60 protein-coding genes and 1 riboswitch (2 of these 61 only partly in view) are annotated in these 57,671 nt (G+C 51.5%); of the genes, 13 read left to right on the top strand and 47 right to left on the bottom strand.

The features are described from left to right. Together lepB and MKX50_RS04150 are read right to left on the bottom strand one after the other, a co-directional pair. A protein-coding gene (gene lepB / locus MKX50_RS04155) for a signal peptidase I (RefSeq protein WP_213595000.1) crosses the window boundary here: on the bottom strand, window positions 1-630 show its 5' portion. Its footprint begins 33 nt before the window's first position; 630 of the gene's 663 nt are visible here — the first part of the coding sequence; its start codon is at window positions 628-630; its stop codon lies beyond the left edge, outside the window. A gap of 199 nt (window positions 631-829) precedes the next feature. Next, window positions 830-1,261 (bottom strand): GNAT family N-acetyltransferase, encoded by a 432-nt coding sequence (locus tag MKX50_RS04150; RefSeq protein WP_155611909.1) that lies wholly within the window; start codon window positions 1,259-1,261, stop codon window positions 830-832. A 527-nt stretch (window positions 1,262-1,788) separates the two neighbouring features. Between MKX50_RS04150 and MKX50_RS04145 the strand changes: the two genes are divergently transcribed. Further along, complete coding sequence (locus MKX50_RS04145) at window positions 1,789-1,980, top strand: hypothetical protein (RefSeq protein ID WP_339158493.1); 192 nt, start codon at window positions 1,789-1,791, stop codon at window positions 1,978-1,980. A 162-nt stretch (window positions 1,981-2,142) separates the two neighbouring features. Here MKX50_RS04145 and mutY read toward each other — a convergent pair whose 3' ends face one another. Together mutY and acpS are read right to left on the bottom strand one after the other, a co-directional pair. After that, window positions 2,143-3,333, bottom strand: a complete 1,191-nt coding sequence (gene mutY / locus MKX50_RS04140; protein ID WP_339158492.1) for an A/G-specific adenine glycosylase — start codon at window positions 3,331-3,333, stop codon at window positions 2,143-2,145. A 19-nt stretch (window positions 3,334-3,352) separates the two neighbouring features. Beyond that, window positions 3,353-3,745, bottom strand: a complete 393-nt coding sequence (gene acpS, locus MKX50_RS04135; RefSeq protein ID WP_213595105.1) for a holo-ACP synthase — start codon at window positions 3,743-3,745, stop codon at window positions 3,353-3,355. A gap of 167 nt (window positions 3,746-3,912) precedes the next feature. Here acpS and MKX50_RS04130 point away from each other — a divergent pair, with 167 nt between their 5' ends. Continuing rightward, window positions 3,913-4,749, top strand: coding sequence for an alpha/beta hydrolase (locus tag MKX50_RS04130; protein WP_339158491.1), 837 nt, complete (start codon window positions 3,913-3,915; stop codon window positions 4,747-4,749). Between the two features lie 82 nt (window positions 4,750-4,831). Here MKX50_RS04130 and MKX50_RS04125 read toward each other — a convergent pair whose 3' ends face one another. The 7 genes from MKX50_RS04125 to MKX50_RS04095 form a co-directional block, all read right to left on the bottom strand. Beyond that, entirely contained in the window at window positions 4,832-6,031 is a 1,200-nt protein-coding gene (locus MKX50_RS04125; RefSeq protein ID WP_213594992.1) for an ABC transporter permease, read from the bottom strand. Then, on the bottom strand, window positions 6,028-6,717 hold the full coding sequence (locus MKX50_RS04120; protein WP_155611904.1) for an ABC transporter ATP-binding protein: 690 nt from the start codon (window positions 6,715-6,717) through the stop codon (window positions 6,028-6,030). Before MKX50_RS04120 ends, MKX50_RS04125 begins: the two co-directional genes overlap by 4 nt. After that, window positions 6,714-7,733: an efflux RND transporter periplasmic adaptor subunit gene (locus MKX50_RS04115; protein WP_244996879.1), complete on the bottom strand. Its 1,020-nt coding sequence runs from the start codon at window positions 7,731-7,733 to the stop codon at window positions 6,714-6,716. The genes MKX50_RS04120 and MKX50_RS04115 overlap by 4 nt, the downstream gene beginning before the upstream one ends. Window positions 7,734-7,798: 65 nt before the next feature. Then, a complete protein-coding gene (locus MKX50_RS04110) occupies window positions 7,799-8,446 on the bottom strand; it encodes a Yip1 family protein (RefSeq protein WP_213594988.1) in 648 nt (215 codons plus the stop codon). A gap of 200 nt (window positions 8,447-8,646) precedes the next feature. Beyond that, window positions 8,647-9,456, bottom strand: a complete 810-nt coding sequence (gene nadE, locus MKX50_RS04105) for an ammonia-dependent NAD(+) synthetase (protein ID WP_339158490.1) — start codon at window positions 9,454-9,456, stop codon at window positions 8,647-8,649. Window positions 9,457-9,565: 109 nt separating this feature from the next. Then, window positions 9,566-10,000, bottom strand: a complete 435-nt coding sequence (locus MKX50_RS04100) for a BrxA/BrxB family bacilliredoxin (RefSeq protein WP_339158489.1) — start codon at window positions 9,998-10,000, stop codon at window positions 9,566-9,568. Window positions 10,001-10,118: 118 nt separating this feature from the next. Further along, window positions 10,119-11,831, bottom strand: a complete 1,713-nt coding sequence (locus MKX50_RS04095; protein WP_213594984.1) for an ATP-binding protein — start codon at window positions 11,829-11,831, stop codon at window positions 10,119-10,121. Window positions 11,832-11,978: 147 nt separating this feature from the next. On the opposite strand from MKX50_RS04095, the gene MKX50_RS04090 reads away from it, so the two are divergent. From MKX50_RS04090 to MKX50_RS04080, 3 genes are all read left to right on the top strand, one after another. Next, window positions 11,979-13,241, top strand: a complete 1,263-nt coding sequence (locus MKX50_RS04090) for an NAD(P)/FAD-dependent oxidoreductase (protein ID WP_213594982.1) — start codon at window positions 11,979-11,981, stop codon at window positions 13,239-13,241. Between the two features lie 89 nt (window positions 13,242-13,330). Beyond that, entirely contained in the window at window positions 13,331-13,573 is a 243-nt protein-coding gene (locus MKX50_RS04085) for a hypothetical protein (RefSeq protein WP_339158487.1), read from the top strand. A 524-nt stretch (window positions 13,574-14,097) separates the two neighbouring features. Further along, window positions 14,098-14,565, top strand: a complete 468-nt coding sequence (locus MKX50_RS04080; protein WP_155611898.1) for a MarR family transcriptional regulator — start codon at window positions 14,098-14,100, stop codon at window positions 14,563-14,565. Window positions 14,566-14,792: 227 nt separating this feature from the next. Here the strand turns inward: MKX50_RS04080 and MKX50_RS04075 are convergent, their stop codons facing one another. The 6 genes from MKX50_RS04075 to MKX50_RS04050 all read right to left on the bottom strand — a co-directional run bounded on the left by MKX50_RS04075 (window position 14,793) and on the right by MKX50_RS04050 (window position 20,309). Further along, entirely contained in the window at window positions 14,793-15,134 is a 342-nt protein-coding gene (locus MKX50_RS04075; protein WP_213594978.1) for a hypothetical protein, read from the bottom strand. Window positions 15,135-15,180: 46 nt separating this feature from the next. Then, a complete protein-coding gene (locus MKX50_RS04070; RefSeq protein WP_213595103.1) occupies window positions 15,181-16,635 on the bottom strand; it encodes an MDR family MFS transporter in 1,455 nt (484 codons plus the stop codon). A gap of 120 nt (window positions 16,636-16,755) precedes the next feature. Further along, entirely contained in the window at window positions 16,756-18,291 is a 1,536-nt protein-coding gene (locus tag MKX50_RS04065) for an energy-coupling factor transporter ATPase (protein ID WP_213594977.1), read from the bottom strand. Between the two features lie 17 nt (window positions 18,292-18,308). Next, window positions 18,309-18,854, bottom strand: coding sequence for an ECF transporter S component (locus MKX50_RS04060; protein ID WP_213595101.1), 546 nt, complete (start codon window positions 18,852-18,854; stop codon window positions 18,309-18,311). A gap of 127 nt (window positions 18,855-18,981) precedes the next feature. After that, entirely contained in the window at window positions 18,982-19,740 is a 759-nt protein-coding gene (locus MKX50_RS04055) for an energy-coupling factor transporter transmembrane component T (protein ID WP_339158485.1), read from the bottom strand. Further along, window positions 19,734-20,309 carry a GNAT family protein gene (locus MKX50_RS04050; RefSeq protein WP_213594972.1) on the bottom strand — a complete coding sequence of 192 codons (576 nt, stop codon included), beginning with the start codon at window positions 20,307-20,309 and terminating at the stop codon, window positions 19,734-19,736. Before MKX50_RS04050 ends, MKX50_RS04055 begins: the two co-directional genes overlap by 7 nt. 184 nt (window positions 20,310-20,493) lie before the next feature. On the opposite strand from MKX50_RS04050, the gene MKX50_RS04045 reads away from it, so the two are divergent. Beyond that, window positions 20,494-21,441, top strand: a complete 948-nt coding sequence (locus MKX50_RS04045) for an alpha/beta hydrolase (protein ID WP_213594970.1) — start codon at window positions 20,494-20,496, stop codon at window positions 21,439-21,441. Here the strand turns inward: MKX50_RS04045 and MKX50_RS04040 are convergent. Both MKX50_RS04040 and MKX50_RS04035 read right to left on the bottom strand, forming a co-directional pair. Further along, window positions 21,342-21,563, bottom strand: coding sequence for an aspartyl-phosphate phosphatase Spo0E family protein (locus MKX50_RS04040; RefSeq protein ID WP_269058986.1), 222 nt, complete (start codon window positions 21,561-21,563; stop codon window positions 21,342-21,344). The two genes, MKX50_RS04045 and MKX50_RS04040, sit on opposite strands and share 100 nt — an antisense overlap. A 236-nt stretch (window positions 21,564-21,799) precedes the next feature. Continuing rightward, the gene (locus tag MKX50_RS04035) at window positions 21,800-23,848 is read right to left on the bottom strand and encodes a DNA mismatch repair protein MutS (protein WP_213594968.1); all 2,049 of its coding nucleotides are present in this window, start codon (window positions 23,846-23,848) and stop codon (window positions 21,800-21,802) included. 526 nt (window positions 23,849-24,374) lie between these two features. Between MKX50_RS04035 and MKX50_RS04030 the strand changes: the two genes are divergently transcribed. Further along, window positions 24,375-26,249, top strand: coding sequence for an LTA synthase family protein (locus MKX50_RS04030; RefSeq protein ID WP_213594966.1), 1,875 nt, complete (start codon window positions 24,375-24,377; stop codon window positions 26,247-26,249). Window positions 26,250-26,369: 120 nt separating this feature from the next. On the opposite strand, the gene MKX50_RS04025 is transcribed toward MKX50_RS04030, so the two are convergent. Further along, entirely contained in the window at window positions 26,370-27,731 is a 1,362-nt protein-coding gene (locus MKX50_RS04025) for an MATE family efflux transporter (protein WP_213594964.1), read from the bottom strand. A 306-nt stretch (window positions 27,732-28,037) separates the two neighbouring features. Between MKX50_RS04025 and MKX50_RS04020 the strand changes: the two genes are divergently transcribed. From MKX50_RS04020 to MKX50_RS04005, 4 genes are all read left to right on the top strand, one after another. Then, entirely contained in the window at window positions 28,038-28,931 is an 894-nt protein-coding gene (locus MKX50_RS04020; protein ID WP_213594962.1) for an AraC family transcriptional regulator, read from the top strand. A 118-nt stretch (window positions 28,932-29,049) separates the two neighbouring features. Continuing rightward, a complete protein-coding gene (locus MKX50_RS04015; protein ID WP_213594960.1) occupies window positions 29,050-29,910 on the top strand; it encodes a DegV family protein in 861 nt (286 codons plus the stop codon). 231 nt (window positions 29,911-30,141) lie between these two features. Continuing rightward, on the top strand, window positions 30,142-30,549 hold the full coding sequence (locus tag MKX50_RS04010; protein WP_213594959.1) for a hypothetical protein: 408 nt from the start codon (window positions 30,142-30,144) through the stop codon (window positions 30,547-30,549). 215 nt (window positions 30,550-30,764) lie between these two features. After that, the gene (locus MKX50_RS04005) at window positions 30,765-31,472 is read left to right on the top strand and encodes an AIM24 family protein (RefSeq protein WP_213594957.1); all 708 of its coding nucleotides are present in this window, start codon (window positions 30,765-30,767) and stop codon (window positions 31,470-31,472) included. A gap of 1,151 nt (window positions 31,473-32,623) precedes the next feature. Here MKX50_RS04005 and MKX50_RS04000 read toward each other — a convergent pair. The 27 genes from MKX50_RS04000 to MKX50_RS03870 form a co-directional block, all read right to left on the bottom strand. Continuing rightward, complete coding sequence (locus tag MKX50_RS04000; RefSeq protein ID WP_213594955.1) at window positions 32,624-33,010, bottom strand: rhodanese-like domain-containing protein; 387 nt, start codon at window positions 33,008-33,010, stop codon at window positions 32,624-32,626. Window positions 33,011-33,037: 27 nt separating this feature from the next. Next, entirely contained in the window at window positions 33,038-33,400 is a 363-nt protein-coding gene (locus MKX50_RS03995; RefSeq protein WP_339158484.1) for a rhodanese-like domain-containing protein, read from the bottom strand. A 103-nt stretch (window positions 33,401-33,503) separates the two neighbouring features. After that, a complete protein-coding gene (locus tag MKX50_RS03990) occupies window positions 33,504-33,815 on the bottom strand; it encodes a rhodanese-like domain-containing protein (RefSeq protein WP_339158483.1) in 312 nt (103 codons plus the stop codon). Window positions 33,816-33,856: 41 nt separating this feature from the next. Then, a complete protein-coding gene (locus MKX50_RS03985; RefSeq protein WP_055106565.1) occupies window positions 33,857-34,123 on the bottom strand; it encodes a metal-sensitive transcriptional regulator in 267 nt (88 codons plus the stop codon). Between the two features lie 148 nt (window positions 34,124-34,271). After that, on the bottom strand, window positions 34,272-35,066 hold the full coding sequence (locus MKX50_RS03980; RefSeq protein ID WP_213594949.1) for a sulfite exporter TauE/SafE family protein: 795 nt from the start codon (window positions 35,064-35,066) through the stop codon (window positions 34,272-34,274). 318 nt (window positions 35,067-35,384) lie between these two features. Next, on the bottom strand, window positions 35,385-35,615 hold the full coding sequence (locus MKX50_RS03975; protein ID WP_213594947.1) for a sulfurtransferase TusA family protein: 231 nt from the start codon (window positions 35,613-35,615) through the stop codon (window positions 35,385-35,387). Between the two features lie 74 nt (window positions 35,616-35,689). Then, window positions 35,690-36,841, bottom strand: coding sequence for an MBL fold metallo-hydrolase (locus MKX50_RS03970; protein WP_213594945.1), 1,152 nt, complete (start codon window positions 36,839-36,841; stop codon window positions 35,690-35,692). Window positions 36,842-36,874: 33 nt separating this feature from the next. Then, entirely contained in the window at window positions 36,875-37,270 is a 396-nt protein-coding gene (locus MKX50_RS03965) for a DsrE/DsrF/DrsH-like family protein (protein WP_339158482.1), read from the bottom strand. Between the two features lie 51 nt (window positions 37,271-37,321). Then, on the bottom strand, window positions 37,322-37,918 hold the full coding sequence (locus MKX50_RS03960) for a sulfurtransferase TusA family protein (RefSeq protein ID WP_339158481.1): 597 nt from the start codon (window positions 37,916-37,918) through the stop codon (window positions 37,322-37,324). Between the two features lie 256 nt (window positions 37,919-38,174). Further along, on the bottom strand, window positions 38,175-39,398 hold the full coding sequence (locus MKX50_RS03955; protein ID WP_339158480.1) for an FAD-dependent oxidoreductase: 1,224 nt from the start codon (window positions 39,396-39,398) through the stop codon (window positions 38,175-38,177). Between the two features lie 32 nt (window positions 39,399-39,430). Then, a complete protein-coding gene (locus MKX50_RS03950) occupies window positions 39,431-40,210 on the bottom strand; it encodes a thiazole synthase (RefSeq protein ID WP_213594939.1) in 780 nt (259 codons plus the stop codon). A 4-nt stretch (window positions 40,211-40,214) separates the two neighbouring features. Further along, window positions 40,215-40,430, bottom strand: a complete 216-nt coding sequence (thiS, locus tag MKX50_RS03945; RefSeq protein ID WP_213594937.1) for a sulfur carrier protein ThiS — start codon at window positions 40,428-40,430, stop codon at window positions 40,215-40,217. Beyond that, a complete protein-coding gene (gene thiE, locus MKX50_RS03940; RefSeq protein ID WP_339158479.1) occupies window positions 40,408-41,055 on the bottom strand; it encodes a thiamine phosphate synthase in 648 nt (215 codons plus the stop codon). The genes thiS and thiE overlap by 23 nt, the downstream gene beginning before the upstream one ends. Before the next feature lie 73 nt (window positions 41,056-41,128). Next, window positions 41,129-41,238: riboswitch (TPP riboswitch) on the bottom strand. A 54-nt stretch (window positions 41,239-41,292) separates the two neighbouring features. Continuing rightward, window positions 41,293-42,498, bottom strand: a complete 1,206-nt coding sequence (locus MKX50_RS03935; RefSeq protein WP_339158478.1) for a TraB/GumN family protein — start codon at window positions 42,496-42,498, stop codon at window positions 41,293-41,295. Window positions 42,499-42,547: 49 nt separating this feature from the next. Then, a complete protein-coding gene (locus tag MKX50_RS03930) occupies window positions 42,548-43,843 on the bottom strand; it encodes an ABC transporter permease (protein ID WP_339158477.1) in 1,296 nt (431 codons plus the stop codon). Then, the gene (locus tag MKX50_RS03925; protein ID WP_339158476.1) at window positions 43,836-44,741 is read right to left on the bottom strand and encodes an ABC transporter ATP-binding protein; all 906 of its coding nucleotides are present in this window, start codon (window positions 44,739-44,741) and stop codon (window positions 43,836-43,838) included. Before MKX50_RS03925 ends, MKX50_RS03930 begins: the two co-directional genes overlap by 8 nt. A gap of 54 nt (window positions 44,742-44,795) precedes the next feature. Next, window positions 44,796-45,695: an ABC transporter ATP-binding protein gene (locus MKX50_RS03920; RefSeq protein WP_339158475.1), complete on the bottom strand. Its 900-nt coding sequence runs from the start codon at window positions 45,693-45,695 to the stop codon at window positions 44,796-44,798. 2 nt (window positions 45,696-45,697) lie between these two features. Continuing rightward, window positions 45,698-46,105 carry a GntR family transcriptional regulator gene (locus tag MKX50_RS03915; RefSeq protein ID WP_213594925.1) on the bottom strand — a complete coding sequence of 136 codons (408 nt, stop codon included), beginning with the start codon at window positions 46,103-46,105 and terminating at the stop codon, window positions 45,698-45,700. 48 nt (window positions 46,106-46,153) lie between these two features. Then, window positions 46,154-46,879, bottom strand: coding sequence for a hypothetical protein (locus tag MKX50_RS03910; RefSeq protein ID WP_339158474.1), 726 nt, complete (start codon window positions 46,877-46,879; stop codon window positions 46,154-46,156). Between the two features lie 209 nt (window positions 46,880-47,088). Beyond that, a complete protein-coding gene (locus tag MKX50_RS03905; RefSeq protein ID WP_155611871.1) occupies window positions 47,089-47,553 on the bottom strand; it encodes a DUF420 domain-containing protein in 465 nt (154 codons plus the stop codon). A gap of 27 nt (window positions 47,554-47,580) precedes the next feature. Further along, window positions 47,581-48,507, bottom strand: coding sequence for a cytochrome c oxidase assembly factor CtaG (gene ctaG / locus MKX50_RS03900; protein WP_213594921.1), 927 nt, complete (start codon window positions 48,505-48,507; stop codon window positions 47,581-47,583). Between the two features lie 101 nt (window positions 48,508-48,608). Next, window positions 48,609-48,929 (bottom strand): cytochrome C oxidase subunit IV family protein, encoded by a 321-nt coding sequence (locus MKX50_RS03895; protein ID WP_155611869.1) that lies wholly within the window; start codon window positions 48,927-48,929, stop codon window positions 48,609-48,611. Window positions 48,930-48,932: 3 nt separating this feature from the next. Next, window positions 48,933-49,562: a cytochrome c oxidase subunit 3 gene (locus MKX50_RS03890; protein WP_213594919.1), complete on the bottom strand. Its 630-nt coding sequence runs from the start codon at window positions 49,560-49,562 to the stop codon at window positions 48,933-48,935. Then, entirely contained in the window at window positions 49,559-51,409 is a 1,851-nt protein-coding gene (ctaD, locus tag MKX50_RS03885; RefSeq protein ID WP_213595097.1) for a cytochrome c oxidase subunit I, read from the bottom strand. The genes MKX50_RS03890 and ctaD overlap by 4 nt, the downstream gene beginning before the upstream one ends. Before the next feature lie 92 nt (window positions 51,410-51,501). Then, complete coding sequence (coxB, locus tag MKX50_RS03880; protein WP_155611866.1) at window positions 51,502-52,560, bottom strand: cytochrome c oxidase subunit II; 1,059 nt, start codon at window positions 52,558-52,560, stop codon at window positions 51,502-51,504. A gap of 1,806 nt (window positions 52,561-54,366) precedes the next feature. After that, window positions 54,367-55,119 (bottom strand): type I methionyl aminopeptidase, encoded by a 753-nt coding sequence (gene map / locus MKX50_RS03875; protein ID WP_339158472.1) that lies wholly within the window; start codon window positions 55,117-55,119, stop codon window positions 54,367-54,369. A gap of 168 nt (window positions 55,120-55,287) precedes the next feature. Then, window positions 55,288-55,485 (bottom strand): hypothetical protein, encoded by a 198-nt coding sequence (locus tag MKX50_RS03870; protein ID WP_155611864.1) that lies wholly within the window; start codon window positions 55,483-55,485, stop codon window positions 55,288-55,290. Between the two features lie 381 nt (window positions 55,486-55,866). Between MKX50_RS03870 and MKX50_RS03865 the strand changes: the two genes are divergently transcribed. Together MKX50_RS03865 and MKX50_RS03860 are read left to right on the top strand one after the other, a co-directional pair. After that, window positions 55,867-56,892, top strand: a complete 1,026-nt coding sequence (locus MKX50_RS03865; RefSeq protein WP_213594915.1) for a serine hydrolase — start codon at window positions 55,867-55,869, stop codon at window positions 56,890-56,892. A 66-nt stretch (window positions 56,893-56,958) separates the two neighbouring features. Beyond that, window positions 56,959-57,671, top strand: the 5' portion of a protein-coding gene (locus tag MKX50_RS03860) for a glycosyltransferase (RefSeq protein ID WP_339158471.1). It continues 445 nt past the right edge of the window; only the first 713 of its 1,158 coding nucleotides appear in the window; its start codon is at window positions 56,959-56,961; the stop codon falls past the right edge of the window.

Below are 57,671 nucleotides of genomic sequence, written 5' to 3'. Positions count from 1 at the left end.
CACGAATTCTGCGCGGCCGACGATGTCCTTCTTCTGCACACTGCCGAAGCTGCGGCTGTCCTTGCTGCGACCGTAGCGGCGATTGTCTCCCATCACGAAATATTCGTTCTCGCCCAGCCTTATTTCCGCGAAATCCCGATCCTCGATCTGCACATCGGTATAAGGCTCGTTCAGAGCTTGTCCGTTCACGTACAGGACATGGTCGCGAATTTCCACCGTTTCGCCAGGGGCAGCAATAACCCGTTTGACAAGGTAATGCTTCTTATCAGGCCCGGTGCTGGGATCTTTGAGCACAACGATATCACCGCTGCGTGGTGATGAGAAGTAATAAACGATTTTGTCGACGAATAACCGCTCCTGCTCTTCCAGTGTCGGCTGCATCGATTCACCCTTCACCATCGACAGGTTAAACACGAACATATTCAGCAGGAGCATTATGATAAATGCAATTGCGGCCGTCTTGCCCAAGTCCCACAGCTCACGAACCCATTTGTTCTGAAGAACGGGCGGAGCAGATTTCTCAGCTGCACGCCCCTTGGCTTCCGTGTAATCCTCGTCAACCTCAGCTCGCTTGCGAACATACTCTGGATGGTCCGTATCCCGGTGCTCCGGTAAATTGACTGGCTTCATACTGCACCTCTTCTATATCGTAATCCATTGAATTCATGTAAATCCATGCCTAAAAACGACCTGCTTATCAAAAATAAGGCATAATAATAGAAAAGCATATCTATCGCCCAATTGCAACGGACGGAAGATATGCTTCATCATCACATGAGATCATTATCCAATTTAACCGCAGGGCGGCATTGGATTTATTTATAGAACCTTACAGCGAACGGACTGCTGCGATACCCAAATTATGGAACGCTTCCAGAAACTTGCTTGCTCCGTATCCCATCGCTTCATACAGCGGCATAACAGCCTTATTGTGTTCATCGCCAGCTACAACGATCCGGCGAACGTTGCGCTGCTGGAACCGCTGCTCCATAGCGCTAACCAGCCTCTTGCCATACCCTTGACGACGGTATTCGGGATGAACCGCAGTCCGATAAATGCAGCCTAGATTTTGATCGATCGTCCCGATTAAGACCCCCACGATTTCCTCTTCGGCTTCCGCAACCATGATTAATTCCGAATCCCAGGACAATTGTCTGGCAAAAGCCCGCTTAGTGTCTTCGTAGCACTGCTCTGACAAGGATACCTGCAGAAGCTCCATCACTTGATTGGCATCACTCAACTGGAAGGAACGAATACGCATGCTATGATCTCCCTTTTCCTTTGCTTTGATAGAATCATGTAAAACACACGGTCCATTTTTAACATCCAACGAATAATTAAATCTAGACAAAAACCGAGGAAAAACTCCTTACTTGTCCATTAAACCATAATAATCAGGGAAATACACCATTTTTCTTCTGAAAGCGCTTTATATTAAGCGTTTACATTATTTATCGATAAAATTAATGCTAATACTGGAAATGTAAGTGCATAAAAAAGGGATCTGCCAGAAATAGGTTTTGTTATAGCGGGGTTAATTCTAAGGGGGATATTGCTATTTTCAGAGAGTTCTTAAACGGAAAATTAACAAAAGAATTATAAACAAGTTCAATTCAGGAAAGACCTGCCACACGCCACACATTATATCATATTGACAGGGATAACGGGGCATTTTGCAGCCTTTTTTCCTTCGCCTGAAATACCGATTGAAAAACGGCGCTTCGGGTAATCTTAAAATATATGACCCTGAAAGGAGGTATAACATTGACCGATGACACGTTACGACCGTTGACCAATGACCCGCAAGAACTGCTTGCGGCCAAGCAGGAGGCTGACAAGCAAAAGTTGCAATTCACCAGCTTCGTACGCAGCGTTAGCGGCGATGCTCCAACAGAAAAAGGACAGGTCGTTGAGCCGCAGCACCGGGAAACCGACCAACAGAACAATATGAAGGACGTCGAGAACCGGATGCTTGAATAGCCGGGTTTGCCAGAACATGCAAGCTCCGACATCATTCGACACTAACTGGCACATATACTGCTGCCCACAGCCAAACCAAGAAATAGCTAACGTTCACCATCAATAACCCGCATACACAAAAGCAGGCCAAGAACGTTCCCGATTCCTGGTCTGCTTTTATAGTTACTTCTGCTGTTTATCATTGAAATATTGATGAAGAATCTTTAAGAATACATTGGGAAAAGCGAGTTCCTCCATATCCTCAAGCGTAATCCAGCGATACTCCTCAGCCCGCTCCCCTTCATCATATGCAGCCTTGGGCTCCGCCACCGCCAGCTCGGCAAAGCCGGCCAACGCGCTCAAGGCGGCGGCTTCCTGGAAGCGGAACACGCGCATATACCAATGGATATGGCTGAAAATATGCTCCGCCGTCATAAACGGCCCTTCTGGCCGGACGTACGCGCCCTCCTCGGCCAGCGTTCCCGCCAGTCGGCTCATCGCCGCGCCATCCGGCAAATCGGCACCCTCGCTAGGCTTCGCGGCCGCCAGCACATGGGGCAGCTCCCACATCCGCGCGAGCAGCCCCGTATCCGGCCGCCGGCGTACGAGCACCCGTCCCTCCCGATCTCCTTCGCCCTCCACGAGGGCGGCGATCCGATGCTCGGGACGCGGCGGCTTCGCCTTGCTCTTCACCGGCAGGCGAAGCTCGGCGCCTTCCAGGCGCGCCGAGCAATGCGCCATGACCGGGCATGTCAGGCATTGCGGAGCCTTCGGGGTGCATACCAGCGCCCCCAGCTCCATTAACGCCTGATTGAAATCAGCAGCCCGGCCTGCCGGAATAAGCGACGCCGCGAGCCCTTCCATCAGCGCCCGCGTTCCCGTCTTCATGATATCCTCTTCGATGAAGAAATACCGGGATAGCACGCGCATTACATTTCCGTCGACGGCGGGCTCCGGCTGATCGAAGGCGATGCTAAGGATCGCCCCGGTCGTATACGGGCCGACTCCCTTAAGCGCCGCGACAGACGCCTTGTCGCGCGGCACCTGGCCGCCGTGGCGCTCCATCACCTGGCGGGCGGCCGCCTGCAAATTCCGGGCCCGGGAATAATAGCCGAGTCCTTCCCAGCATTTCAGCACGTCCTCCTCCGGCGCTTCGGCCAAGCTCGCTATCGTCGGAAAACGCTCAATGAACCGGTGGAAATACGGAATGACCGTATCCACGCGGGTCTGCTGCAGCATAATCTCCGATATCCAAATATAATAGGGATCGCGATGCCTGCGCCACGGCAGATCCCGCTTCGAACGTTCATACCAGGACAGCAGCTCCGTGCTGAAATACGTTCTGCTCTCCTCGCTCCATTTTTCTTCGATCATCCAGTAGCTCTCCCCTTCGTTACACTCTCTCTACAACGACGAATGCCGAAGCCAGCTGGCGCTCATGCGTGATGCTGAGATGCACGGCATAGCCTGCCGGACCTTCAGCCAGACCGAGACGCTGCCATGCTTCCTGCGTCAATACGACATGAGGTTTCCCCTGAACATCCGGCAGAATGGACATGTCCGCGAAGCCAAGCACACTGCCGATGCCGCAGCCAAAAGCTTTGCTGATGGCCTCTTTGGCCGCGAACCGGCCGGCCAGAAATTCCGCCGGACGCGATATGCTGCCAGGCAGCTTCTGCTCGTCCGGAGTCAGCACGCGCTTCAGCAGCCTGTCCCCCGAGGCTCCGTCTAGTATTTTACGAACCCGATCTATTTCAACCACATCATGGCCTATGCCATATATCAACGACATCACTTCCTTCAAAAAAGGCTGTATTCGCAGTCCGCTCAGCGGTCTCACGAAATCCCTTCCCAATTGTAACAGGGAACATCCTGTGAAGCGAGAGCCTTCCGATTCAGTATGGTATAATAGCACAAAATAAGGATTTAGCGTCTCAAACCTGTCACGAAAGGATGCGTTTGATCATGCCGATGGATTTCAACATTCCGCTGGAAGGCGGCCATTTGCTGCGCTGTACCCGATTCCCCGCCCAGGAAGAAGCAGCAAGCCTTATCATTATCGCTCACGGATACAAGGGCTTTAAAGACTGGGGCATGTTCCCTTACGTCGCTGAACAGCTGAGCAAGCAGCACGAGGTAGTCACGTTCAACTTCTCCCATAACGGAATCGGCGATGACCCCTTTGAATTTACGGAGCTCGAACGGTTCGCAACGAATACATATGAGCGGGAGCTAGCCGATCTCGGCGCACTGATCGCCGGCCTGAACCAGGAGGAGAAGCTGCGCTCCCTGCCGTTATTCCTGCTTGGACACAGCCGCGGAGCCGGTGTGTCGCTCGTGTATGCGCTCGATCATCCGGACAGCGTAACCGGCGTTCTGTCCTGGAACGGAGTGACAAACCTCGATGTGTTCACGGAATCCCAGAAGCTGGAAATGCGCGAGAATGGACGAAGCTATGTGATGAACGGCCGAACAGGACAGCAGATGCCGCTTGACGTTGCCATCCTGGAGGATATGGATCGCCATAAGGAGCGCTACGATATCCTTGGCCGCATTCCCACGGCTTCCTTTAAGGTCGCCCTGATCCAGGGCTCGGATGATGGAGCGCATCTGCGCCAAGGCTCCAGCCGTCTCGTATCCATCAGACCGGATATTCCCTGGATTCATATTCCGGGAGGCAATCATACATTTAATACCGTCCATCCCTTCCAGGGACCAACTCAACCGCTGGAAGAAGCCATTAAGGCAAGCCTGTTGTTTATATCCCAAACCTTGTCCACCGTTAAATAAATCGCAAAGAAGCCGGGTTATCCGTTCTATACGGATAACCCGGCTTCTGCGTATATCCTCGAATCCATCGTTCAAACCTCTCTTACTCATAACGCAGAGCTTCAATCGGATGCAGCTTGGATGCTTTATTGGCCGGGTACAAGCCAAAGAAAATACCTACGGCTGCAGAGAATCCGAACGCCAGCAGAATGGCCCATAGCGATACGACGAACGGCCAGCCGGAAATGGTCGAGAAGAGAAAGGCTGCTCCGAGTCCCAGCAGCGCGCCGGCAGTGCCACCAATGAAACACAGCACGACCGCCTCAATCATAAATTGCAGCATGATTGTACCTGGCGTAGCTCCGATCGCCTTGCGGATCCCGATTTCCCGTGTCCGCTCTGTGACGGAAACGAGCATGATGTTCATGACGCCGATTCCGCCGACCAGCAAGGAGATGCCGGCAATCGAACCGATGATCGTCTGAAGGATCGAGAAGGTGCTGGATACCATCTGCTCCGCTTCCTTCCCGGTCTGTGATGCATAAGCACTAGTATTCACATTATTCAGATTAGCGAGCCACTTCTTTACCGTCTGCACCGTTTCATCCGTTTTTTCCGGTGACGCAGCAACCACTTCGAGTGCCTGAAAACGCTCGCCCTCTCCATTTTTCCCCGGAGGCATAGCCGTAATCGGCGCAAAAGCAGAATATTGCTCCCCCTGCATCCCGCTCAGAATGGAATCCTGCGGTTTATAGACGCCGACGATGCGGAACGTTCCATCCGACAGCACCAGCTTCCGCCCGATAGCCGCCTTCTCCGAGCCATACACCTTTTCGGCAAACTTACTGTCCACCACAGCAACCTTCTGCCTGGCCCGCTCCTCTTGAGAAGTAAAGAAACGTCCCGCAACGATATCGATTTTTTGCATCCTGCTCGTTTGATGAGTCGTAGCCGTAATGGTAAAACGGAGCGTGTCCTTCTTATATTTCATGGTCATGGAATAAGGCAGTGACGAAGAAGCGTAACGCACACCATCCAGCTTCCGGATTTCCGTCAAATCCCGCAGGCGAAAATCGGTGTCGCCGTCGCTGCCGCTCTCCATCGGATTCTGGTAAATGACAAAATACCCGTCTTCATAAACAGACACAATGGACAGAATGGAACTTTGTCCGGCCTGGCCAATCGATACGACGGTAACTACCGCCGCGACGCCAAACACAATACCGATCATCGTAAGGAACGAACGCAGCTTGTTCAGCCGCAAATTATCAAGCGCGACCCATATACTCTCCCATATGCTCATGTGACCACACTTCCTTTGCGCGTATCTTTGAGCATTTGGCCATCGCCGAACAGCAGAATTCGGTCCGCGTGTTCTGCGATATCGGGCTCGTGGGTTACCAGCACGATGGTCGTTCCTTCCTGATGAATCTCTTTAAACAACTGCATGATTTCATGGGATGATTTCGTATCCAGATTACCGGTCGGCTCGTCCGCAAGCAGGATTGGTGCATTCATCGTCAGGGCTCGGGCAATGGCTACCCGCTGCCGCTGTCCCCCCGACAGCTCGGTCGGCCGGTGCTTGACGCGCCCCTCCAGCCCAACCTTCTTCAGCAGCTCGAGCGCCCGCTCATTCCGCTGCTCGCGGCCGATCCCCGCGTACATCATCGGCAGGGTTACGTTCTGGAGCACCGTCTGTCTGCCGAGCAGGTTGAAGCTCTGGAAGACGAAGCCGATTTTGCGGTTGCGCACCCGCGCAAGCTGCTCTTCATCCAAAGTATGGACTTCTTCGCCGTCCAGCACGTACTCGCCGGAAGACGGCACATCGAGACAGCCTATAATGTTCATTAGCGTAGATTTGCCGGATCCAGACGAACCCATAATCGCGACGAACTCCCCCTGCTCTACCTTCAGGTTAAGCGGCTGCAGAGCCTGTACTTCCAACTCGCCGTTCTTATAAGTTTTTGAAATGTTCTTTAGAGTAATCATTGCAGTTTCACCTTATCGCCGTCCCGGAGCTGCCTGGCCCCTTCCGATACGACACTTTCCCCCTTGGTGACCCCGGATACGATCTCGACGTACTCCTCGTTCTCTTTACCCGTCGTCACGTCGGTTTTGACTGCGATTCCATCTTGAATTTTGAATACATAGGCTTTGTCCCCATCATATTGAACCGTGTCCAGAGGCAGCAGCAACCGCTCCTTATCCGGGATTTCCAGTTCGATCGTCACGTTGTAGCCTGGACGAAGCTCTGGAGAAATGCGGCTTAGCTCCACCGTCATTTCAACGGAAGCATCTTTAGAAGTAGGATCGGCCAGAACGGCGATCGGCGACAAATAAGTGACTTCGCCCTCATAGCTCTCCTCGATCGACTCCCCGGAAATTACCGCCTTCATGCCTTCGTATACTTTACCGGCATCCAATTCGTTCAGATTTGCTTTGACCTTGTAAGACGATAAATCTACAACGGTGGCAATGTGGCCGCCCTCCGCAATCATTTGGCCAGGATTGACGAGCACCTGCGTAAGAACGCCCTCATCCTTGGCGCTGACAACGCGATTGTTCAAGCGTTTCTCCAGAGAGGCGATCGTCAATTTGCTGCTTTGAATCCGCAGATCATAGGATGATAAATCCAAATCCTCGATTTCCGCTGCTGGATCCTCCGTCACCTGCTGCTTGAACATGTCAAAATGCTGCTTCTTCGCATTCAGGCGCTCCGTTTCGATCATTTCAATATTGAGACGCTCCTTCTCAATCTGGTCCTTAACGTCGTCAATCTGCAGCGTCATAAGAACCTGCCCTTTGGTGACCGTATCGCCCTGCTTCACTTCAACCGACTCGACAACCCCGCTGGTCGGCGAATAAATATCCGTACTGTTACCTGCTTCCAATTTGCCGCTCGTATAGATTTCCTCCGTAATCAGACCTTCAAATGCCTCGGTCGTCTCTACGGCAACAGCGCGATTCATGTTCGACATATTGACGACAACTAAGACAATAATCACTAAACCCAGTATGGCACCCCAAAACCATTTTTTCCTTAACAAAATCATCACCCTATCCTATGTACTTAGACTGCTGGAGCCGAAAGAACCGTAACGAGCGAGTAAATTAACCAGACAGCCACGATCCAGATTGCAACCTTCTTCCGCGGACGTTTCATCATGGTTGCCGCGCCCACAATATACAAATACAAGCCCCATATCGTAAAAGGGTTAATTAGCGATAGTATGCGATACGCCACTCCTGTCTTGTCGGCTACAAGCGCCCCCAGGCTCAGCGAAACATCGGTCAGGGATTGCGCATTCATGGCTACCAGCAATACAGCTGTCAACAATCCGCCAATGACAGTCGGCAAGTTCGCATAAGCAACCACGTTGACGAATTGCATGTACTTTCCTTCGCCCCGTACGATGAGATTCAATAACACGAGCAGAAGCGCCACCAGGAAGAGCATGATGATGATCCCGACAATGCCCCCGACATAACTTGTTATAGCGGTCATGCCTAACATCTGCTCGATTTGCGCTGGATCTACCGTCCCCATCTTCAGCCATGCTTGTCTGGTGTAATCCAGCAAATAAGGCATCTGCAATACAAGCGAAACAAGACTAATGATGATTACAAGAATTGTCGGCAGGATCCAGGCTACCTTACTCCCTCTTACTCTTTCGAAGGTGTCTCTTGGTGAAGAAAATATCGTCACTAAGTTTTTCATACTACTCCTCCCATTTCTATAAATTTATTTTTGTTAAAATATACCACACAGTCTTTGAACACTCTAGCTATATATACGACTTAATCAAAAAGAAAGATTCAACAAATTTTCATACGAGCCAGCCTCACCCCTCCTACAGAAGCAGGAAGAAGCCCTGTTCCTTAGAGGATGCAGGGCTTCTTCTCGCTTGTTCTTTCACGCTATATGCGAGGAATCGGATTGCGCTTATGACTTGTTTTCATATAATAGGACTCCAGCCGCTTCTGTACCCTTGGATCTATAGCTTTACCCTCCAAATAATCGCAGTTATCTTCGTAACTTACGCCCAGCTCCTGCTCGTCATTCTGCCCCGCCCACAGACCGGCAGTTGGAGCTTTGTTGATAATGCTGTCCGGGATGCCAAGGGCCACAGCAATCTGACGGATTTGGCGCTTGGTCAATGACCCTAGCGGCATAAGATCGGCAGCGCCATCGCCCCATTTGGTATAGAACCCGGCGACAGCCTCCGAGGCATGGCCAGTGCCAACGACAAGCAGATTAAGCTCTTGGGACAAGGCATATTGCATAACCATTCGCGCCCGGGCTTTGACATTTCCTTTGCCGGGTATGCTTAAATGCCTGTATTGGCCGATGCTTCTCATCCCATGCTCCACTTCTAGAGCGATCTCGTCCACCGTATCCTCGATATTCGTCTCCACCGTATGCGCAAGCCCAAGCGACCTCGCCGTCTCATAGCTATGTTCGATGTCTTCCTGCTCCCCATAAGGCTGAAAGACGCCCAGCGTCATATAGTCCATTCCCGTCTCCTGCGTCAGTTCATCCGTTGCCTGTTTGCAGAGCCCTGCAGCTGCGGCACTGTCCAATCCGCCGCTGATGGCGATCAGCAGTCCGGTCGCCCGCGAGCTCGTCACGTGATTTTTCAGAAACTCGACACGTGCCGCAATTTCCTCATCTGCATCAATGCTCGGCTTGACCCCTAACGCTTCAATGATTTCCTGCTGCATCCCCATGGTCTGATCCCTCTTCCCTTCTATAATCACGTGGAACAACTGTCTTTATCCTAAAAAAGCCCCGCTAATCGGCAAATATGCCGAAATCAGCGGGGCTAGACGATGCTCCTTAGCGGCAGAAACGGTCGAAAGCGCTGGTCAAATCAGCGGCAATCTCCTCAGCCGAACGGTCCTCAATTTGATGGCGCTCGATAAAGTGAACAAGCTCGCCATCCTTCAGCAGCGCAATGGAAGGAGATGAAGGCGGGTATGGCGCAAAATACTCGCGAGCCTTGGCTGTCGCTTCCTTATCTTGTCCGGCGAATACCGTATAGAGGTGGTCCGGCGTCAAATCATGCTGCAGCGCTCTGGCTACGCCCGGACGGCATTGCCCGGCGGCACAGCCGCATACTGAGTTCACGACAACAAGTGCCGTTCCTTTCGCTGCAGGCAGCTTAGTCTCGACATCCTCCGGCGTTCTCAGCTCCTGGATTCCCAAGACAGTTAATTCATCTCTCATCGGCTGAACCATATCGCGCATATATTGGTCAAATGACATGGACATTACTTTCACTCCTTAAACACTGATTGACACAGATTTGTGACTTTTATCTCATCTGTGTTTGGCTATACTTTATTATACATTCATGAAGGAGGAAAGCAACTTAAAGTCTGCCGGCTCCTCAGTTCCCCCCTTGCGAAGAGCTCACATCTACCGGAAAAACTGAAATAAAAGTCGTGCCGATTCCTTCCTTCGACCGAACGGTAATTTTCCCGCCATGACGCTCCATAATGCTCAGGCATAACGGAAGGCCCAGTCCGGTTCCTTTTTCCTTCGTCGTATAAAAAGGGGCAAACAGCTTCTGCTGCTGTGCGGGAGAAATCCCCGCCCCCATATCTGTAATGTACAGCTTGACGCCGTCTTCGTCCAAACGCGTGCTTACCGTCAGAAGTCCCTTCTCCCCCATCGCTTCCATGCCGTTACGGGCCAAATTAAGGATCAGCTGCTTGATTTCCTTCGGATTTAGGTAGAGCATGGGAACGCGCTCATCCAATTTGACCTCGATGCTCTGCCCGCGCAAATTGGCATCAGCCCATAATAGCGGCTTCAGCTCTTCGATAATGTGATGCAGGCTGCACAACTCCTTCGTGACGATCCGGTTTTGTGCCAAAGCCAGAAAATCATTGATGATGCTATTGGCCCGGTCAAGCTCCTCCATCACAATCCGGTAATAATGATCCAGATCATTTGCGCTCTTCTCGCGCATCAGCTGCAGGAAACCTCTGACCACCGCCATCGGATTGCGGATTTCATGGGTAATTCCGGCCGCCATTTGGCCGACAAGACTCAGCCGCTCTACATGGATCAGCTCCATCCGCAGTGTCTCGAGTTCGGTAATATCCTGCACGATAATCACTACGCCGGTTACATCGTTGGTGCGCCCATCCATAATCGGGGAGGTGCTCGTGAAGAATACTTTCTCCCCCTCTTGCAGCAGTTCCGTCGTCTTGACGCCCGCCATCAACGTCTTCTCAACCCGCGAAGCAACCATGCCTATATCGAATCCGCCGCAATTTCCGCCGAGCCTCCTGCCAATTAAGTCCTCCCTGGTCGCGGAAGGATGTTCATTTCGGTATAATTGAAGAAATGTGTCATTCACTGAGACAAGGCAGCCCTGGCGATCGATCAAAATAATGTTCAGCGGAGCAGCATCCATGATCTGCTGCAGTTTGTCCGTTTCTCCGATATATTTCACCGTTAGCTCCGCCACCTGGCCCCGCAGCTGCTCCATCTCCATTGCGTTCTCCACGTAATAGTTATACAAGCAGCACAAGATGGCTGCGGCAGCCAGATGAAGGATGACAGCAAAAATGAGGTCGGAAACACGAGGCTGTTGAATGCTGCCGGACAACAGGGGGGAGACCACAGCCGCCATTTGACCCGCAGCGAACCATAGAAACAGGACGACCGCCTTGTCGTGACGCTGCATGCTTTTAAACCGCCTGGACAGCATCAAGATGAAGGGATACAGCGCCAGTCCCGATTCCAGCAGCAAGCCCGTCAAATTGTGATTAACGGCATACATCGGGAATAAGGCTACCCGAAAGACAGCCACAGCGAGGCCCGTACGCAGTCTGCCGTATAACAATAGTGTAAATAAGGGCAGGCTCCCAAATTCCATGGGAATGACATCATGATATGGGCGGGAGAACAAGGCGCAAAACAGCACGCTCGCAGCGCAAAGAACCGCTAGCATGATAGAACGGGTCGTTTCCGGGTCCTGTCTTGGGGACAGCAGTCCGGGTTTACTCCCTTTCCGGTATATTAACGGAAACAGGAATGCTGGCAAACCGGCAATTAGAACTTGCATCACAATCTCTTTTACTGCATCCAAGTTCTCCCTCCTCAGGCGGGAAATACTATACTAATTTCGATTAAAGCATAGCCGACAAAGTTTTACAATATTTCATGTTTAATGAAAATCATTTCTGTGCTTTTATTCGAAAAATAGTCTAAAAAGTACAAATGAAAGGAACGTCCTATGAACAAATATGATGTCATCGTGATCGGAGGGGGCCCTTCGGGACTCATGGCCTCCATCGCCGCAGCGGAGCAAGGCGCAGCCGTAGCGCTCCTGGACAAAGGGGACAAGCTGGGGCGGAAGCTGGGAATTTCCGGCGGAGGGCGCTGCAATGTAACGAATGCAAAGGAAATCGACGAGCTGATTACCTATATACCAGGAGGAGGGCGCTTTCTGCACAGCGCCTTCTCCCTGTTCAGCAATCGCGATATTATTGCTTTTTTCGAGGGGCTCGGCATTGCGCTAAAAGAGGAGGATAACGGAAGAATGTTCCCCGTGTCCGACAAAGCCAAAACCGTGGTCAATGCGCTGATCGGCAAGGCCAGATCGCTGGGTGTTGAACTGCTCGTGCACCATCCGGTTCAGGAAATCATTTATGCGGAAGGTCGCGTACAGGGTGTGAAGCTGAGCTCCGGAACAATATTCAAAGCCCCGGCCGTCGTCGTAGCCACCGGCGGCAAATCGGTGCCGCATACCGGATCGACTGGGGACGGCTATCCATGGGCCGAGGCAGCAGGACATACGATTACAGAGCTGTATCCAACCGAAACGCCGATCGTCTCCAAGGAGCCGTTCATTACGAGCCGGGAGCTCCAAGGGCTCTCGCTGCGGGACGTGCAGCTGTCTCTCATCGACCCGAAGGGCAAAACCGTTATCGCTCACCAGGGCGATATGATTTTCACCCATTTCGGCCTGTCCGGACCGATCGCCTTGCGCTGCAGCGGGTTTATCCGGGGCGTCAAGAAGAAGCACAACGTATCCCAGGTCACGATGTCCATCGATTTGTTTCCGAACAAGAAGGCAGGAAGCTTGGAGCAGGACCTGCGGCAGCTGGCCGCAGCTGAGCCGAAGAAAGCGCTCAAAAACGTTTTTAAAGGCACTATTCCCGAACGAATGCTTCCCCTGCTGTTTGAACGGGCCGGCCTTCCCGGGGAAACAACCTATGAGCATTTGCCGAAGGAGGCATGGCTTGCCTGGATTCAGCAGCTCAAAAACTTCACCCTGCAGGCCAGCGGAACCCGCCCCTTTGAGGAAGCCTTCGTGACGGGAGGCGGCGTGCATCTAAAGGAGATCAACCCGAAGACGATGGGTTCCAAGCTTATGCAAGGCCTGTACTTCTGCGGAGAGGTGCTGGATGTTCACGGTTATACCGGCGGCTACAACATCACCGCAGCCTTCGCCACCGGCTATACCGCGGGCCATCATGCAGGTAAAAGGGAGTGAGCCTTGGCTCGCTCCCTTTTTTGGCGTCCCATACTTCGAACATACGCATCTGACCGCTCGCGCGCGCTGCCAGACACGGACAGAGGTCTTTGCATAAGGCCAAATCACCTGTACCTGAGTGCGGGATAAGCCTAGGAGCGAAGCTGAAGGCTAGAGCGAAGCTGAAGGCCAGAGCGAAGCTGAAGGCTAGAGCGAAGCCGAAGGCCAGAGCGAAGCTGAAGGCTAGAGCGAAGCCGAAGGCCAGAGCGAAGCTGAAGGCTAGAGCGAAGCCGAAGGCTAGAGCGAAGCCGAAGGCCAGAGCGAAGCTGAAACCGGGATCGAGGGCGGAATGAGAACTAGAGCCGGACTGAATAGAGCCAGGCTGAAACCGAGGGCCACAGCGGAATGATAGCGGGTCGAGAGCGAGCCGATACGTTCTAACGAATCTCAGGAGCACTAATTGTTTAAAAGTACGACCTGCCAAAATGTAACGAACCTGGAGAACGCTATTTCGCCCTTTTATGGCTTCAAACCGCAGATATACCATCAATAGCGTGGCAGAAATTCGTTAGATTTCAATTTTTCGCAAATACGCACAAATAACGTTGGTAAGATTCGTTAGACCCATAACTTACTCATAAAAACTTCGGCGACAACAATCGAATCCAACAATACCATAAGAACACACCTCGCCCAAATTTTGGATAAATCATGAACTTTTCTGTTTTTATTCAAGTTTTAATTATGAAAACCGTAAATTGTGATAAATTATATTTTTAAAAAATCGGCAGTCCCCTAACATGATAAGTGTGAAGCAATCGCGAAGTGATTCTACTTTCTATGGCTTTATGAAAATATAGATTAAGGCGGGATGATGATGTTGAAGACCGAGGAGCGCGGAACCGATTTATCACTGCACTTGTACCGGGTATTTGCCAAGTCTTTCAAAAGTGTCAATGAGCATGCCGTAACGGGAAGCAAAATTCAAGGCTTCAATCCGACAGCCTTTGCCGTGCTGGAGGTACTCTACTACAAAGGGCCCCAGCCCATTCAGCAAATCGGGGCCAAGCTGCTGCTGCAAAGCGGCAACGTCACTTATGTCATCGATAAACTGGAGGCGGCGGGGTACTTGCAGCGTCAGCCTTGTCCGCGGGATCGGCGGGTCATCTTTGCTGAACTGACTCCGAAGGGAAATGAACTGATGAACAAGCTGTATCCGGAATTTTCCGAGCGGATTGATTATGCCCTGAGCGGTCTGAATCAGGAAGAGAAGCAGCTTATGATTACGCTGCTGAAGAAAATGGGCCGAGAGGCCGAGAAGCTCGCGCCTCTTGCCCGCAAATAATTGAGCTGTGCAGAATTCGAGCGTAAGCAATTAATGCTACACGCTGAATTCGAGCGTAAGCAGTTAATGTTACACACGAGTTAAGGCGTCAGTAGTTTGACACTGCCACTGCGTTCGAGCGCAAATAGTCGACACTGCGCAGCGCTTGAACCAAGCACAAAAAGGCTGCATCCGTCCGCCAGGCGGGGAGCAGCCTTTTTTTGTACCCTGCAGCAATCGTTCCTAGATTATGGATTGGTAATGCGTTGAAGCGCCTGGGCGCACTCGTGAATATGCCGAACGTAATCCTCGGTCAGATTCTGAACTTGCTCGGACTGCTCATTCACCGTCGCTCCCTCTCGCTCCACATCTACCAGCTCCACCTTCACTTCCCGCCGGTCCATATAGGTACACTGAAAGTCATAAGAGTAATCCTGGCGCCCTTCCGCGTTGATATGTATCCGCAAGCCGTAAGGGTCGGCAAGATCAGCCTGGACGATGGATGTATCTCCCGGATTCAGATACTCCGGCAACTGCTGCTGCCAGGCCTTGACTAATGTTCCTTGATCGACGAGCATTTCCTCATTCATCCTAACACCTCCCCTTTTAGTTAAGGTGTGTCAGATGCTGCCTATTTTATGCATGGTCCTCTTCGGCAGCTTGAGGCGCGCGGTTTCTCAGCCCGAATACCGAGAGCACCCCGGCAACCGCCAGCACAGCCATGACGATGAACAGTGTGTGCAGGCTATTTTGCAGCACATGCTTGAGCTCGCTCCACAGCTCCGGTGACAACCCATGGACCTTCTCCGGAGACAGCAGGTTGTTGATGTCGTCTTGGGATACCTCCAGTCCGGACGGTGTTCCAGCCGAAGTCTGGGCCACGATGCGCAAATTGATCAGCGTACCGAACACGGCAACCCCGATCGTTTGCCCGATCGATTTCGTAAACGTGTTAAGGGCGTTCGACGCTCCCCTCAAGCTGTAGCCGACCGATGACTGGGCAATGATCGTATATACCGTAAAAGATAAGCCGAAGCCGACGCCGTACATTGCGTTGAAGAACAGCAGCAGATATAGCGGCGTATTCTCAGTCATAAACGCGATTCCCGCCGCTCCGATGGCAATCAGCACCATTCCGATCAGGGAGGTATAGCGGGAGCCTTTGCTAATAATCCAGCGTGCGCCGTATACGGAGCCAAACAGCCAGCCAATCGACATCGGCGCTAGTATGAGCCCGGACATCGTGGCATTCTTCCCCAGCACTCCCTGAACCCATAGGGGCAGATAGGAGGTCAGGCCGATTAGCAGGGCGCTGCCTACGAGACTCGCGAGATTAGAGTAAGCGATGTCTTTGACTTTAAACAGCTTCAGCGGCACAAGCGGCTCTTCCGCCCGGTTCTCTATGATCAGAAACAGAGCAAGAGAGATGACCGCGACAGCCATGATAGCCAATAGCCACGGTGAAGTCCAGGCAAACTGCTGACCGCCTGTAGCGAGCCCGAACAAAAGTGCCGTGACCCCCACCGTAAAAGTGACCGCCCCGCTTATATCAATTTTGACCTTGCGCTTCTCGATGTTCTCATGCAAAAACTTCATTATAAATATTAACGATAGCAGACCGAACGGGACATTGAAGCCGAACACCCACCGCCAATTGAAATAATCGACAACGTACCCGCCCAGCAGCGGGCCGACGAGCGAGGAGATTCCCCATACCGAGCTGATCAGGCCCTGAACCTTCGCTCTTTCCTCGATGGAATAAATGTCGCCGATGATCGTAAACGTAACCGGAATCAGCGCACCGGCTCCGATCCCCTGCAGCGCACGGAACAAAATCAGCTGTTCCATGCTCTGCGAGAGTCCGGATAACAACGATCCCGCCAAAAACAATACGGAGCCGATAATAAAGACGGGCTTTCTGCCATAAAGGTCGCTCATTTTGCCGAAAATCGGAGTGGAGACAGCCATCGTTAGCAGATAGGCGGTAAATACCCAGCTCAGCAGCGCCACTCCGCCCAATTCGCCGACAATCCTTGGTCCGGCTGGCCCGATCACGGTGCCTTCGATGGCCGCAAGGAACGTGGACAGCATTAAGCCGCCCAAAATATAATTTCGTTTCAATGGTTTGTTCAAAGGGGATTACTTCCTTTCCGATTGAAAGTATGCAAGTTAATAGTATAAAGGAAGCCCCAATAAAAAGGAAGGAGCAGGCTACAGTTGCAGCCTGCCCCGATCCAATGTCCAAACCGATAAATTCTCGCCCGCAAAACATTCCGGCTCATGGGTAATGATAATTACAGATGCTCCCTCATTCACTGAGCGCCGGCATAATGCAGCCAGAATCCCGGCTCCCCTGTAATCCGCCCCGGCGGTGGGTTCATCCAGTATATACAGCTTCTTCGGCACCATCATCGCTGCAGCCGCACTGAGCAGACGCTTCTCCCCGCCGCTAAGCAGATACGGGGAATCATCGGCTCGCCCGGCAAGCCCGATTACCTGCAGAAGCTCCGCGGCACGTTCGATGACATGCTGCGGCAGCGGCTCCCCCGGCTTCAGGCGGAGCTGAAAGCGCGGTCCGTACAGAAGCTCCTCCAGCACCGTAGCAGCCACGAACTGGTGCTCCGGCTGCTGAAAGACATATCCGATATCTGCGGCGAGGTCGTACAGCTTCAGCTTCGCAGCGTCCTTCCCTTCCCACCATATCGTTCCACGGGGAGGAGATAGAAGGCCCATGAGCAGCCTGGACAATGTCGTCTTGCCCGAACCATTGTCCCCGCAGAGCAAGCGCCACTCCCCGGCGCCTAGCGTCAGGTTCACATCCTGCAGCACCTCCGGCCCGGCTTTGCTATAGGCAAAGGACAGGTCTTGGATCTGAAGCAGCGGCGCGCTCGCCGATTCGCGCTGGCGGCGGTAAGCTGCGGCTGGGCTTATGGCGGCGGGGGCTGCCCTTAATGGCAGCTCCCCTGCTTGCGGCAGCGCCCCTGGCGCAGCTGCCAAAGCCCCCTGCAGCAGCACGCCCAGCTCGGCCAGGCGCGTACGCTGCGTGCTCAGCAGCGCTGCCGTCGGCCCGTCGAGCGCGACTCTGCCGCCGTCCATCACAATGAGCCGCGGCGCCGCCTGCGCCAGCTCGTCAAGTCGGCCGGACACCGTAACGATCGTCCGGCCCTCCCCATGCAGCTGGCGCAGCAGAGCCAAAAACCGCCGCCGTGCTGTCGCGTCCAGACTCGCCACCGGCTCGTCGAACACGAGCACCGGCGGCGCCAGCGCCAGCACGGCCGCGATGGCCGTCCGCTGCCGTTGGCCGCCTGACAGCGCATGAACGCTGTCAGGGCGCCGCTCGGCGAGATCCACCGCGGCAAGCGCGTCCGTGACCCGTTCATCGACCCGGGCCACATCCAGGCACAAGTTCTCGGGGCCGAAGGCGACCTCGTCCTCCACCCGGCCCTGCACCAGCTGCGCATCAGGATCCTGGAACACGATCCCGATACGCTGTACCACTTCAGCAATGGTGGCCTCGGCCGGATCAAGCCCGTCCACCAGCAGAACGCCTTCGCGGCATCCCCCGCCCGCCCGCGGCAAGTAGCCGCTGAACAGCTGAGCGATCGTCGATTTCCCGCTCCCGCTGTGGCCGGTAATTGCAACCCACTCCCCGGTGCGGATTGCCAAAGTAACATTCTCTACCGCCGGCTTCCCGCCCGCCTCATAGCGAAAGGTGACGCCCTGCAGCTCCAATGCCGCATTATCCATCGCTGCCCCCAATTCCATCAGCCCTTGCTGGCAACAGCAAAGCGCCGGAGCAACCCGCTTCGAGCCAAGGCGTCTCCCAACAGCTTAGTGAGCAAGCCGCACAGCACTACGCCGCTAAGCGTGCGGACAACGAGGGCGATCAGCAGAATATTCATTCCCCACTTCGTGTATCCGTACATTTGCGCGGCGACAAAAAACCAAATCGGCACCATCGCTCCCCCCGCCAGCAGCATCACCGGCCAGCCCCAATTGCGGTATTTGAAAATCGCGAAAATCAACTCCGCAATAACCATGTAGCAGGCCGCAGCTGCAAAACATGAAACAATCCCGTAGGCGGTTCCCATGAAGGATTGAACAACCGCACCGATGCTGTATGTAATGACCGCGGTTCCCGGTTTACGAATAATATAATAAGCAAGAAGCCCGTAAATCATATATAGCCCGGTTATTGTGGAGGTCAGCACCGGTCCTCCAATACTATTCAGCGCCTGATTGACGGGAGACAAATATACCGTCATGACCGCATTTGCAGCTGCCAGCATCGCCATGAGCACGATATCCATCGTCGTAAAGGCGGCGAAGGCTGTTCTTCCTGCATTCCCTTTGTTCACTGCAATCTTCCTCTCGTTTTCTAATTGTTAACCACATACATGAATTTAGGTTAACAATCAAAATTCGTCAAGACCTTTTTTAAACAAGCATCAGAATCAACAGGGCTGCAACGCTGGCTGTGGAAACGACATAGCCGCTTACCCCCATCTCCACCTCACGAAGATACGTGCGGTTTCCATAGGCCCCAAAACCCTTGCCATCCATTGCCCCGGCGGTCTGCTGCACACGGCGAATCGCCCCGGCAAAGATCGAGAACAAATGGCTGCGCCACATTTGCATACGTTCCGACAAACCGGCAGGGGCACGTCCGCCGCGAATCCGGCGTGCAGCCCCGGAAATTTTAGCCTCAGCCTCCAGCAGGGGCAGGAACGTAAGCGCCATCGACACGCCAAACAGGAAGCGGTAAGGCAGCTTTAGACGCTGGGCCATAATGACGATAAAATCCTTGGGGTCGGTGGATTCAATATAAATAAGCGACGAGAGGAATAAAACCATCATGCGCAGCGTAATCGCCGCCCCATACAGCACCCCGCCTTCCGTAACCGGAATCGGCCCCAGACTGAAATAGGCTTGTCCTTCCGCCGCAGATATCGAGGTTAGTATAAACAGCGGCAGTCCGAAGCCGGCGATAAATAGGGCCCGCCGCCCAAGCCGCGCAGCATTCATGCCCGCTCCAGCTAAAGCCGCCGCCAGTACGAGCAGCAGCATTACAGCCTGCGGAAGCGGCCGATCGATGCTCATCGCCAGAATCGCCAGGCAGAACAGGGCGACCAGCTTGCTAAGCGGATCGAGCCGCTGCAGCGGGAATTTGCTGTCCCTGTTATGCTGCTTCACCATGCTTTCCCTCCTGAATAGTATTCCTGCCTAAGCAGCGAGAACATCAATAGATCCACGAACCCTTCCTCCGTTTTCTGGTACTGCCGCAGCAGACCTTCCTCAGTGAAATCAAAGGCTTGCAGCAGTCTTTTGGAAGCGGCATTGCGCGGATCCACCAGCGCTTCGATCCTATTCAGGCCTATCGTCTGATAGCCGTATGACAGCATCATCCGCATCGCTTCGGACATGTAGCCAAATCCCCAATATTCGCGGCCGAGATCATATCCGATTTCACCGCGGTAAGCCCCTGACAGCTCCCAAACGTTAAAACCGCAGCTGCCAATCAACTGTCCTTCCTCCTTCAGTTCGATTCCCCAGCGCAAGGTGTCCTCGCTTTCCGACAGCCCGTTAAGCAGTTGAATCATTTCCAGAGTATCCTCCACCGAAGCAAATGGCGGAACGTTCATGTATTTAACGACCTCAGGATCGCTCCAGAATAGGAACATCCGCTCCGCATCCGACTGCTCCATCCTTCTCAGGCGAAGCCTTTCGCTTTCAATGACAGGGATATGCCCCCCGCATCTGTACATCCGTAACCCTCCTTTAGTGACCCGTATATAGCTAATCACAAACAGGGATGACGAGTCAAAGATATTTTATTCCCCATATCCTTTGTAAAATTTTTGGAGCTTCTTCGATTTTCTTGGCCTCGTTTCGGTGATACTATAGTGACAAAGAGATAAAACTGGAAGGATTATAGGAGGATACCTGCACATGGTTTACACCGTATTAGTCGCTATTGTACTGGTAGTTATACTGGCTGCCAGTTTCTTGACGCGGTTTGGCTTTCGCCAAATTACGCAGATGAAATTGCAGACATACGAGAATATATTTGATTACCTGGAGAAGACAGGAATTTATTCGCGGGAGCGTTTTGAAACCCTCGACAAAAAGGAAGTGAAAGTCACCTCTCAAGACGGGCTTTCCTTGAGCGGCTACGTTCTAGACACCGATCCTGATTCGAAAAAATGGGTGATTATCGTCCATGGCTACACCGTATCTTCGCATGTATCTGCGCAGTACGTGGACATGTTCCAACAGGAGGGCTTCAACGTCCTCCTCATTGACCAGCGCCGGCACGGCAACAGCGAGGGAACATACACCACCTATGGATACCACGAAAAATACGATGTGCAGACCTGGGTCAACTGGCTGCTGGACCATTACGGCCGCGACATTACGATCGGACTGCACGGCCAATCCTTCGGCGGAGGTACCGTTCTGGAGTATCTCTCCATTGCGCATCCCAACGTCAAATTCGTAATCGCGGATTGTCCATACTCCGATTTAACGGAGCTGATGCGCTATCAATTGCAGGTACTAAACAAAATCCCCGCCTTCCCGCTCCTCTCCCTGATTGACAGGCAGCTGGAACGGAAGGCGGGGTTTAGGTTAAAACAGGTAAGTCCGCTTAAAGCGGTTGAGCAAAGCTCTCTACCCGTTATGTTCGTGCATGGTACGGAAGACCGGTATGTACCTACCCACATGAGTAAAGATCTCTATGAACATAAGCCGGAGCCCAAAAGATTGCTGCTTGTGGATGGAGCAGTGCATGCGGACGCCTACAGCGTCGATCCGAAACGGTATTCGGAGGAAGTGCATTCCTTTATCCGCGAAGCGCTGGCTACTCCAGCCGCAAAATCTTGTCTGCCAAGCATTTGATTCTGAGCTTGTACGATATATTTATCGAGGCGCTGGCTTAATTCCAGCACCGCTTCACTGCTAAAATTGCTATTTCCAGCAGCATTCATTAACTCCGCTCGCAGGTGCTCGATGGTGTCCATCAGTTCCCCGCTGACTTTGGGGCGATTGGTGGTCCGGCCCATGCTCTTCAGTGCCTCGTAAGCCATAAGTTCACCTTCTCTCTACTGGTCTACACCATCATAACTCATGATGACAAAAAACATATATTGAAAAATAGAAAAATATTAACAGTATTTGTCGATCTTTAGGAGACGAAGGAGGCCAGGGGAAGCATCATCCCCTGGCCTTTCAATTTCAATACCCTATGTTTGAATCGTTAATCATCCTCCGGCCGGCGGACAATCTCCAGTCCCTCCACATGCCTCTTCCGCATCAGTTTGCTTTTCTTCCTGTTCTCCTTCGTCTCAAAGACAATATCCATATCATAGTCTTCCGGATACAGCTCCTCCTTCTTGATATACGGCTTCAGGCGCTTCCTGTTCACTTTGCACTTCTGCTTTTGAATCATGACGCCGACCTGTCCCCGGCTATCCTCTGCTGCGAAGACGATGCCAATTTTACCGTATGCGGTAACCCACACAGCGTCCCCAACTTCAAACACGGGGCGTTGCGGTTCTTCAGCAGCGGTTTCATCTGAGGAGAATTTGCCAATTGCGCTACGACTTTTTTCCGCATATCCGTCATTTGTCTCGCGCCGGTCTTCCTCTTCTGCTGCTTCAAAATTCGTATACCCGTCCTCAAGGTGCTCTATCTCTGCTTCGGATTCTCTCTTTATATTTTTGTTACACGGCCGGTATTCCTGTCCATCTAGCAATTCCCCAGCTGATGCAGCGCCACCCTGCCGAGCCGCCATTTCCCTTGCACGCTCAATAATGCCGGAATAGATTCCGAGGTTGCTGGCGATTTCGATCGCATAGCTCTGTCCCGCCTGGCCAATCGTCAGGCGATACAGCGGCATCAGTGTCTCCGGGTCAAATTCCATTCGCGCATTCTGGAAGCCTTCTGTATGCGAAGCGAACGTCTTCAGCTCGTTAAAATGCGTCGTAACCAGGACAGTCGCCCCCCTGCGGCTAAGCTCCTCAAGAATCGCCACCGATAAAGCGATGCCCTCTCCAGGGTCGGTTCCCGCGGCCAGCTCATCGATCAGCAGCAGCGCATCCGGACCCGCTTCTTGTATCATATGGACGAGACTGCGGATTTGCGCGGAGAAGGTGCTTAAGGACTGCTCTAAATTTTGGCCATCGCCGATCACAGCCATAATGCGGTTGTAAATGGCAAAGCTGCTATTGGCATTCACAGGGACAAGCAGGCCCGATTGCACCATTAATGCGAGCAGACCGAAGGTTTTCAGCACCACGGTTTTGCCGCCCGTGTTCGGACCGGTAATAATAAGCGTCCTGTAGGCAGAGCCGATTTCCAGATCCAGGGGAACCATCGTTTTGAGCAGATGCGGATGCCGGGCTCCGGTAATTCTGCTGGCTCCATTTTCACTGATCCGAACCGCCGTCCCCCCGATGGCAACGGCATATTTCGCTTTGGCGAAAATGAAGTCATACGTCCCCGTGATCTCAATATTTTGCGACAGTTCGTGGGCCCCTCTCTCTACAAGCTCTGTCAAATATCCCAGTATTTTCGCTTCCTCACGCGCCTCGTCTCCTGCCAGCACCTCCAGCTCGGCCTGCAGCGATGCGACTTCATCCGGCTCCACGAACACTGTCTGCCCGCTCGTAGATTGATCCAGCGTCCTTCCCTTGACCTGCTTGTAGTAATCCTTCTTTACAGGGATCACATACCGTCCGCCCCGCATGCTGACCAGATTTTCTTGCAAAATGGAAGCATGCCTGGACATGACCGCCTGCAGCTTCTTCTGGATTTTCTCTTTCAGCATTCCCATCCTCCGGCGAATTCGATCCAGGTCGCGGCTCGCCCCATCGAGAATGGCGCCATGGCGGATGCAGCGCAGTATTTCCTGCTGAAGCTGGGCCATCTCATACAGTGAAGCGGCATATAAGCCAATCCGCGGCGCGAGCGCTCCTTTGGAGGCCATGTACTTCTTGAGCTGGCCGCAACTGTGCAGAAACGTCTGAATCGCGGTAAAATCCTTCTCCGTGAACAGATAACCTGTACCGAGCAAGGACATGACCGTATCAATGCCCTCCAGCGAAGGCAGCGGAACGCTTGCCCCCGTCAAGAGCAGCTCCTTGGCTTCCGCCGTCTCCTCGATCGCCTGCTCGATTTGCGCTCTCCGTTCCATCGGAACCAGCTTTTGAATGCGCAGCCGCCCTTCATAGGAGACCGCGTAGCTGGCCATTTCCTCCTTAATGCTCTCGTATTCCAGCATGCCGAGTGTAAATTGTTCCACCATTGTGTCAACCTCCGTTTCTTTCCCGTTCATGATTTGCACAACAAAAAAAGGGCGTAAGAATGCACATAGCGCATCCTTAGCCCTTGATTCCTCGCTGCTATACCTTCCGAAAACAAAAAAACCGCGCTGAACTACAGCACGGGATTCATCCTCGATAGATACAAACAGCAAAAAGGCGCTGTATGATGTCCTGCGTGTTCTTAACTAAATACCAGACTGCAATTTGGGTGCACGAAACCTGGCGCACGCTGCGACAGCAACGGCACTTCTTCCGTTCGATTACAGTCCATATGGAATTTATTAGTTAAGAACGGCCACCAACATCAAAATCTCTCCTTTTGCGAGGTTAATTCTAATTTACCAGCTATTACGGCCCGTAGTCAATGACCAGCCGCTTTCAGCGACATTTTCATCTCCCTGTAATATGAGGTATTATATTAAAGTATTTATACACTATGTTAACGGATTGTAATCGGCATGCAGCCGACTTGCACTTCCGTCTATATTTTGAAAGGAAGGGAACAAGGTGTCCTTAGTACATCGCATTCGTCGAATCCATACGAAGCCGTTTGTTTTTTTCTCCGTTATCATGATTTTGAAAATCTATATTGCTTGGCTCGCCATCTTCGACGGGGTACAGCCCTGGGGGCCGCTGCTGAAGGAAATCCCGTTTATTTGGGTTGCGTTCATGCTGATCGAATGGTTCTCGTCCAAGCGCAAAATCGGGATTTATCTCGCCGTTAATTTCGTGATTACGGCCGTTCTGTTCGCGGCGATTATGTACTACAAATATTACGGCGTATTGGTTACTTATCACGCGCTGCAGCAGGTCAATCAGGTCACCGCGGTCAAGAACAGCGTATTCTCCTTGCTTGACCCTTATTATCTGTTTATTTTCCTTGACATCGTACTGCTTGGTTTCTGGCTGATGCGCAAAAAACGCGCCCACAAGCTCAAAAGCTTCTTCAACCTGGGCCGGGTCCGGGGAAGTGTGGCAGCCGTTATTTTTGCCGTCTCCTTTGCGCTTTGCATCTTTAATATTTGGCCGAATCGAGCCAGCATGAACGAAATCAAGCAGGCCGAGCAAATGGGAATTCTTAATTACGAAACCTACGTGATTTTCAAAAGCAAGGATTCCGAGCTCACCGATAAGAAAGAAATTACGCAAGCCAAAATCGATCAGATTAAGGGCGTTACCGCTCCGGTTGCGGAGCCTGCTCATTTTGGGGCAGCCCAGGGCAAGAATGTGATCATCATTCAAATGGAATCGTTCCAGAATTTCCTGATCGATTTCAAGCTGGGCGGCCGGGAAGTGACTCCAACGATGAACAAGCTCGCCAAGGAAAATACTTATTTCAAGCATTTCTATCAAATGGTCGGGCAAGGCAACACTTCTGATGCCGAATTCGTGGTGAACACGTCCTTCTATATTCCTTACAACGAAGCGGCTACGCAGAATTACGCCTACAAACAGCTCCCAAGTCTGCCGAAGCTGCTGAAAGACCAGGGCTACGATACGGCCACCTTCCATACGAATGTAGTTGACTTCTGGAACCGCCGTGCGTTGTACGAAGCGCTCGGATTTGACCGCTTCTATGATAAAACGTTCTTCGGAAGCGAGGATACGGTCTTCTTCGGCCCATCCGATGATGTGCTGTACAAGAAAACAGCCGATGAAATTCAAAAAATGCATGATGCAGATCGTCCGTTTTACGCTCAGGTGATCTCCATGACCGCACACCATCCGTTCACCCTGCCGGAGGAGAAGCGCTTATTCCCGCTCCCTGAACGGTATCAGGACAACATGGTCGGCGACTATATTCAGGCGCAAAATTACGCAGATCGAGCGTTGGGCGAATTTATCGACGATCTGAAGCAGCGGGGCATCTGGGACGACAGCATCGTTATCATTTATGGCGACCATCTCGGGCTGCCGATGTACTCCCTGGACAAACAAGGCCTGGAACTGATGAAGGAAATCTACGGCAAAGAATACAGCTATATCGACATGATTAACATTCCGCTGATCATTTCGGCGCCTAACGTTTCCGAGCCGGCAGTCGTCAATACGATCGGCGGTCAGGTCGACGTATTGCCAACCTTGGCGAATCTGCTCGGCCTATCACTGAACCAGCATATCCATTTTGGCCAGGATCTGTTTAACCAGACCTATAACCTTTTGCCGCAGCGCTACTATTTGCCTTCCGGGTCATTCCTGAATGATAAAGCTTTGTTCGTGCCAGGCATCGAGTATCAGGACGGAATCCATTTCCCTTATGACGGTAACGGATCTCAGGCTGCGCAAAATTTATCTACGCAAAAAGAGTATGACCGCGCGCTGCAGCTGCTGCATCTGTCCGACAGCTACGTGCGTCAGCTACCAGACGTTCCTGCAGAATAACTTGAACAAGCGGGCGATGCTTTCCCCCCTTACTGATAAAACACAATAAGCGGCTGCACATTCGTGTGCGCCGCTTATTGTGTTGTGCAGACTATTATGCATTCCAAAGCTTGCCCGCATTTAGGCTGCCTGAAGCTCTGCTTCTTTCATCCGCAAAAATTTCCGGTTTCGCCAGCGGACGTAACAGAAGATACTTCGGATATATTCGTCCGCGATCATGCAGCCGTAAATGGCAACGATCCCCCAGCCGAGCGAAATCCCAAGCAGGTACGAGCAGCCGGTAGCCACGACCCACATGACCGTCAGCGACACGTACATCGTATACCTCGTATCCCCCACAGCATTCAGTGCATTCCCCAGCGTCATATTCAGAACCTTGGCCGGCTGCAGCGCCAGATTCAGCCAGAGCAGCGCTCCGCATATCAGCAATATCCCTTCGTCCTGCGTAAACAGTCCCAATATATGCTTGCCGAACAGCACCAGGAGCCAGGTATTGATAATCACCAGCGGCAGTCCTGCCGACAATGAGCGGTATACGGCCTTGTAAGCCTCCTTCGTCCGGCCTGCTCCGTACAGATGGGCAATTTGTATCTGTACGGCAAGAGCGAGGGAGAAGCCAAGCAGGAAGCAGAAGGTTTCCAAAGTACTCATGTACGTCCTCGCCGCCAGCTCCATGGAGCCGAGCGTAGCTATGAAAGAGTAAATAACTAGCTGCGAGAACACCCAGCTGCCCGAGTTGACTCCAAGCGGCCAGCCGATGACAAGTACCTCCTTGAATAGCTTGCGGTCAAACAGGGAGATGTCGCGAATGCCGATTCTCCGTTCGAAGGCCACCAGGAAAATAAGGAACAGCATCACCGTTGCCAGCAAACGGCTCGTCACTGTGGAAATCGCCACCCCGGTCAGGCCGAGCTGCGGAAATCCAAGCTCTCCGAAAATAAAGCCATAGTTCATCACAATATGGATGATATTCATCGCTACGGCGATGTACATCGGCCCCTTCGTATTGCCGGTGTTGCGAATCGCGGTGCTTAGCGCAGACATCAGCGCGGTCAGGATCATTCCACCGCCGACAATCGAGATGTACGGTATAGCTAGCGGCATCAGTTCCTCAGGCAGCTGCAGCATTCTCGCGATAGGGCCGGGAACAGCCACGAGCATCAGGCTCAGGCCCAGGCCGATCAATGCCGTCACTTTTACCGAAATGACAGCGACTGTTCTGGCGTCTTCCTCGCGCCTTGAGCCAAGCTTCTGGGCGATGACGATCCCGGCTCCGCTCGCGACGGTAGCAAACAGCGTCGTTAACGCATTAAACAGCTGATTGGAGAAGCCGACAACCGCTACGGCGTCATCTGAGATTCGGCTCACCATTAGCGTATCGACGGCGCCCAGCAGGAATTGCAGGAACATTTCAATGAAGATCGGCCAGGTCAGAACCCAAAGGCCAAATTTATCTTTCTCTCTACTCCGTATATTTTTCATTATTACAACCTCCAGTATGGCGGAGAAGATATCAACCATCCGTAATATAACTTGTAAAAGCCGTTATAAAAGTCCTGTTTCGCTTTCGGACGGGGGTTCGCATTTAGCTGGCGCAGGCTTCCAGCCGCAGCGTTCCTCCGTTCCTTCAAAAGCAATCCAGGATGCAGATGCCTGACAATCATACTTTTTAACTAACTTTTAGCATGAGACACATTATAGATGTTATATTGGAATGGATGTATCACTCAACCAACTGAATCTTTAAATATTCAAACCTGAATGCAATTGTACTAGGAGGTAGTTCGCATGTCTGTCATTCAATTTACGGTTCCTCCCCTGCCCCATTATATCGCCAGCGGCCTGTCCCTGCTGAGTGCGGGACAAAAGCATCCCAGCCGACAAAATATCGATGTGTTCGATCTTCTTCTCGTCGACAAAGGCTGCCTCTACATGGGCGAGGAAGGTCGCAGCTATGAAGTCAGCGAAGGGCATGCGCTTATTTTGCGGCCGGACAGCTATCACTATGCGGTAGCCGACTGCAAGGAGGATACGCTGTATCATTGGGTTCACTTTCAAACGAGCTCCAGCTGGTCCATCGAGACGGAGAGGTGCGGCGAGCATTTCTGCTCAGGCGATGATCGTCCGGGATATATGCCGGCATCGGCTTTTTCGACATGGACGTTCAGTGTGCCGGTCCCCCAATTTACGAAGGTGGTGCAGCCGCAGAAGCTGAGCGACACCATTACGGAGCTGACCGATCTGAACCGGAGCCTGCATATCTCCGGCGCCAAGCTGCGCCAGCAAACGCTGTTTCAGGAAGTGATCTCCCTTTTGTCCGCCTCCATCGGCATGAATGGACCGTCCCCGCAATCGATTTGCGCGGAGCGGGCCGCCTCGTATCTAAGGGAGCATTACAAGGAACAGTTCTCAGCCAAGCGGCTCGGCGAGAGCATCAACTTTCATCCGGTCTATATCGCCCGCTGCATGCAGAAGGTCTTCGGCTGCTCGCCTGCAGCCTACCTGCAGCGCTACCGAATCGAGCAGTCCAAGCTGCTGCTGCTGCAAAGCAATTACACGGTAGAGCGGATCGCTGAGGAGGTGGGGTTTAACCATCCCGCCTATTTTACCGCCAGTTTTACCAAAATAGAGGGGCTGTCGCCCCGCAAGTATCGTCAGCGCTTTGCCTGGATTAATCAGTAGTGGCTTTAACGATAATATGTGACACGAGTCTTTGCTATAGCTGATCAACTCTACTATAATTCAAGTAGGTCTCTGCTATGATTCATTATGACCAAAACCTATTACTGGGGGAAATACGTTGACACAAGTTAAAATATTCGCGGACAGTATTTCTGACGTACCGAACTCTTGGATCGAACAGCATGATATCGGTATCGTTCCGCTATATGTTGTGTTCGGTGAAACCGCTTATAAGGACAAGCTTGAAATCACCACAACCGACATTTACCGCAGGGTGGATGAAGGCGGAGAGCTGCCCGGGACGGCGGCGCCTTCGCCGGCTGATTTTGTCACAGCCTTCGCGCCCTGCATCGAGCAAGGACAGGACATCGTATTTATCAGCATGTCCTCGAAGCTCTCTTCCACCTATCAGAACGCGCTTATTGCTGCAGAGGAATTCCCGGCTGGACGTGTAAGTGTCGTCGACTCGATGCATGTATCCGGCGGCGTCGCGCTCCTTGTCATCAAAGCGGCTTTGGCGGCAAAGGACGGCGCCAGTCCGCAGCAGATCGTCGAGCTCGTTGAGGAGTGGCGCGAACGCGTCGAGATGGAAGTGCTTGTTGACAGCCTTGATTATTTGCACAGGGGCGGCCGTGTCTCCAGCGTTCAGCATATGATCGGCAGCCTGCTCAAAATTCGCCCCGTGCTGCGAATCAAGGACGGCTTCGTCATTTCCGCCGATAAATATAGAGGCAAAACGGAGAAGGCTGTTCAGCGGATGCTGCAGCATCTCCTCGACAATTTTCACAAGATCGATCGTGATTTAATTATCGTGGCCCAGACGCTTGCCGAGAAAGCTGCGGGTTACATCCGGACAACGCTGCTGGAGCAGACGGATGCAAAAGAAGTGGCCATTATCGAAGGCGGCTGCGCAATTTCCTGCCATTGCGGCCCGCGTACCGTTGCCATTATGTACATGCGCAAAGCTGTCCATGCCTAGTATTCGCTTGGCGGATTTTGTGGAACTTTGCTGAATTTGATAGTGCCTTGATGGACCGCTGTTTTCCCGGTTTGATTGTAATGGCCGGTAAATAGCGGTCTTTTTGCTATAATAGTACTCGAAGCGAAGCTGCTTCGACATTGCATATGGAAACTTTTCGAGCAAATACTACGTAATATCTCATAATGAGGACTCCAATTTTGAACGGATGACACCGGAGGTGAAAAGAGAATGAAGCAAGGTTTAGTGCGCATCGTCTCCGTCGTATTGGCAGCTGTTTTTTTCGCCGGATTAACCTATGCCTCCCGCGCCGAGGCGGGATATTTCGACGATTTCTTCAAAGGTGTTAAGGTGCTGTCCGAGCTCCCTAATGATATCAATGAAATAAAAGAAAACTATCAGGTCACCCTGGACAAGCTGGAGGAAGCGCAGGGGACATTGGAAGCCTACCGTCAGCAGAACGAAGAGCTCATGGCCAGCAACAGGGAGTTGGCCGCAACGGTATCTGCTTTGACCGAAGCCCAGGAAGTCCGCGATGCCAAAGCCCGCAAAACGCGGATCATGCTGATTACGGGCGCCGCTCTTCTTGCAGGTTATTTCATTCTCCTTCGGGTGATTCGCGTTGTGTTGCGGAGATAAATCCCCAGAGAGTACCGGGCTGGCAGACCTCAGGAGATACACTGTTTTATGTTCAAAAAGAATGGGAACGGATGCTGATATAGCGGTCTAAGGGGGTTAATTTTGTAAAACCTTGCAGTTAAGAAGCGCGGTTCTGAGAGGCTTGGGTATCCGGTTGTAGAACTGCTTAAACCTGCTTTTTCGCAAGGGCTTGAGGGGAGAAAGGGGGAACACGGTTGAACATTGAGTATAATAACGAATCCGCTCTGCTGGCCGGGCAGGCGGTTACCTTTCATTTACAAGACGGGGAGATCGCCCATGTGCTGCATCCGGGGCAAATTATCGCCTTTCGGGGAGCGAGCAGCCTGCGGAGCGACAAGCTGATGAACATGAAAGGAATGTACCGGAAACGCAAGCTGATCCGTGCGGATATCCAGGGCCCCTGCCAATTCGTAGCCTCCCTCCCTCCTTCTGTTACGATGAAGCCGATTGCGCTTACAGCCGGGAGTGATTTGCTGTACGATTTCAAGCATTTGTTTTTTTATACTGAAGGCGTACAAATGGAAACCCGGATTCTCAGCATGAAAAACATGATGATCACCCGCGATGCAATCAAGATGAAATTCTCGGGGGAAGGCCATATCGGAATCCTGACGCAAGGCCAGGTACTGGAACTGCCGCTTGATCCCGTGGAGCCGATCTACGTGGAGGCAGGCAGCGTCATCGCTTACCCAGAGAACGCCAAACTGGAGCTATCCGTTTACGGTAATCATCTCGCCAGCCAGCATATGCGCTACCAGTGGAAGATGACCGGACGCGGCCATGTTCTCATCCAGGCCGGCTCTGGCAACCGCGAGCTGGAACGCGACTTGCAGAACGAAGATGGCATCGTGAAGCGCTTCTTGCGCGAGGCCATCCCCTTCGGCGGTGTCTTTATCAAGTAAGAGGCTCAGACGGACGGGTGAGCTGCTCTAACAAGCTCTGGCCAAGCCGGTCAATGGCTGTTCAGTACCGTCGGTTTTTGCCTTGGGGCACTAGTTTCAGAGAGTTGTTCGTAAGCACTGAAGACGGAGTAAGAACCACGAACAAGGCTGTTGAAAAGAAACTGAGCAGTCGCTGGGCTTGAGTAAATTTAGAAACTGTACTGGAGTAACTGAGCATCGTAAACGTGGTTTGAGTAGCTGGAGTAACTGAGCATCGTGAACGTGGTTTGAGTAGCTAAAGTAACTGAGCATCGTGAACGTGGTTTGAGTAACTGGAGTTGCCGAGCATCGTGAACGTGGTTTGAGTAACTGGAGTAACTGAGCATCGTGAACGTGGTTTGAGTAACTGGAGTAACTGAGCATCGTGAACGTGGTTTGAGTAACTGGAGTAACTGAGCATCGTGAACGTGGTTTGAGTAACTGGAGTAACTGAGCATCGTGAACGTGGTTTGAGTAACTGGAGTAACTGAGCATCGTGAACGTGGTTTGAGTAACTGGAGTAACTGGAGTAACTGAGCATCGTGAACGTGGTTTGAGTAACTGGAGTAACTGAGCATCGTGAACGTGGTTTGAGTAACTGGAGTAACTGTTGCAGATGTAACTATAATGGGAACGGCCTCTAGGTTACAGATGAGCTTGGCGAATGCTAACGGACATGAGATCCGCTATTCGTGAGGATATACCCGTTTGACATAGCCTAACGGACAGAGAGGCACCTATTTGCCACAAACCTCCTCATTTCCATTCCATTTTAGCGATATAGCGGAACCTGTGTCCGTTGAGCTTAGTTTTTTCTGCTTTTTCGCCGAATAGCGGTACTACGGTCCGTTGGCCATCACGGACAGTTGGTTGACCCAACCCAGCCGCTTTCGTTAGCCATCTCAATGATTAGTACTAGCTGCATTAGCCATCCGCAGCCGCTAGCATTGCCATTTAGAGAGGGATTGCGGCAGCTCCAATGATGAGGAGCCGGTTAAGCCATAGCATGCTGATACAGCCATAGCGTGCCGGTGTTGCTGGCTCTCTGGATCCATTATCACCAGCAAAAACAAGGCTAGGAAAGTCCCTGATCCGGGAAATCCCTAGCCCTTTTCACTGCCACGCCGGTAAATCTACTTCGTGATCTTGCCTCTCCAGGCGCTAATTCCCCCGGCAAGGTGGAACAGCTTGCTGTAGCCGTTTTTGCCAAGGATTCGAGCCGCGTTCTTGCTGCGCATCCCGCTCTGGCAATAGAGCAAAAGGTCTTTATCCTGCGGAATTTCGCCAAGCCGCCCTTGCAGCTGAGAGAGCGGAATGTTCTTCGCGCCGGGAATATGTCCTCTTCTGTATTCGCCCGTTTCCCGGACGTCGATGAGTATCGAGTCTTTAGAGCTCTGCATTTTATTTCTAAACTGCTCCTCGCGGAGTGTCTTCAAACCGGGAGCAGGCCGTAAACGGGTATATGCGAACCAAACAACTAATAGAATGAATAAAATATTGATTAGTGTACCTGTCTCCATAATGGTTAACCACGCTTTCGCTGCTTATTACGCACAGAAGTGCCCACGGACAGCGTATATTCGCCGGAAGCCCCGGCTTTTTAATAGGCGCGCCGCCCGCTTGCTCTTAATGTTGCTGTCTGAGAGAATCAGGATCGGCTCACTCGGGGACAGTTCGTTGCTCCAAACGAAAGGAAGACGACCGATCGAAATGTTAATCGCCCCTTGTACGTGGCATTCCCGGTAGAACACCTCATCCCGGACATCGAGCATCCTCGTCTCTTCCGGCAGCTCTGATGCGTTATGCAGAATGCTCGCGTCGACATAGGCCAGCCCTTTTACAGGCAGCAAATTGCGAAGCAGCACGTATGCCAGACCGGCTATGATTAAAGCAATGAACCACATGAGCATTTCTTCCTCCCAAACTCTATAGCTATTACTAAACTTGATATCCAAGGTAAAGCGGTGTCGGCTAACCTACCCATTATCCTTCACTCGCCTAAACACATCTGGCTTAGACCAACTCGTCTTCCCAAGCCAGCAGCCCGCCGGTCATGTTGACGACATTGAAGCCCTTCTCCTCCAGCAGCTCGCAGGCTAGTCCGCTGCGGTTGCCGCTGTGGCAAATTACGATAAGCTCCTCGTCCGCATCCAGTTCACCCAGTCTCTCCAAGATTTGTCCAAGCGGAATATGCTTTGCTCCCTCAATATGGCCTGCCGCCCATTCTTCCGGTTCACGGACGTCCAGCATCTTGACCGCCTCGCCCTTCTTCAAGCGTGCGGATAGCTCTTGCGGCGAAATTTCCTTGCTTACTTGTCCTGCCATCGTAATCTCTCTCCTGTCTATTTTAGAAAGTATCTGAATTATTACCGGCTTTTGACCAGCAGCTCGATCGCTTCCTTCACGACTTTATCGGTGTTTCCGCCTGCCGATTGCTCCTCCAGAATGCACTGCTGCAAATTTTCGGCTACGATTTGGGCGATAGCCCGGTCCGACGCATTGCGGACGGCTGACAGCTGGCTTACCACTTCCTTGCAGGATTTCCCTTCATCCATCAAACGCAGGACTCCCCGCACTTGTCCTTCTATTCTTCTCAGGCGCCGTTTTAAATCCTCGTTATAATTGTAGTCCATTAGGGTTCACTCCGTTTCATTCACTTAACCTATACACCTAAGGGTATATTATTCGAAAATAACAGCCAGCGCAATCATCAACCGCAATCCAGCTGAGGAAATACCCCCCATAAATCATTCAGCGAATGAAATAATGTGAATTCAAGCCTTACAATATCGACATCCACACCTTAATGGCGGTCAATGCGATTAAAACAATAAGCCCATACCGCAAATATTTGACGTTCATTCTCGCACTGAGCCATGAACCAAACGGCGCGCCAAGCAGGCTGCCGATAACGGTGAACAGCGTAGCTTCCCAGGGGATAGCCGCTGTAGTCAATTTGCCGGCTACACCGCCGACGGCTGAAATAAACACGATGGCCAAGGAAGAAGCAATGGTAATGCGGGTCGGAATTTTCATGACCGTCAGCATGACAGGGATTAGAATAAATGCGCCGCCGGCACCAACGATTCCCGACACGATGCCGACCAGAAACGATATAATAACAGCGAACGCCCGATTAAATACAATAGGCTGGCCAGCCGCTTCCCCTTCTTTGCCTTTGCTTGGGATCAGCATCAGAATAACCGCAATGATGGCCAGCACCCCGTAAATGATGTTGATGATCCTGCCGTCCAGGTATCCGGACACAAGCCCCCCGGCGAGGCTCCCGATCAAAATCCCGGCGCCCATATATACAACAAGGCCTTTATGAATGACGGCCGCTTGATTTTTGCTGTTTTTGAGATACGTCAGCACGCCGGCAAGCGAGGCAAAGAACACCTGAAACATACTGATCGAAGAGACTTCCTGACCCGTAAAATTCGCAACGCCAAACGCCGAAGGAACGAAAAGCAATAGTGGAAACGAAACGATCGCTCCGCCTATTCCGAGCAGCCCCGAAAAGAAGGAACCAATTAATCCGAGCATTAGCATGACGATGAATAACAGAAAATCCATAGCTCCCTCCTTTCCGATTGCTTTACCGAAGCCTGTCTCCCAACATTTATGGCTGTACGAATTGAAAATAATAAGTTATACTCAAAACCAAGTAAACTTATATGAAAAAGGTGAAGTCATATGCTAAAAACGCTTCGCTCCCTCTTCGCCAATCGCTGTCCTCAATGCCAGCGGACTATGCAATCCCGGCAGGATAGCCTGCACGTGCTAAAGTACTGTCCGCAAGGCCACTATAAAGAAGAGACTTATGCCACCCTCGGCGTGCGCATCGTCTACGATTCGAAATAAAATCAGCGGACAAAGCCGTGTTCGCTGATTTTATTTATTTTTTTTCACCAGAAAAGTGTAGACGCCGTCCTTCTCTGAATGCTTCAGCAGTTCGTGATTCGTTTGCTTAACCCAAGCCTGAAAATCATTCAGGGAGCCCTTGTCCGTAGAGATGACTTCCATAATTTCACCGGGATTGAGCTCATCTAACGCTTTCTTTGCTTTTACGATCGGCATAGGACACATCAATCCTGTTGTATCGACTTTTTTGTTGCTTTCCACTGGTACATGACCTCCTAATGATCAATGAATGAATTGTGTTACTGCATCATCGCGGTTCTCCGCAGGTTCGCGGGTTATTTATCATGCACGGCACAGCGGTTCGGACCGATCTCCATTTCACGCTGCTGCTCTTCATCCGGATGTATTTTGCCCATATTGGTCTGGCGGATTTCCTGATAGGAGTTTGGGTGCTGTGGTAAATTTTCGGTAACCATCCGTCTGAATTCGGCTTCGGCAGTAATTTGCAAGCCAGGATTGCGCTCATAGAGATCCCCGAGCCGTGCGGAGACAGCTCCGTCCTTCCCCAGCTCCGTTATCTTGCCAAAATGGGCAGGAAGTACGATCAATTCATCCGGTAACGATTTATAGCGTTCATGCAAGGTAGTATACAGATCCCCCACCCAATCCTCTGCTTTGCCAGCCAAGTCCGGGCGTCCAATTGATTCGACGAACAGAATATCGCCGGTCAGCAAATACCGGTTATCTATGATGAAGGAAGTACTGCCGATTGTGTGTCCCGGGGAATACACCGGCTGAATTTCGATTTTAGTATTTCCCACGGTGACGACTTTTCCTTCCTCCAGCTGCTCGTAATCAAACGTTACTTCTTCCGCATCCTTTGGAGGAAGCCAGTACGTTCCTCCCGTCTGCTCCGCCAGCTTACGGCCTCCAGAGATATGGTCTGCATGCAGGTGCGTGTCCAGCACATACTTGATCGCTGCACCTTGCTCTGCGGCAAAGGCCGAGTATACGTCAATCATTCTTGCCGCATCAATCACCGCGGCTTCCCCTGCAGAAACGGCCATGTAGGACAGACAGCCTTTGCCGATTCGCACGAATTGGTACAACGAGCCGCCATCCTGCAGCTTGCCGATCAGCACGGGCTCCAAGTGCTCGCTCCATGCCTTCATCCCGCCTTCCAAATAATACACACGTCTTTTACCCGCTTCCACGAGCTGCTCCGCTACGAACTTGGAGGAGCCTTCCTTGGCACAGACGACGAGTACGTCTTTGTCCTCCGGCAGCTGTTCCAAGGCAGCGTCCACGCCTTCCAGCAAATCAAAATAAGGGATGTTGATCAGCTCAATGCTCTCTCCTTCGATTTGCCAATCGGCTGCGTCGCTGTCGTTGCGGACATCGAGAATGAATAATGGCTCTTTGTTCAGAACCCGCCGGGTCAACTCGCCGGCCGTCATTGTTTGCAATGGTGAAGTTGTTGCTGACATTCGAGTTATCCCCTTTCGATAATGAATCGTTAATTAAAAGGACAAAGAAACATTTGCATCCTTCGCAAAATCGAGAAACGTTACAGCCCCTCCGACTTCAATGCCGTCGACGAAATCTTCTTTGTGCAGGTTCATAATATCCATCGTCATCTGGCAGGCGATCAATTTCACGCCCAGTTCCTGGGCCATGCTGACCAACTCCGGAATAGAAGGAACATTCGCATTCTTGAAGCCCTCGGCAAAATGTTCTTTCCCAGCCGGCAGCGGCAATTGCTGATTCCCTTGCTTGTGGATCAGGTTGAGCCCTTCAAACGTGAAAAAGATGGCTACCTCAGCTTCCGTTGCCGCCGAAGCCGTGGCAATATTGAATACTTTGTATGCGTCGAATAAACCGCCGTTGCTTGCAATAATCGCTACTTTTGTTGACATAGTAATACCTCCATGAATGTAGTGTTATCAAATTTTAAAAAATGGTGCGGGTTACTCCTCAATTGCCTGTTCCATAGGCCCTTTCCAATCCGTCATCCCCGGTGTTACATTCTTCACCTGCTTGAAGCCTTTATTGGCAAGCAGTTGGCAAGCCAGGTCGCTGCGGCTGCCGCTCCGGCACACCACATAGATTTCCTCGTCCGGATTCAGTTCACCCGCACGCAACTCCAGTTCTCCCAGCGGAATAGATCTCGCACCAGTAATGTGGCCGAAGGCATATTCCGCTGGCTCGCGCACATCCAGAATCGTGATGGCATCCTTCGCTGCGATTTTGGCCTGCAGATCTTCATTCGAAGCGACATAGGGGTGCTTCTGCTCCGCTTTGATCTCGTCGGGACGCGATCTGCGAAGATAATGCCTGAGAACGTTATTCTCTTCAATCGTGCCTAAATATTGATGACCTGTATTTTTGGCCCAGCCTTGAATATCTGCCAGCGAACCGCGGTCAGTGGCCTGTACCTCGATCACTTGGCCAGGAATCAACTCATCCATGGCCTTCTTGGTTTTTACTATGGGCATCGGACACGAAAGTCCTTTACAGTCCAGCGTTTTATCGACTTGCAGCTTCTGCACTTGTGGTTCAGACAATTCGATTCCTCCCTTTCATCATGATTTAATAACTTTCCAAACGAGCCTAATTTTGATTCATCGCTTCACACATAATACATATACCCCTATGGGTATAAATCTTAAAGCAGAATCTTTACGTTGTCAACCAAGATTGTCAAAAGCTTGGGGCGGTAATAATAGCCAAGACAAAAAACCTCTTCTTGCGAAAGGCGATGCCGCCCCCAAGAAGAGGTTTTTCACTTGCAATTGCTTCCGATTTTCTAATTGCTGCGTTTTAGCGCATCATCATATGATTGAATCTATCCGGCGCAAACGCCGGATAATAGCTGGGCAATTTCAGGCCATCGATGACATCCGCCACGATTTTGGCCGTAATCGGGCTGAGCAAAATCCCGTTGCGATAATGGCCAGCCGCCAACACAATCTGGTCCGAAGCTTCGAGGGTCCCCAGCAAAGGACGGCCATCCTGGGTGGAAGGACGCAGTCCGGCCCATTGGTGAAAGGGGATTTCCCCTTCCAGAGAAGGAAACAGCCGTTTATTCCATTTGCGCAGCCGCTCGATGCCCTTCTCCGTTACCGAAGTATCGAAGCCAGCAATATCCTCGGATGCGCCGCATACGACGGTACCGTTATTTTTGGCGACCACGTATCCTTGATTGTTGAACACCATACCCCTCACCGTATGCCCGGTGTTATCGTAAGCGCATATTTGCCCGCGGATCGGATAAATCGGAAGGGGAAGCGCAATTGTTCCGGAAAGTTCCTGGGCCCAAGCGCCGGAGCATACAATTAAGCGATCTGCCGGGAATTTCCGGCCATCCTTGGATTGCAAGACGATCTCGCGGCGCAGAGACTCCGGCTGCTCCTGCAGCAGTCCGAACAGCTGTCCTTGACCCTGCGCCAGTGGTGCTTGCGTTGGCTCCGGCATTTTACCAGGTCCTGGCAGCCAATCGACAATGTCCACGCTCTCCAAATGCTCGAAAATGCGCACGCCCATATTCCGGCAAACCTGCTCTAACGCCTGCACATAATGCGGCGCATAAATATGGCTCTCCTCGGGTGTATATAATGCCGCTTTGACTTCGCTGGAGATCCCCGGCTCGATCCGCCGGAGCTCCTCCCCTTCGACAATCCGGCCGGAGGAACCGAATTCCCGCTGCCAGAGCAGCCGGCCCTCCAAGGCCAAAATATCCGCTTCATGGTATACCGCATAAAGGCTGCCAGAGTTGGCATATTCAAAGGCTTCTCCTGACATCTGCCTGATCTCCGCTTGCCATGCGGGATACAGCCGCAGGCTGTCCAGGCACAGTCGAAAGAATTCGTCCGGCTCCTCCAGGTTTTCGGAATATGGCGCCAGCATACCTGCGGCTGCTCCCGAGGCTTGACCGCCGCACTTGCCGATTTCCAGCAGAGTTATGTTATGCCCCCGCTTCCGCAATTCAAAGGCGCAGGACAATCCGATAACGCCGCCGCCCATAATAACTATATTCTGCATCATGCTATCGCTCCCAGGCGCCATTTTTCATAGGGCTATTTCAAAATAAACTGTTCCAGGCCACTGCTCGCGGAAGCATACTTCTTCCGGGCAATTCGTCCGGATAAATAAGCTAGCCGTCCCGCCTCTATCGCGTGCTTCATGGCGGCCGCCATCATGACTGGATCCTTCGCCTTGGCCACCGGAGTGTTCATAAGTACCCCGTCTACGCCTAGTTCCATCGCTTTCGTCACGTCACTGGCCGTCCCAAGCCCGGCATCCACGATAACGGGCACGCCCGCTTCTTCTACAATTAGGCCTAAATTGTAAGGATTTAATATGCCGAGCCCCGTGCCGATCGGCGCTGCTCCCGGCATGATCGCAGCTGCCCCGGCTTCTTCCAGCCGGCGGCAGATGACCGGATCGTCCGAAATATAAGGAAGCACCGTAAATCCTTCTTTGACCAGCATTTCCGTCGCCTTAAGCGTCTCAATCGGATCAGGCAGCAGCGTCTTCGCGTCCGCGCTGATCTCAACCTTGATCCAGTCGCTGAGACCGGAGGCTCTGGCAAGCCGCGCAATCCGGACCGCTTCCTCGGCCGTGCTTGCGCCTGATGTGTTCGGCAAATATTGAAAGGCGCCATCCTCGATATGCTGCAATATGGAATCATCCTCTACCGCATCGAGATTAATGCGCCGAATAGCAAACGTGAGCACTTCCGCCCCGGAAGCTTTAATCGCTTCCTTCTGTACGAACGGGTTGGGAAACAGCCCTGTGCCAATAAAGAACCGCGACGACAGCGAGCGGCCGCCGATACGCAATGCATCATCCCGCATCCGCTTAACCCCCTCCCACAAAATGAACCAGCTCGATGACCATCCCTGAAGACACCGTTGTATCCACCCACTGCTCGGGGGTCAAAATCACACCGTCCGCTTCTACGATAACCGGCTTGCCCGTCAAGCCGAAATGGGCGATTACATCCTGAACGGTTCCCGCCTGCAAGCTCTGCATAACACCATTCACCTTCAGCTCAACGCTGTGCGTATTTCCCATGAGCCGTTCCCCCTTGCTCTAATTTGCGAATAAAAGCCTCGCATGTCCCTCTTACGTCCGGATTGCCTACAATTTCGGTCACCGCGCAGATTCGCGTTGCCCCGGCAGCGATCACTTCATCCGCATTGTGCAGCTTGATGCCGCCGATCGCTACGAACGGAATGCGAATTTTCTCAGCTACCTCGCGAACATAGGAAAGCGTTACTGGTGCTGCACCCGCCTTCGTAGCCGTCGGATATACAGGACCAACGCCGATATAGTCCGCTCCCTGCTGTTCTGCCAGCAGCGCCTCCTCGATCGCATGCGTGGAAATGCCGATGATTTTGCCGCCGACCAGCTCCCTGGCCACGGAAAGCGGTGTGTCGCCCTGGCCCAGATGAATGCCGTCCGCATCTACCTCAAGCGCAATATCAATATAGTCGTTGACGATAAAAGGGACATCATACCTGCGGGTCAATTCGCGAAGCCGCTTTGCCTTCTCCAGCACGGCTTCCCGATCGCTGTGCTTGTCCCGAAGCTGCACGATATCTGCACCGCCAAGAATAGCCTCCTCCATCACTTCGGCAAGCTCCCTGCCGGGATGGCTTCTTTCATCGGTAATAGCGTACAAACGAAAATCTCTCATCTGCCAACTCTACCTCCGTTTTGTATTTACCGGCTGCAGGACACAAAAAAGCCATTCGAGAATACACGAATGGCTTTAAATTCGATATGTTCTCTACGCCAGCATTACCTGGATCAGATTAACGGTCCGGAACATCAGGTTCCAATCTCAGCCGGACTTTATCCAGCACCCGCACTCCATATTCAGTTACTTTCACTATAACTTACCTTAATAGCCTTGGCAAGATTATCCGAACGCTCATTTGCGAACGACGGAATAGCCTTTATCCTGCAACAACTGAACGATGCCGTCTTTGCCGGCGAAATGCGCGGCGCCAACCACAATGAAATATTCCGCTTTCTTGTCGCTTTTCAGGTATCCATCGATTTTATCGGCCATAACGATATTCCGGTCTGTCAGCATCGCTTTGTAATACTCCGGATCCTCGATCATGCTCTCGGTGAACTCAAGCAGTTTCTGATCATCCCCTGATTTCCACATATCGGCCATATCGTCCACAAGTTCAGCCGAAACATCGAAGTTGTCCAAGGCGGTATTTAGGTTTTTCTCCTGTAATTCGCTGGAGAACCCGTCGAGCATGCTCAGCTGGGACTCGTAGGTTTCCAGTTCCAACACCGGCAGCTTGCGTTCTATGGCTTTCTGGATGAAATACAGGTCGATTCCGGCAGAGGCTTCATAACCTGACTGCATCGATTTAAGCGTGCTGATGGTACTCTCGACGACCCATGGCTTGAAGACATCAAAGGCGTTTGGCTCCAGGCCGTTCTGCTGCAAAATATCCTGAAGCTTTGCATATGTCTCCTTGGACACATGATCCTTCAAAGTCGTACCGTCCTGATACATTCCCACATCCAAGATCAGCTTCTGATTGGCTTCATCAGCAGCCTTGCTAAGGTCAATTTCTACCCCCAAATAATCCGCTTCGGCAAAAGCATCCTCGAATTCCGAACGCAGCGGATAAAAGCTGTCGTCCGCAATATGCATCGATCCTACCAGATAGACCGTATTACCGCCATGTTTGACTTCCCACATGAAGCCGCGGGCACCTTCTCCCGTTGCTTCGGAGATAAGAAACACTGTGCGGGATTGCTGATCCCAATGCACCTTATAACCTGCCGCTTCGCCGACGATTCTAATCGGCGCGTACGTCTCGCCGTTAATCAGCTCTGTCCTGCTGTTCAGCACAATCTCCTTGCCGTCCATTACGACATGAATCGTACTATCCTGTACATCGCTTAATTGAACATTCATTGCTTGAAGCGTTGATCTCAGCGGCACCATCGTAGTTCCTTGATCAACAATAGGCGCATTTGTTGCGAATTCAACGTTTTGGTTGTTGATCTTGACCGAAGCTGGCTGTGGAGCAGCCATAGCCGGGGCCGCCGCAGCAAGCAAGCCTACAGAAATAAAGAGGGATAAGAGCGATCGTTTCCAATTTTTCATGTTCATCTTCTCCTTTGTTTTCAATGATATTTTTAAAATTCACACGGAGTTAAATCTTGTACGCCTTCATCGCTTTGCGCAGCTCCTTCATCGTCGGACGCTTGCCGTACAGCAGGACTCCCGTACGGTAAATCTTGGCGGCCAGCCAGCTGAAGAAGACAATAGCGACAATAAGGACCAGCAGAGACAGCCCTACCTCCAGCAGCGTTGCATCCCCTGCGCCATACCGCAGCAGGATCGTGACGGGAGACACGAACGGAATGTAAGAGCACACCTTGAGCAGAAGGGAATTCGGAGACGATAAGCTAAACATCGCCACATAGAATGCTGCCAGAGAAAGCATCGTGATCGGCATCACCGCCTGGCCAAGATCCTCCGTGCGGCTGACAATGGAGCCGACCGCTGCGTACAAAGTTGCATAGAGGAAATAGCCCAGAATATAGAAAATAAGTCCAACAAGCAGAATGGATAGATCCATTTGCGATAAATCCAAATTCAACTCGGTCAAGGATGCCTGATTGTACGGCAATGCAAGGTTGATGGCAACTACGGCGATGAAGATGGCGATCTGCAGCAGACCGACCAGGAACATGCCTAGAATTTTGCCGAACATTTGCGTCAGCGGTGAAACGCTCGTTACCAGAATCTCCATGATCCGCGAGCTTTTCTCCGAAGTTACCTCTGCAGCAATCATGTTGCCTGTCATCATATTGGTCATGAAGAACAGAACGATCAGGCCGTATACAATAACGTAATTGACCGCCGCCGTCTTAGAGCCTTCATTTGCAACGGCAGCACTGCCCGTCCCTGCGGCCTGTTCAGCCTTCAACTCTTCGATGATAACTGGAGCGCTTATCGCCGCGATTTGCTCTTCGGTTAGGGAGCTTCCACGAGTGACGTATTGCATTTTCACGTTCTCCAGTGCGGGCTGGAGCGTCGACTGAAGCGTTAAATCCATGCTGTTCTTCTTAGAGGTGTACATAACCTTCGGAAATTGCAGCCCTTCAGCCTCGCCGAACTCCAGGTATCCCTTGATCGTACCGTTCTCCATATCGTTCATGAGCGCCTGATCATTCGCTTGCTCGTATTTCATGAGCTTGATTTTGCCATCCGGCTGCTTGTCGATAAACGCCTCCAGCGACGCTGCAATCTCAGGCTGGTTGCCATAGACAAGGCCAATTTGGGAACTTGTAGCGCCCTCGTTTCCCGAGAACATTTGAATCAGATACGGCACATGAATACCGATGGATAGCAGCAGGGCAAAAATAACGGTAGTAACGACAAATGATTTCGTCTTGACCTTATTGGCAAAGGTGAAATTAATGATCGGCAGCAGCTTATTCATGCGAATCACCTACCTCTTTAATAAAGATTTGATTCAACGTCGGTTCCTTGATTTCAAAATGCTCAACTGTACTCTCTTCCATCGCCCGGCGCAGAATGTCCTGCGCGGCCGCTACATCGGAAATCCGGATGGAATAGCCGCGCTCGCGGTGTTCAACCCGCACTACCCCCGGGATGGCCTCCAGGCCGGTAACCGTTCCCGTCGTATGGAGAAGAACCTCCTCGCGCGGATAGCGCTTCTTGATGTCCTGAATATTCCCTTGCAGTACTGTATTGGAACGCTGCAGAATCGTAATATTGCTGCACAGCTCCTCCACGTGCTCCATGCGGTGGGTAGAGAATAGAATGCTCGTTCCTTCATCCCGCAGCTCTTTTACAGTCTCTTTAAGCAGTTCGACATTAACCGGATCGAGTCCGCTAAAGGCTTCATCCAGGATCAGCACTTTGGGCTTATGCACGACAGCTGCGATAAAGCCCATTTTTTGCTGGTTCCCTTTGGAGAGCTCTTCGATTTTCTTGTTATAATAATCCGGCACCTCGAAGCGTTCCAGCCAGTAACGCAGACTTTTGTCCGCCTCTTGGGCCGATATTCCCTTCAGCCGGGCCAAATAAACGATTTGATCACTGACCTTTACTTTCGGATATAAACCTCGTTCTTCCGGCAAATAACCCATCTTGTGCTGCAATTCGCTGCTGTATTCCTGCCCATGGTAGAGAATTCGCCCCGCATCGGGGTAAATTAACCCGAGCACCATCCGCATTGTCGTTGTTTTACCTGCTCCATTGCCGCCAAGGAGCCCGTATATTTCTCCCTCCTCCACTTGGAGGGAAATGCCGTTTACGGCCGTTTTCTCCCCAAACTGCTTCGTTACCTGTTCCAATACCAATGGTTTAGCCATCGTTTCAGCCTCCTTGTTCCATGCTTCTATTTCTACTAAGCCCATAAATATATATCATCTATGTTCCGGAGCGTGCCCTTGGATCCAGAGTTGAAGCACCTCTTCCAACTCAAGGGCCCGGGTCCGCAATACCTGAAGATCCTTGGACTGCTGCAGTTCGCCCATAAAAGCTTCATCCCGGACGATCAATTTATGCATCAACGGCCCATCCTCATCGCACCGAATGAGCTCAGGCCTTCCCGTCCATTCGCCTACATCACCGCGAACCCATACCTCATAGCAGCTTCCGTAGAGCAGGTCTTTCTCCGCCATGCCCAGCACCTTACCCTGATGCACCAATACAATGTAGTCGGCAAGCCGTCTTACTTCTTCTACGACATGGGTCGCCATGATGATGGTAACATCCTCTTCCAGCATGCTATTCTGAAGCTCTGCGAGCATATCCTTCCAGATAAATGGATCAAGCCCGGACGATAGTTCATCGAGAATAAGCAGCTTAGGGCTTGCGGCCAAGGCAGCAGCAACCTCAAATTTACGGCGCTCCCCCTTGGACATGCGGTTCAGCCGTTCATCGCGCGGCACCTCAAAGTGCGTAATCAAGCGTTCAAATTTCTTTTGATCCCAGGATGGATACCAGTGAGCCCGGAAGCTCGCGGCCTGCTCCGCGGTCTGGTAGTTTTCCTCTACTAGCGGATTCTCCGACACATAGGCAATCCTGCTTCTGATTTCCTGCGGCAAATCGCCGGCGCTCTTGTCCCCAAACCACCTGATTTCCCCTTCATCTGGAATAAGGCTTCGTGTCAGCATGTGGAGAATCGTACTTTTCCCTGAACCGTTAGACCCAACCAGCGCGACGATGTGTCCCTGGGGAATCTGGAGATTGACTGGCCCAATCGTTCTACGCCGCCGTTTCTTTATGACGTTTTTAAGCTCCAGCGCCAAAGTCTCGTTCATTCCTAGCTCCCCTCCCCCGTATGCGAACGGTATTTGTTCTTAATGATTTCCAGAAATAGAGCCTTCAGCTCCTCCTCGCTATATTGCACGGATAAGCCCGCTTCTACGGCGGCTTCGACGGCTTCCTGCACGACCATTCGGCGGTATTCACTCCTCTCGTTATGTCCAACCCGGGCTACAAAGGTGCCCGTTCCTTGTTTGGTAAGCAGCAGCCCTTCATTCTCCAGGTCCTGGTATACCCTCCGGACGGTAATGACGCTGCACTTTAAGCTGCTGGCGAATTCCCGAATAGAGGGCAGCAGCGTTCCCTCTTCAATCTGCCCGCTTACGATGAGAGAACGCAGCTGCGTCTCAATTTGAAAATATAAAGGCTCCGCACTATTCTCATTGATTTGAATGGGGATCCACACCTTTCTGTCTCACCTCCGGCTTATCCCTGTCGGAAATCATTTCCGCGATCATATCAAGTCCCTCTTTCCCAGCTTGCTTAGCGTCATTTTGCAAAATAGAGCCAAGGATAATCCACCAAGGATCAACATTCCCCACATCACAGGCGATAGGAGTGAATACCGCTTGGACTGCTCCAGGGTGTATGTGAGTGCATTCCCGTCAAACCAGTGAATCAGAAATGCCACGAGGCCTGCTGCGAGCGCGATAAGAGTACTGATCCAGAGATATCTGCGGCCTGTACTGAGAAATTCAAAGTAAATATATATTCCGTTGATGAATAGGAGGTATCCGGTCCATGTCAAAGCGAAGGCGAGCATCCTCCCTACATCGGTAAGCCAGTCGCTGGTGAATCCCGAAAGCCAATAATAAGCCGGGTAAAACAGCAGGCCATTAAACAGCGTCGCCGTAAGCAGCTGAATGATCCGCCCGCGCATCACCGTAATCGCAGGGATGGGAAGCGTCCGGTAGTATTGCAGCATGCGGGTATACGAATCTTCCTTAAGGTAGTTAAAAGACCTTCTGGAGAAATAGAACCCGGTGATAGGAATTAATACGAAAAACATAAAATCCTGCAATGGATCCAAGTATGCTCCTGCTCTGGGCGATGGAGTCGCCAGCGCGCCGATTGCAACTGCCATATATATCATAAAAAGAACGTTCCAAAACAAGTAGAGCCGATCCAGCCTTAAATCTCTTTTAAAAATGACCCATGCGTCTTTCCAGGTGTTGTTCAAACTCATCAACCTTTCTTCGCGGTTTAGAATTATATTTGCGATCTTGACGATCCTTTATGTTCAGTGTGTATATATGTGTGCTTACTGTGTATATCATTATATACAGTATATACGGGTCATTTTCATGCGTCAATCCCTTTTTTGGAAAAAAATAAAGACCTCGTTCTCAAGCGCATACCGCTCAAGATCGAGGCCTTGCCATTTCTTCCTTATGTGCCAAGCAGAATATCCCATACCGGCTTCGTATGACCGCCAGGATACAGTACGTACAGCAATACATACACAGCTACCCCGGTGATGGCTGTGAAGAACCAGATGATCGACGTAACTTTGCCCCACTTGCGATGCTTTGCATACTTCTCCTTGAAGCCGAGCGTCAAGGTCGTGATACCGAATACGGCAGCCACTGTCGCCAGAACAATGTGGAAAATAAGAAACGTCTGGTAATAAGGCTTAAGCGACTCCGGGCCGCCCCAAGCAGTGTTGCCGATAAAGGCCGTACGTGACGTATAGATAATAAAGAAAATGATTGCCGCGATCGCCGCCGCGATCATCGTTTTCTTATGGGCTTCTCTTTTGCCCTTAATAATCTGTCCCCAGCCAATGGCTACCAAAATGGCACTAATAACGATAAAAGAGGTGCTTAGCGTAGGGAATAGGGTAAACAGGTCCATTTCCATCCTCCAATTGTCTTATTGATCTTACGCCTGATTCAATTCATGCGGGGGCACATCAGCGATCAGCTCATCCTCTGCGTCCTCTTTATTCTCCTGCCGGTACCACTGGAAGAATACATAGGCCAGCATCGACGCAAAAATAAGCTCCTGTATAAATTTCATCAGGATTCCGCCGACCTGCTGATCTACGCGGGTCTCCAGAAAACCGAAAAACTCCGGCCCGCCGAATTGGCTTAGCAGCGCCGCCGGGTCTCCGCCGGGTACGCAGTAGCCCATCGCTTGGGCCCATATATTAGGATCGCTGTACGTAGCGTAAAGCGGCTCGCTGGCGAAGATGATCAGACCGCAGGCCGGCGTCAGCAGCACCATGTTCAAATAAATGAAGCCAAGCTTCTTCAAACCTTGCGGAGTCGCGCGTTCCGGGATCGGACTGACGAACGTCCACCACATCAGTACCGCTGCAATGAACAGGACTAAATAATACAGGCGGTGAACCCCAAAGTTAAGCATAACATAATCATGAACTACGGGGAGATGGTAGATTGAGAACAATCCGTTAAATAAGACGGCAGAAACGACGGGATGAACCATGAATTTCAGCTTCTTCAGCGGAGTCCGTTCAAAAAAACGTACGAACGAACGCCAAATCCATGGCGGTATTCCTAACATGAGCAGCGGCGGAGCAACGATATAGGACAAGGCCATGCTCAGCATATGGAAGCTGAACATCGTGTGTCCAAGCAAATTGACGGGTCCCCCCTGGGCCAAGTGCATCAAGAACATCCCTGCAACGAACATCACTTTGCGGCCCGCCGAAGTCGGTTCGCTATGAGGGAACCTTTCGCTAAGCGGGCCTACAATCAAGAAATAGCCTGCTGTAATTAACAGCATGAATGACATCAATACGGGACTCCAAACATCACTAAAACTAAAATATTGTAATCCCAGCAATTTAAAAACTCCCTCCGCCGCTTGGAAATCTGTCCAAATTGTGAACTAACCCCATAATATACAAAAGAGGGGGCTTATATACAAGCCCGCCTCTTTTTATTTTACCACCACATCCAGTAAAGCGCCGCAATAATACACAGCCCGGCGACAAAAAATCCTCCAGCCATGAATATGATCGGAATCATATGTCCCTTATCCTTCAAGTGCATCCAATAGCCAAGCTGAACGAGTACTTGAAGAATAGCCATCGCGATCAGCAGGATGACCGTAAAAGCTGTGTTCACGCCCCCTGCCGCTACCGTCGCAAATGCGATTGCGGTCAATACGATCGAGAATATGAAGGCCACGACATGCTTCTGAGGTCCTTCATGCCGGTGCCGATGCTTCACCATTGAACCTTCGTTGTTATGCTGATTGACCATCGTTTAGCCTACCACCTTTCCAAGCAGGTAAACTACCGTAAAAACAAATACCCAAACGACGTCAACGAAGTGCCAGTACATCGCCGAAACATAAATCTTCGGTGCAGTGACTACCGTCAGTCCTTTTCTCGCAACTTGCCCGATCAGAAGCGAAATCCAGCAGATACCGAAAATAACGTGCGCTCCGTGGAATCCGACGAGTGTGTAGAACGAGGAACTGAAAGCACTTGTCGTCATGCCATATCCATAATGAGTAACATACTCATAGAACTCATAGATTTCCAAGCCCAGGAAGCCTAGACCCAGCAATACCGTAACCGTCAGCCAAGTTAAGAGCGACTTCACGTTGCCCCGGTGCATGGCCTGAATCGAGAATACGCTCGTCAAGCTGCTCACTAGGAGGATCAGCGTCGCAACAGCGGTAATCGGCAGGCTGAACAGCTCGGAGGCTGATGGTCCATCAGCCACTTGATTCCGCAGCGTCAAAAATGTTGCGAATAACGTACCGAACAGAACCGCTTCCCCTGCAAGGAACAGCCAGAAGCCTAAAATTTTATTGCGGCCTTCTAACGTTGCCTTCTCCGGTTCATGGGGGAGCTTGTTTGTAGCTTGCTCTGCATGAAGAGTGGTCATGCTTCTGCCCCCTTCCCATCGATTTCTTCTGGTTCAATATGCCATCCTGCATCGTCGTACAGGGAATGAACGATCATCGAGCCGAAGGTGATGCCTAAACCGATAATAACTACGATGTAGTTGTTGAACAAGAAATTCAGGAAGCTATTGCCGAAATCATCCGTCGTAAACATAAAGCCAAGGCCGGCAATGAACAGACCCACAGACATGACAAACGGAATAATCGTCGGCGATGGCATATGAATCGAACCCACCGGTTCAGCAGGAGTCATCTCCTTATTTCCAGCCATCTTCTCTTTCCAATATGCATCAATACCGCGAACGAGCGGAAGCTGCTTGAAGTTGTACTCCGGCGGCGGCGACGGAATAGCCCATTCCAGGGTACGGCCGTCTCCCCAAGGATCATTTTCAACTCCGACAGGCTTTCTTGCCGTAATCACGACATTGACCAGGAATAGGATAACCCCTACACCCATCAGGAACGCACCAACTGTACTCAGCATATTCATCAGATCAAAGCCCTGGTTAGGCAAGTAGGTGAATACGCGGCGCTGCATTCCGACCAAGCCTAGGAAATGCTGCAGGAAGAAGGTCAAGTGGAACCCGATAATAAACGTCCAGAATTCGATTTTTCCAAGCGTTTCGTTCAATACCCGACCAAACATTTTCGGCCACCAGTAATGCAGGCCAGAGAACAATCCTAGAACAAGTCCCCCTACGATAACGTAGTGGAAATGCGCTACAACAAAATAAGTATCGTGGAACTGATAGTCCGCAGGAGCAGATCCGAGCATAACCCCGGTTACTCCACCCATTACAAAGGTTGGAATAAATCCAATGGCGAACAGGTTCGCCGTGTTGAATGTAATTTGTCCGCCCCACATCGTAAACAGCCAGTTAAAGATTTTGATTCCTGTAGGAACCGCAATCAGCATCGTCGCAATAGCGAACAGCGCGTTAGCAACCGGCCCCATACCTGTCGTGAACATATGGTGCGCCCATACCATGAAGCCCAGGAAGGCAATCAGGATGGTCGCGAATACCATGGAGCTGTATCCGAACAGGCGCTTGCGTGAAAATGTACTCACAACTTCAGAAATAATCCCGAACGCAGGCAGAATGAGGATATAAACCTCAGGGTGCCCGAAGATCCAGAATATATGCTGCCAGAGAACAGGGTTGCCCCCGCCTGCAACGTTAAAGAAGTTAGCTCCCAAAATCCGGTCGAAGCTGAGAAGTACTAAACCGACAGTAATCGCCGGGAAAGCAAACAAAATCATTGCCGATGTAACGAATGTCGTCCAGGTAAACATCGGCATACGCATGAAGGACATGCCTGGAGCGCGCATGGTAATGATCGTCGCGAGGAAGTTAATCCCCCCGATGAGCGTACCGAGACCGGCAATTTGCAGACCAATGGTATAGAAGTCGACGCCGTGCGTCGTACTGTATGTCGTTGAGGATAGAGGGGCATAAGCCGTCCATCCTCCGTCCGGAGCGCCTCCCATAAACCAGCTGAGGTTAAGCAGCAATCCCCCGAACAGGAATGTCCAAAAACCGAGCGAGTTCAAGAATGGGAACGCGACGTCGCGAGCCCCGATTTGCAGCGGGATTACCGCATTCATGATCGCAAAAATAATCGGCATTACCCCAAGGAAAATCATTGTTGTTCCGTGCATCGTGATCAATTCGTTGAACTGCTGAGCAGTTACAAACGTATTCATTGGCTTCCATAACTGGACGCGGATCAATAGCGCTTCGATCCCGCCTATTCCAAAGAAGAAGCCCCCTGCAATCAAATACAGAATGGCTATTTTCTTATGGTCAACCGTTGTCAACCAATCCATCAAACCCTTGTGCCGCTTGACACTGTGAGCGTGAGCCAAGGTTTGTACCCCCTTTAAAGTCCTGTGCATCAATGCCGTCTGATAATCTGAAATTAGTAATTCAGCTTGACGTTAGCCAAATACTCCGCAATTCCTTCAATTTCTTCGTCCGTCAGCCCAAGGTCTTCCTTAGGAGAAGGCATATGGTTACCCGGCTTGACTTCTTGCGGGTTGGTCAACCATTCGATCAAATTGTCTTTAACCGGCTTGCCCGGGAACGGTTTGTTCGAGCCTTCTTCGTTGATCAGGATGCCCGCGACCGTCTCGCGGTTTCCGATACCCGTCAAGTTCGGCCCCATCGGCCCGCCTTGATCCCCTACCGCATGGCAGCTCAGACATTGCGTCTTGAACACTTCAGCAAGTGCAGGATCCTGGATCGGCTCAACCGGCTGCTTAATTGCGGCTACCCAATTATCAAACGATTCCTGGCTTACCGCCTTCACCTTAAATTCCATCAAGGCATGGGACGGCCCGCACAGCTCCGCACACTTCCCGAGGTAAACGCCTTCTTTCTCGGCCTCCAGCCAAGCTGTGTTAATCGTCCCCTCGGTATTCGTATCCGTCTTTCCTCCAAGTGAAGGCACCCAGAAGGAGTGAATGACGTCTGCAGTCTTCAATTGAAAAGCGATTTTCTTATTCGTAGGAATAATCAAATCCTGAGCCGTCGTAATGTCGTAATCCGGATAATTGAACTCCCACCAGAACAAATGCGAGGTTACCTTTACCCGAACGGCATCCTTATCCTCCCAATAGTTCTCCCCATAAGCGAACACTTTCTGTACCGTCGCTACAGCAAGGACGAGAACGAGAATCAGCGGAATCCCTGTCCAGATGATCTCCAGCAGGTGATTTCCTTCCACTTGCTTCGGCATCTCCTTATCCCCAGGCTTGCGACGGAACTTAATCAGTACATAGGCCGCAATACCGAATACAATTACGAGCACGGAGAGCATGATCGTAATCGCCAGCTTCATCAAATCGAATTGTCCTTGTGCTACCGGGCCTTGTGGTCTGAGTGCAGACAAGTCTTCGCGACCGCAAGCGGACAGTAAGAACGTCAGCCCAACAAACAAAGGAACAAGCCTTTTCCCAGCCTTCCACCGTTTCATCATTGATCTACCCCACTTTTACGTATTCTTCCGATGATTACAGGCTTTTTCCCTTGCCCGGGGAAAAACTTTCCTGCCCTAGCACGGAAACTGCAATCCTGTCAATTAAAACAATCACTTATTAAATATAAGAGTGAACCCCTCTTTTGTCAATGAGATCAAGGGAGTTCACAAATTGTTCAAATGTCTGAAAAAGCCCGCCATAACAAGGTTTGCGAGCGTTTCCACCCTTCTGTTTCCCCCTGCGCCTCGTTTCTTGCCGCTAGACTGTGAGAGGCGCTTTCCCATTTTGCCCTCGGCCAAATCATTTTGAACCATTTTCGACATTTCAGCGAATTTCTTGTCACAATTGATCAAAAAAACTCCAAGCCTCTGGCTATCGAGCAATCCCCGCTGGCAGCAAGTGGCAAACTGCTCCGCCGAACCTCCGTGCTCCCGTGATTGTGGCTAGACGGGGACTTGACCGAGATCGGCCTGTGAAGCGGAGAGCTGGACTGAGATCAGGGCTCGAGGGATCCGGGATCGGTGATCGGTGATCGATCGAGATCGAGATCAGGATGCTCGAGTTCAAATTCGGGGCTCAAGAGCGAAATCGGGATCCGGATGGGACACGCGGCATGGGCTTAGGTCGTTAATCGAGAACAAAACACCAACGATAGTGTGATCGGAACGAGAACGTAAGGCCTTGAACGAGACACGGGACCCGAACGATAGTCGGCCGGAACGAGATTGGACGTGCGGTTGGTCACCGGACACGCAGCGCTAGGCCGGAGTGTGAAATCGGGACACGAGGTACCAGGCCGGTCGTGAACGGAACACAAAACACGAGGTGCTATGTCCGAAATACGGGACGTGGCATTCTAACGAATCTCACGAGCGCTATTTACCTAAAAAGAGCCACCGTTAAAATGTAACGAAGCTATGTAACGTTATTTCATGCTTAACCACTCCAATAGGAAAATAAACCGCAAATAAGGTGACTTAGATTCGTTAGATTTAAATTAATAGCTAATATGTACAAATAACGCTAATGAGATTCGTTAGATTCAGGCTACCCGTTGCAGGTCTCTTTCGAAGTACATCATGGGTTTGTCCGAATGTGCTTATCACCCGACCTTATCACCGCAGCACTTAGCAAATGATCGAATAAGGATCAGCGACAAAAAGTAAAAGCCACAAATCAAAAAAAACGACATCTCTGCCGTTTGGGTTAGATTGTTGTGATATCCAGAAGGTATTCTAATCTGCAATCCCATTCTAGTTGCTACTGATGGCGACTCGACGAGGACAATTTTAACGGCTGCGATAGATTACAGTTTCGCCCCTACCCGCACTCCCACCCCGTTAACTATATACTTACCCATACCTTTACCCATATCTGTACCCTTACCACACTTTATGCTGTATTTATAATTGAGCTTTGTGACTCTACTTCTATCTGTACCTGAAACTGTGCTTTGTGCATGTAACTCTACTTGTATCTGTGCCTAGACTTGTATCCGCACTTGAAACTGAACTTGAGACTATACCCGCACTTGTATCCATCTCTGCCAACATCTCCATCACAAATCCCTTTGCTCCCTGCGTGCGGTCCGCTCCTTGGATTCCGCCTTCCTTCCAGTTTAGCCTGAGACCTGTTGGCCTTCGGGAAGCCAGTGATATAAGGCAATCGTTCTCGACGTAAATTCAAGGAAGACAGACCGCTGTTTGATGCTAGTTTATCTTGGCGTAAAGGGTAATGAGGTACCGAATCGGATACGGATGCCTTGTTATATCTTGAGAAAAAAGCCCCGCCATCGCACGTCCTCTTCACAAAGAAGTAAGGATGACGGGAGCTCCTTTTGTTATCGCTATCGTATGTTCGTAATGCCCGCCCAAGCTTCCGTCGGCCGTACGGATCGTCCACCCGTCATCGTCCCACAGGACGGCGCCCGTGTCGCCGGAGGTCAGGATCGGTTCTACCGTGATGACCATCCCCTCCCGCAAGAGCGGTCCGGTATGGGCGCGCCCAAAGTTCGGCACATCCGGGGGCTCATGCATGGACCGGCCAATGCCGTGCCCGATCAGCGGCTTTACGATGCCGATGCCTGCTTCTCTCGCCACCCCTTGAACCGCCGCGCTGATGTCTCCCACGCGGTTGCCCGCCACAGCCTGCGCGATGCCTTTCTCCAAGGCTTTATGCGTGGCGGTCAGCAGCCGGTCAGCTTCTACGCTAACCTCTCCGATGCGGTAAGACCAGGCTGAATCGGCGAGCCAGCCATTCTTGTTCACGACGATGTCAATGGTGACGATATCGCCGTTCTGGAGCTGGCGATGGTTCGGGAAGCCATGGCAGACAACATCATTCACCGAAGCACAGGTTGCAAACGGGTACCCCCGGTATCCCTTTTGCTCCGGCGTTGCTTTTCTGCCAGCCAAGTACTGCTCCACCCATTCGTCGATTTCCAGCGTCGTCATTCCCGGGCGGATCCGGCTGGCAAGCTCGCCGTGGCACTCGGCAAGGATTTTGCCGGCTTCCCGGATTTTTAATATTTCTTCCTTCGTCTTCAGGTTGATTTTCAATATTTCCGTCCCCTCTCGAGAGCTTTAACACCCCGTTAATAAGCGTTGTTATAATATATGTAGGAACAAGCAGAAAAAAACCGCCCTGCGGCATGACGCTGCAAGACGGATATCCATTGTTCCTAATTAAATGAACGACTGCAAGTGCTTGACACTCGGCAGGAAGGGTCAAGATACAGACGAGTTGACTGAATTGAGCTTGCCCATTTCATGTTCAACCAAGTCCGTTAATTCCTCTTCATAGCCGCCCATGATGCGATATTTCCGGACGTATTCCTTTACGAATTTTTTCGGGTCTTTCGGCTTATATATCCGGGTCATCTCCCGCAGACTTTCCTTTACTTCATTGTGACCTTTCGTTGCCATACATATTCCCTCCCAGAACGCTTGTAATTAATGCTCCGATTTCGAGAACGCCGAAAAGTGATGTTGATTCATGAAGTCTTGGGCTGCATTACGCCTTCTCGGCAGGCACCTGACACTATTACATACCCATAGAAATTCCTGTTTAATCAAGCTGGCAACCACACATGTCCAAGTAGTCCGGACAATCCGCAGACTTGATGGAATAACCTCCTATCTCTTATATTGTAACATATTCAGCTCAGGCCTTACAGCTTTCTTCCATACGCACACCTTTTTTGAAAAATATCAGAACCCAGCATACTTATACAATCGGCAAAATTATTGCTTATCCTTAATTCTGGTTACAATAAATATATAAGACTGAGTAAAGGAGAAAATGACATGCAGTCCATCAGCAGCATTACCGCTCCTTCTGCCAAGGCTCACACCGCTGGCTTACACTGCACTCCCCCTGCTCCAAGCAAGGAGGCTGCCAGCCTGTTTCGTGCCGCGGACGAAGAAATCATCCAACGGTTCCCTAAAATGCACAGCTTCATCGTAGCCCGGCAGGATGCCGTGCTCACCGAGCGTTATTATAACGGATTTGAGTCGAACGACCTTCATGATTTAAGGTCGGCCACCAAGTCGATCCTTTCCCTTCTGCTAGGCGTTGCCAGCTACCGGGGAGACCTTCCGCAGCTCGATGAACCCATCGCTGCACATTTGCGGAAATACGCTGACCGGACGCTGGATCCGCTCTGGGAACAACTAACCTTGCGTCATTTGCTCACAATGACCTCTGGATTTCATTGGAAAACCGGTGTTAAAATGGGAGAAGCGCTCATCCATCGCTTGCACCAGAGCCGAAATTGGACAAAATACATTATGCATCTCCCTATCGAGCAGCATAAAATCGGGACCTTTCAATACTGTAGTGTAGATAGCCATCTTCTCTCCGTATTGCTGACGGAATGGACAGGGCTGAGCGCGGCGGAGTATGCCGGGAAATATTTGTTCGGTCCGCTCGGCATTGAAAATGTTTCGTGGAGCGCCAGTCCCGAAGGCCATTCGATGGGTCATATCGGACTTCATTTAACGGCACGGGACATGGCGAAGATCGGCCTGCTCTGCCTGCAGGGCGGCGTATGGGAGCACGAGCGGCTTCTCTCTGCCGAGTGGCTGACTCGCTCAATGACTCCTTTAGCCCCAGAGAGTCCCGGCTATGGCCGTTATGGCTATCATTGGTGGACGACCAAAGCAAACGGGATTCCATTCGCCTATGCCCATGGGCATGGAGGACAGCAAATCAATGTGATCCCTTCGCTCGATGCCGTTGTCGTATTTACGGCGGCCAGCGATCTGAACCGCTGGAAGAACCCCAGGCCGCTGCTGGAAAAGTTCATTATGCCTGCATTGAAGCACAGCTAACCGCAATACTAGAATTCTTTATTTTCTGAATAACCAATTCTTAAGTTCATCGGGAGGGATTTAGCTATGCTCTCAGGCTCGCCCAAAGTATTGATTATGTATGCCAGCTATGGCGAGGGGCATTATCAGGCTTCCAAAGCCCTTGAAGCAAGCTTTCATCGGTCGGGGATTACGGACGTCGAACTGCTGGACTTGATGGCAGAGGCGCATCCTCTGCTGAACGAAATGACCAAGTTCGTATATATGCAGAGCTTCAAAACGATGCCATTACTCTATGGCTGGGTCTACAATGCCACAAAGGACCTGCAGCCGGATACATCTTTGTTGAGCGTACTCAATTCCCTCGGAATGAGGAAGCTTGAGCAGGCCATCTCCAGCATTGAGCCCGACCTTATCATTCATACTTTTCCCCAGTTGGCCATGCCGAAATTGCTGAAAAAAACGGGACTGAAGCTCCCCCTGATCAACATCGTTACCGATTTTGACCTGCACGGACGCTGGGTTCACCCTGGCGTGGATCGTTATTACGTAGCTACGGAGGAGTTGATGCAGGATCTCGTAAGACGCGGCATTCCGGCGGAACGGGTGCTGGTCAGCGGGATTCCGCTAAAGCCTGATTTCGGTCGCAGTCCCAATATGGCAACAGAGCAGCTCTGCCGGCTCGATCCCTCGAGGCGAACAATTCTGATCATGGCCGGGGCGTTCGGCGTCATGCAGGGCATCCGCGATATTTGCGAGACACTGCTCGCTAAAGACAACTATCAGGTCATCGCCGTCTG

Origin of the sequence: Paenibacillus sp. FSL W8-0186, from assembly GCF_037969765.1 — a bacterium.
Taxonomy (GTDB): Bacteria; Bacillota; Bacilli; order Paenibacillales; family Paenibacillaceae; genus Fontibacillus; species Fontibacillus woosongensis.
Note: the sequence above shows the minus strand (reverse complement) of the source record. Positions and strands in the feature narration are given on the sequence as shown.

Bases quoted from the DNA above. Each gene is read 5' to 3' on its own strand.
- MKX50_RS04150 (WP_155611909.1), bottom strand. From the start codon at position 1,261: ATGCGTATTCGTTCCTTCCAGTTGAGTGATGCCAATCAAGTGATGGAG.
- mutY (WP_339158492.1), bottom strand. From the start codon at position 3,333: ATGATCGAAGAAAAATGGAGCGAGGAGAGCAGAACGTATTTCAGCACG.
- MKX50_RS04130 (WP_339158491.1), top strand. From the start codon at position 3,913: ATGCGTTTGATCATGCCGATGGATTTCAACATTCCGCTGGAAGGCGGC.
- MKX50_RS04125 (WP_213594992.1), bottom strand. From the start codon at position 6,031: ATGAGCATATGGGAGAGTATATGGGTCGCGCTTGATAATTTGCGGCTG.
- MKX50_RS04120 (WP_155611904.1), bottom strand. From the start codon at position 6,717: ATGATTACTCTAAAGAACATTTCAAAAACTTATAAGAACGGCGAGTTG.
- MKX50_RS04110 (WP_213594988.1), bottom strand. From the start codon at position 8,446: ATGAAAAACTTAGTGACGATATTTTCTTCACCAAGAGACACCTTCGAA.
- nadE (WP_339158490.1), bottom strand. From the start codon at position 9,456: ATGGGGATGCAGCAGGAAATCATTGAAGCGTTAGGGGTCAAGCCGAGC.
- MKX50_RS04100 (WP_339158489.1), bottom strand. From the start codon at position 10,000: ATGTCCATGTCATTTGACCAATATATGCGCGATATGGTTCAGCCGATG.
- MKX50_RS04090 (WP_213594982.1), top strand. From the start codon at position 11,979: ATGAACAAATATGATGTCATCGTGATCGGAGGGGGCCCTTCGGGACTC.
- MKX50_RS04080 (WP_155611898.1), top strand. From the start codon at position 14,098: ATGTTGAAGACCGAGGAGCGCGGAACCGATTTATCACTGCACTTGTAC.
- MKX50_RS04075 (WP_213594978.1), bottom strand. From the start codon at position 15,134: ATGAATGAGGAAATGCTCGTCGATCAAGGAACATTAGTCAAGGCCTGG.
- MKX50_RS04070 (WP_213595103.1), bottom strand. From the start codon at position 16,635: ATGCTGTCCACGTTCCTTGCGGCCATCGAAGGCACCGTGATCGGGCCA.
- MKX50_RS04065 (WP_213594977.1), bottom strand. From the start codon at position 18,291: ATGGATAATGCGGCATTGGAGCTGCAGGGCGTCACCTTTCGCTATGAG.
- MKX50_RS04060 (WP_213595101.1), bottom strand. From the start codon at position 18,854: ATGGATATCGTGCTCATGGCGATGCTGGCAGCTGCAAATGCGGTCATG.
- MKX50_RS04055 (WP_339158485.1), bottom strand. From the start codon at position 19,740: ATGGTGAAGCAGCATAACAGGGACAGCAAATTCCCGCTGCAGCGGCTC.
- MKX50_RS04050 (WP_213594972.1), bottom strand. From the start codon at position 20,309: ATGTACAGATGCGGGGGGCATATCCCTGTCATTGAAAGCGAAAGGCTT.
- MKX50_RS04045 (WP_213594970.1), top strand. From the start codon at position 20,494: ATGGTTTACACCGTATTAGTCGCTATTGTACTGGTAGTTATACTGGCT.
- MKX50_RS04040 (WP_269058986.1), bottom strand. From the start codon at position 21,563: ATGGACACCATCGAGCACCTGCGAGCGGAGTTAATGAATGCTGCTGGA.
- MKX50_RS04035 (WP_213594968.1), bottom strand. From the start codon at position 23,848: ATGGTGGAACAATTTACACTCGGCATGCTGGAATACGAGAGCATTAAG.
- MKX50_RS04025 (WP_213594964.1), bottom strand. From the start codon at position 27,731: ATGAAAAATATACGGAGTAGAGAGAAAGATAAATTTGGCCTTTGGGTT.
- MKX50_RS04020 (WP_213594962.1), top strand. From the start codon at position 28,038: ATGTCTGTCATTCAATTTACGGTTCCTCCCCTGCCCCATTATATCGCC.
- MKX50_RS04010 (WP_213594959.1), top strand. From the start codon at position 30,142: ATGAAGCAAGGTTTAGTGCGCATCGTCTCCGTCGTATTGGCAGCTGTT.
- MKX50_RS04000 (WP_213594955.1), bottom strand. From the start codon at position 33,010: ATGGAGACAGGTACACTAATCAATATTTTATTCATTCTATTAGTTGTT.
- MKX50_RS03995 (WP_339158484.1), bottom strand. From the start codon at position 33,400: ATGCTCATGTGGTTCATTGCTTTAATCATAGCCGGTCTGGCATACGTG.
- MKX50_RS03990 (WP_339158483.1), bottom strand. From the start codon at position 33,815: ATGGCAGGACAAGTAAGCAAGGAAATTTCGCCGCAAGAGCTATCCGCA.
- MKX50_RS03985 (WP_055106565.1), bottom strand. From the start codon at position 34,123: ATGGACTACAATTATAACGAGGATTTAAAACGGCGCCTGAGAAGAATA.
- MKX50_RS03980 (WP_213594949.1), bottom strand. From the start codon at position 35,066: ATGGATTTTCTGTTATTCATCGTCATGCTAATGCTCGGATTAATTGGT.
- MKX50_RS03970 (WP_213594945.1), bottom strand. From the start codon at position 36,841: ATGTCAGCAACAACTTCACCATTGCAAACAATGACGGCCGGCGAGTTG.
- MKX50_RS03965 (WP_339158482.1), bottom strand. From the start codon at position 37,270: ATGTCAACAAAAGTAGCGATTATTGCAAGCAACGGCGGTTTATTCGAC.
- MKX50_RS03955 (WP_339158480.1), bottom strand. From the start codon at position 39,398: ATGATGCAGAATATAGTTATTATGGGCGGCGGCGTTATCGGATTGTCC.
- MKX50_RS03950 (WP_213594939.1), bottom strand. From the start codon at position 40,210: ATGCGGGATGATGCATTGCGTATCGGCGGCCGCTCGCTGTCGTCGCGG.
- thiS (WP_213594937.1), bottom strand. From the start codon at position 40,430: ATGGGAAATACGCACAGCGTTGAGCTGAAGGTGAATGGTGTTATGCAG.
- thiE (WP_339158479.1), bottom strand. From the start codon at position 41,055: ATGAGAGATTTTCGTTTGTACGCTATTACCGATGAAAGAAGCCATCCC.
- MKX50_RS03935 (WP_339158478.1), bottom strand. From the start codon at position 42,498: ATGAAAAATTGGAAACGATCGCTCTTATCCCTCTTTATTTCTGTAGGC.
- MKX50_RS03930 (WP_339158477.1), bottom strand. From the start codon at position 43,843: ATGAATAAGCTGCTGCCGATCATTAATTTCACCTTTGCCAATAAGGTC.
- MKX50_RS03925 (WP_339158476.1), bottom strand. From the start codon at position 44,741: ATGGCTAAACCATTGGTATTGGAACAGGTAACGAAGCAGTTTGGGGAG.
- MKX50_RS03920 (WP_339158475.1), bottom strand. From the start codon at position 45,695: ATGAACGAGACTTTGGCGCTGGAGCTTAAAAACGTCATAAAGAAACGG.
- MKX50_RS03905 (WP_155611871.1), bottom strand. From the start codon at position 47,553: ATGGACCTGTTTACCCTATTCCCTACGCTAAGCACCTCTTTTATCGTT.
- MKX50_RS03895 (WP_155611869.1), bottom strand. From the start codon at position 48,929: ATGGTCAATCAGCATAACAACGAAGGTTCAATGGTGAAGCATCGGCAC.
- MKX50_RS03890 (WP_213594919.1), bottom strand. From the start codon at position 49,562: ATGACCACTCTTCATGCAGAGCAAGCTACAAACAAGCTCCCCCATGAA.
- ctaD (WP_213595097.1), bottom strand. From the start codon at position 51,409: ATGGATTGGTTGACAACGGTTGACCATAAGAAAATAGCCATTCTGTAT.
- coxB (WP_155611866.1), bottom strand. From the start codon at position 52,560: ATGATGAAACGGTGGAAGGCTGGGAAAAGGCTTGTTCCTTTGTTTGTT.
- MKX50_RS03870 (WP_155611864.1), bottom strand. From the start codon at position 55,485: ATGGCAACGAAAGGTCACAATGAAGTAAAGGAAAGTCTGCGGGAGATG.
- MKX50_RS03865 (WP_213594915.1), top strand. From the start codon at position 55,867: ATGCAGTCCATCAGCAGCATTACCGCTCCTTCTGCCAAGGCTCACACC.